Annotated in this window: 53 protein-coding genes (1 of these 53 only partly in view); 23 read left to right on the top strand and 30 right to left on the bottom strand. The window is 66.7% G+C overall.

Features of this window, described 5'->3' with window-relative positions:
* The 4 genes from QZ471_RS14955 to QZ471_RS14940 all read left to right on the top strand — a co-directional run.
* Positions 1-96, top strand: partial view of an AsmA family protein gene (locus QZ471_RS14955; RefSeq protein ID WP_295465111.1) — the final stretch only. 1,953 nt of this gene lie to the left of the window's left edge; the window shows 96 of its 2,049 coding nt (coding positions 1,954-2,049); the start codon falls outside the window, past its left edge; its stop codon occupies positions 94-96.
* A gap of 131 nt (positions 97-227) precedes the next feature.
* Entirely contained in the window at positions 228-464 is a 237-nt protein-coding gene (locus QZ471_RS14950) for a hypothetical protein (protein ID WP_059230063.1), read from the top strand.
* The gene (locus QZ471_RS14945) at positions 461-682 is read left to right on the top strand and encodes a YgdI/YgdR family lipoprotein (RefSeq protein WP_295465109.1); all 222 of its coding nucleotides are present in this window, start codon (positions 461-463) and stop codon (positions 680-682) included. Before QZ471_RS14950 ends, QZ471_RS14945 begins: the two co-directional genes overlap by 4 nt.
* Positions 683-696: 14 nt before the next feature.
* Entirely contained in the window at positions 697-1,098 is a 402-nt protein-coding gene (locus QZ471_RS14940; RefSeq protein WP_295465107.1) for a Rho termination factor N-terminal domain-containing protein, read from the top strand.
* Between the two features lie 407 nt (positions 1,099-1,505).
* Here the strand turns inward: QZ471_RS14940 and QZ471_RS14935 are convergent, their stop codons facing one another.
* The 4 genes from QZ471_RS14935 to QZ471_RS14920 form a co-directional block, all read right to left on the bottom strand.
* Positions 1,506-2,699: a class I SAM-dependent rRNA methyltransferase gene (locus QZ471_RS14935; RefSeq protein ID WP_187978508.1), complete on the bottom strand. Its 1,194-nt coding sequence runs from the start codon at positions 2,697-2,699 to the stop codon at positions 1,506-1,508.
* A gap of 67 nt (positions 2,700-2,766) precedes the next feature.
* Positions 2,767-3,006 (bottom strand): hypothetical protein, encoded by a 240-nt coding sequence (locus tag QZ471_RS14930; protein WP_295465104.1) that lies wholly within the window; start codon positions 3,004-3,006, stop codon positions 2,767-2,769.
* 61 nt (positions 3,007-3,067) lie between these two features.
* Positions 3,068-3,454 (bottom strand): Cu(I)-responsive transcriptional regulator, encoded by a 387-nt coding sequence (gene cueR, locus QZ471_RS14925; protein WP_007162594.1) that lies wholly within the window; start codon positions 3,452-3,454, stop codon positions 3,068-3,070.
* Positions 3,451-5,835 (bottom strand): heavy metal translocating P-type ATPase, encoded by a 2,385-nt coding sequence (locus QZ471_RS14920; protein WP_295465099.1) that lies wholly within the window; start codon positions 5,833-5,835, stop codon positions 3,451-3,453. The genes cueR and QZ471_RS14920 overlap by 4 nt, the downstream gene beginning before the upstream one ends.
* A gap of 113 nt (positions 5,836-5,948) precedes the next feature.
* Here QZ471_RS14920 and QZ471_RS14915 point away from each other — a divergent pair, with 113 nt between their 5' ends.
* A complete protein-coding gene (locus tag QZ471_RS14915; protein ID WP_295465097.1) occupies positions 5,949-6,143 on the top strand; it encodes a cation transporter in 195 nt (64 codons plus the stop codon).
* 6 nt (positions 6,144-6,149) lie between these two features.
* Here the strand turns inward: QZ471_RS14915 and QZ471_RS14910 are convergent, their stop codons facing one another.
* On the bottom strand, positions 6,150-6,773 hold the full coding sequence (locus tag QZ471_RS14910; protein WP_295465095.1) for a TetR family transcriptional regulator: 624 nt from the start codon (positions 6,771-6,773) through the stop codon (positions 6,150-6,152).
* A gap of 112 nt (positions 6,774-6,885) precedes the next feature.
* Between QZ471_RS14910 and QZ471_RS14905 the strand changes: the two genes are divergently transcribed.
* From QZ471_RS14905 to zapE, 3 genes are all read left to right on the top strand, one after another.
* Entirely contained in the window at positions 6,886-8,058 is a 1,173-nt protein-coding gene (locus QZ471_RS14905) for a multidrug effflux MFS transporter (protein WP_295465093.1), read from the top strand.
* Positions 8,059-8,125: 67 nt separating this feature from the next.
* Positions 8,126-8,512 (top strand): MAPEG family protein, encoded by a 387-nt coding sequence (locus QZ471_RS14900; RefSeq protein ID WP_295465091.1) that lies wholly within the window; start codon positions 8,126-8,128, stop codon positions 8,510-8,512.
* Positions 8,513-8,594: 82 nt separating this feature from the next.
* The gene (gene zapE / locus QZ471_RS14895) at positions 8,595-9,644 is read left to right on the top strand and encodes a cell division protein ZapE (protein WP_295465089.1); all 1,050 of its coding nucleotides are present in this window, start codon (positions 8,595-8,597) and stop codon (positions 9,642-9,644) included.
* Here zapE and QZ471_RS14890 read toward each other — a convergent pair.
* Positions 9,641-10,279, bottom strand: coding sequence for a hypothetical protein (locus tag QZ471_RS14890; protein WP_295465087.1), 639 nt, complete (start codon positions 10,277-10,279; stop codon positions 9,641-9,643). The genes zapE and QZ471_RS14890 overlap by 4 nt on opposite strands.
* Before the next feature lie 153 nt (positions 10,280-10,432).
* Here QZ471_RS14890 and QZ471_RS14885 point away from each other — a divergent pair, with 153 nt between their 5' ends.
* A complete protein-coding gene (locus QZ471_RS14885) occupies positions 10,433-12,043 on the top strand; it encodes an inorganic phosphate transporter (RefSeq protein ID WP_295465085.1) in 1,611 nt (536 codons plus the stop codon).
* Here the strand turns inward: QZ471_RS14885 and QZ471_RS14880 are convergent.
* Complete coding sequence (locus tag QZ471_RS14880) at positions 12,011-12,901, bottom strand: LysR family transcriptional regulator (protein ID WP_295465083.1); 891 nt, start codon at positions 12,899-12,901, stop codon at positions 12,011-12,013. The two genes, QZ471_RS14885 and QZ471_RS14880, sit on opposite strands and share 33 nt — an antisense overlap.
* 149 nt (positions 12,902-13,050) lie before the next feature.
* On the opposite strand from QZ471_RS14880, the gene QZ471_RS14875 reads away from it, so the two are divergent.
* Both QZ471_RS14875 and QZ471_RS14870 read left to right on the top strand, forming a co-directional pair.
* Positions 13,051-13,476 (top strand): VOC family protein, encoded by a 426-nt coding sequence (locus tag QZ471_RS14875; RefSeq protein ID WP_058790091.1) that lies wholly within the window; start codon positions 13,051-13,053, stop codon positions 13,474-13,476.
* 81 nt (positions 13,477-13,557) lie between these two features.
* Positions 13,558-14,856: a flavohemoglobin expression-modulating QEGLA motif protein gene (locus QZ471_RS14870; RefSeq protein ID WP_295465080.1), complete on the top strand. Its 1,299-nt coding sequence runs from the start codon at positions 13,558-13,560 to the stop codon at positions 14,854-14,856.
* 77 nt (positions 14,857-14,933) lie between these two features.
* On the opposite strand, the gene QZ471_RS14865 is transcribed toward QZ471_RS14870, so the two are convergent.
* Positions 14,934-16,847 (bottom strand): AAA family ATPase, encoded by a 1,914-nt coding sequence (locus QZ471_RS14865; RefSeq protein ID WP_295465078.1) that lies wholly within the window; start codon positions 16,845-16,847, stop codon positions 14,934-14,936.
* 197 nt (positions 16,848-17,044) lie between these two features.
* Here QZ471_RS14865 and QZ471_RS14860 point away from each other — a divergent pair, with 197 nt between their 5' ends.
* Positions 17,045-17,818: an NAD-dependent deacylase gene (locus QZ471_RS14860; protein WP_295465076.1), complete on the top strand. Its 774-nt coding sequence runs from the start codon at positions 17,045-17,047 to the stop codon at positions 17,816-17,818.
* A gap of 7 nt (positions 17,819-17,825) precedes the next feature.
* Here the strand turns inward: QZ471_RS14860 and QZ471_RS14855 are convergent, their stop codons facing one another.
* Positions 17,826-18,593, bottom strand: a complete 768-nt coding sequence (locus QZ471_RS14855) for a hypothetical protein (protein WP_295465074.1) — start codon at positions 18,591-18,593, stop codon at positions 17,826-17,828.
* Between the two features lie 152 nt (positions 18,594-18,745).
* Here QZ471_RS14855 and QZ471_RS14850 point away from each other — a divergent pair, with 152 nt between their 5' ends.
* A complete protein-coding gene (locus QZ471_RS14850; RefSeq protein WP_295465073.1) occupies positions 18,746-19,000 on the top strand; it encodes a hypothetical protein in 255 nt (84 codons plus the stop codon).
* A 52-nt stretch (positions 19,001-19,052) separates the two neighbouring features.
* Here QZ471_RS14850 and QZ471_RS14845 read toward each other — a convergent pair whose 3' ends face one another.
* Both QZ471_RS14845 and QZ471_RS14840 read right to left on the bottom strand, forming a co-directional pair.
* A complete protein-coding gene (locus QZ471_RS14845; RefSeq protein WP_295465071.1) occupies positions 19,053-19,325 on the bottom strand; it encodes a hypothetical protein in 273 nt (90 codons plus the stop codon).
* 125 nt (positions 19,326-19,450) lie between these two features.
* Entirely contained in the window at positions 19,451-20,269 is an 819-nt protein-coding gene (locus tag QZ471_RS14840; protein WP_295465137.1) for an HDOD domain-containing protein, read from the bottom strand.
* Positions 20,270-20,605: 336 nt separating this feature from the next.
* On the opposite strand from QZ471_RS14840, the gene QZ471_RS14835 reads away from it, so the two are divergent.
* A complete protein-coding gene (locus tag QZ471_RS14835; protein WP_295465069.1) occupies positions 20,606-21,625 on the top strand; it encodes a GGDEF domain-containing protein in 1,020 nt (339 codons plus the stop codon).
* Position 21,626: 1 nt separating this feature from the next.
* Here the strand turns inward: QZ471_RS14835 and QZ471_RS14830 are convergent, their stop codons facing one another.
* Positions 21,627-23,156, bottom strand: a complete 1,530-nt coding sequence (locus QZ471_RS14830; RefSeq protein WP_295465067.1) for a sensor domain-containing diguanylate cyclase — start codon at positions 23,154-23,156, stop codon at positions 21,627-21,629.
* Between the two features lie 199 nt (positions 23,157-23,355).
* Between QZ471_RS14830 and QZ471_RS14825 the strand changes: the two genes are divergently transcribed.
* Positions 23,356-23,613: a hypothetical protein gene (locus tag QZ471_RS14825; protein ID WP_059230036.1), complete on the top strand. Its 258-nt coding sequence runs from the start codon at positions 23,356-23,358 to the stop codon at positions 23,611-23,613.
* Positions 23,614-23,635: 22 nt separating this feature from the next.
* Here the strand turns inward: QZ471_RS14825 and QZ471_RS14820 are convergent, their stop codons facing one another.
* Together QZ471_RS14820 and betT are read right to left on the bottom strand one after the other, a co-directional pair.
* Positions 23,636-24,706, bottom strand: a complete 1,071-nt coding sequence (locus tag QZ471_RS14820) for an AbrB family transcriptional regulator (RefSeq protein WP_295465064.1) — start codon at positions 24,704-24,706, stop codon at positions 23,636-23,638.
* A 128-nt stretch (positions 24,707-24,834) separates the two neighbouring features.
* Positions 24,835-26,799, bottom strand: a complete 1,965-nt coding sequence (betT, locus tag QZ471_RS14815) for a choline BCCT transporter BetT (RefSeq protein WP_295465135.1) — start codon at positions 26,797-26,799, stop codon at positions 24,835-24,837.
* Between the two features lie 251 nt (positions 26,800-27,050).
* Between betT and QZ471_RS14810 the strand changes: the two genes are divergently transcribed.
* Positions 27,051-27,455 carry a response regulator gene (locus QZ471_RS14810; RefSeq protein WP_295465062.1) on the top strand — a complete coding sequence of 135 codons (405 nt, stop codon included), beginning with the start codon at positions 27,051-27,053 and terminating at the stop codon, positions 27,453-27,455.
* A gap of 200 nt (positions 27,456-27,655) precedes the next feature.
* On the opposite strand, the gene QZ471_RS14805 is transcribed toward QZ471_RS14810, so the two are convergent.
* The 3 genes from QZ471_RS14805 to QZ471_RS14795 form a co-directional block, all read right to left on the bottom strand.
* Positions 27,656-29,485 (bottom strand): glycoside hydrolase family 15 protein, encoded by a 1,830-nt coding sequence (locus QZ471_RS14805; RefSeq protein ID WP_295465060.1) that lies wholly within the window; start codon positions 29,483-29,485, stop codon positions 27,656-27,658.
* On the bottom strand, positions 29,478-30,281 hold the full coding sequence (locus QZ471_RS14800; protein WP_295465058.1) for an SDR family oxidoreductase: 804 nt from the start codon (positions 30,279-30,281) through the stop codon (positions 29,478-29,480). Before QZ471_RS14800 ends, QZ471_RS14805 begins: the two co-directional genes overlap by 8 nt.
* An 84-nt stretch (positions 30,282-30,365) precedes the next feature.
* Positions 30,366-31,592 (bottom strand): MFS transporter, encoded by a 1,227-nt coding sequence (locus QZ471_RS14795; protein ID WP_295465056.1) that lies wholly within the window; start codon positions 31,590-31,592, stop codon positions 30,366-30,368.
* 298 nt (positions 31,593-31,890) lie between these two features.
* On the opposite strand from QZ471_RS14795, the gene QZ471_RS14790 reads away from it, so the two are divergent.
* The 4 genes from QZ471_RS14790 to QZ471_RS14775 all read left to right on the top strand — a co-directional run bounded on the left by QZ471_RS14790 (position 31,891) and on the right by QZ471_RS14775 (position 36,488).
* Positions 31,891-33,336 carry a cytochrome ubiquinol oxidase subunit I gene (locus QZ471_RS14790; RefSeq protein WP_295465054.1) on the top strand — a complete coding sequence of 482 codons (1,446 nt, stop codon included), beginning with the start codon at positions 31,891-31,893 and terminating at the stop codon, positions 33,334-33,336.
* Positions 33,333-34,355, top strand: coding sequence for a cytochrome d ubiquinol oxidase subunit II (cydB, locus tag QZ471_RS14785; RefSeq protein WP_295465052.1), 1,023 nt, complete (start codon positions 33,333-33,335; stop codon positions 34,353-34,355). The genes QZ471_RS14790 and cydB overlap by 4 nt, the downstream gene beginning before the upstream one ends.
* On the top strand, positions 34,355-34,516 hold the full coding sequence (locus tag QZ471_RS14780; protein ID WP_074529420.1) for a DUF2474 domain-containing protein: 162 nt from the start codon (positions 34,355-34,357) through the stop codon (positions 34,514-34,516). The genes cydB and QZ471_RS14780 overlap by 1 nt, the downstream gene beginning before the upstream one ends.
* 1,078 nt (positions 34,517-35,594) lie before the next feature.
* Positions 35,595-36,488, top strand: a complete 894-nt coding sequence (locus QZ471_RS14775) for a proline iminopeptidase-family hydrolase (RefSeq protein ID WP_295465049.1) — start codon at positions 35,595-35,597, stop codon at positions 36,486-36,488.
* Here QZ471_RS14775 and QZ471_RS14770 read toward each other — a convergent pair.
* Both QZ471_RS14770 and QZ471_RS14765 read right to left on the bottom strand, forming a co-directional pair.
* Entirely contained in the window at positions 36,485-37,861 is a 1,377-nt protein-coding gene (locus tag QZ471_RS14770) for a GTPase/DUF3482 domain-containing protein (protein ID WP_295465047.1), read from the bottom strand. The two genes, QZ471_RS14775 and QZ471_RS14770, sit on opposite strands and share 4 nt — an antisense overlap.
* The gene (locus QZ471_RS14765; RefSeq protein ID WP_295465045.1) at positions 37,858-39,246 is read right to left on the bottom strand and encodes a DUF2868 domain-containing protein; all 1,389 of its coding nucleotides are present in this window, start codon (positions 39,244-39,246) and stop codon (positions 37,858-37,860) included. The genes QZ471_RS14770 and QZ471_RS14765 overlap by 4 nt, the downstream gene beginning before the upstream one ends.
* A gap of 81 nt (positions 39,247-39,327) precedes the next feature.
* On the opposite strand from QZ471_RS14765, the gene QZ471_RS14760 reads away from it, so the two are divergent.
* Positions 39,328-39,843 (top strand): dihydrofolate reductase, encoded by a 516-nt coding sequence (locus QZ471_RS14760; protein ID WP_295465043.1) that lies wholly within the window; start codon positions 39,328-39,330, stop codon positions 39,841-39,843.
* Between the two features lie 123 nt (positions 39,844-39,966).
* On the top strand, positions 39,967-40,923 hold the full coding sequence (locus tag QZ471_RS14755; protein ID WP_295465041.1) for a hypothetical protein: 957 nt from the start codon (positions 39,967-39,969) through the stop codon (positions 40,921-40,923).
* Between the two features lie 263 nt (positions 40,924-41,186).
* On the opposite strand, the gene QZ471_RS14750 is transcribed toward QZ471_RS14755, so the two are convergent.
* The 11 genes from QZ471_RS14750 to QZ471_RS14700 form a co-directional block, all read right to left on the bottom strand.
* Positions 41,187-41,624 carry a hypothetical protein gene (locus tag QZ471_RS14750; RefSeq protein WP_295465039.1) on the bottom strand — a complete coding sequence of 146 codons (438 nt, stop codon included), beginning with the start codon at positions 41,622-41,624 and terminating at the stop codon, positions 41,187-41,189.
* A 129-nt stretch (positions 41,625-41,753) separates the two neighbouring features.
* Positions 41,754-42,761 carry a nucleoid-associated protein YejK gene (gene yejK / locus QZ471_RS14745; RefSeq protein WP_295465037.1) on the bottom strand — a complete coding sequence of 336 codons (1,008 nt, stop codon included), beginning with the start codon at positions 42,759-42,761 and terminating at the stop codon, positions 41,754-41,756.
* Between the two features lie 79 nt (positions 42,762-42,840).
* Entirely contained in the window at positions 42,841-43,719 is an 879-nt protein-coding gene (locus QZ471_RS14740; RefSeq protein ID WP_295465035.1) for a GntR family transcriptional regulator, read from the bottom strand.
* An 88-nt stretch (positions 43,720-43,807) separates the two neighbouring features.
* The gene (locus QZ471_RS14735) at positions 43,808-45,262 is read right to left on the bottom strand and encodes an amino acid permease (RefSeq protein ID WP_295465033.1); all 1,455 of its coding nucleotides are present in this window, start codon (positions 45,260-45,262) and stop codon (positions 43,808-43,810) included.
* Between the two features lie 380 nt (positions 45,263-45,642).
* Positions 45,643-47,133: an aldehyde dehydrogenase gene (locus QZ471_RS14730; protein WP_295465031.1), complete on the bottom strand. Its 1,491-nt coding sequence runs from the start codon at positions 47,131-47,133 to the stop codon at positions 45,643-45,645.
* 2 nt (positions 47,134-47,135) lie between these two features.
* A complete protein-coding gene (locus QZ471_RS14725) occupies positions 47,136-48,038 on the bottom strand; it encodes a dihydrodipicolinate synthase family protein (protein WP_295465029.1) in 903 nt (300 codons plus the stop codon).
* A gap of 44 nt (positions 48,039-48,082) precedes the next feature.
* A complete protein-coding gene (locus QZ471_RS14720) occupies positions 48,083-49,399 on the bottom strand; it encodes an FAD-binding oxidoreductase (RefSeq protein ID WP_295465027.1) in 1,317 nt (438 codons plus the stop codon).
* 94 nt (positions 49,400-49,493) lie between these two features.
* Positions 49,494-50,537 carry a helix-turn-helix domain-containing protein gene (locus QZ471_RS14715; protein ID WP_295465025.1) on the bottom strand — a complete coding sequence of 348 codons (1,044 nt, stop codon included), beginning with the start codon at positions 50,535-50,537 and terminating at the stop codon, positions 49,494-49,496.
* Between the two features lie 45 nt (positions 50,538-50,582).
* Positions 50,583-51,608 carry a glycine betaine/L-proline ABC transporter substrate-binding protein ProX gene (proX, locus tag QZ471_RS14710; RefSeq protein ID WP_295465023.1) on the bottom strand — a complete coding sequence of 342 codons (1,026 nt, stop codon included), beginning with the start codon at positions 51,606-51,608 and terminating at the stop codon, positions 50,583-50,585.
* 47 nt (positions 51,609-51,655) lie between these two features.
* Positions 51,656-52,612, bottom strand: coding sequence for a glycine betaine/L-proline ABC transporter permease ProW (gene proW, locus QZ471_RS14705; protein WP_295465021.1), 957 nt, complete (start codon positions 52,610-52,612; stop codon positions 51,656-51,658).
* A 50-nt stretch (positions 52,613-52,662) separates the two neighbouring features.
* Positions 52,663-53,697, bottom strand: coding sequence for a glycine betaine/L-proline ABC transporter ATP-binding protein (locus QZ471_RS14700; RefSeq protein WP_295465019.1), 1,035 nt, complete (start codon positions 53,695-53,697; stop codon positions 52,663-52,665).
* Between the two features lie 344 nt (positions 53,698-54,041).
* Here QZ471_RS14700 and QZ471_RS14695 point away from each other — a divergent pair, with 344 nt between their 5' ends.
* Positions 54,042-55,007, top strand: coding sequence for a LysR substrate-binding domain-containing protein (locus QZ471_RS14695; protein WP_295465017.1), 966 nt, complete (start codon positions 54,042-54,044; stop codon positions 55,005-55,007).
* Positions 55,008-55,188 lie beyond the last annotated feature (181 nt).

The following is a 55,188-nucleotide window of genomic DNA, read 5'->3' as shown; positions in this document are numbered from 1 at the left end:
GCACCGGCGGCCGGGTTGCTGGCGCTGGTGGCACCCAGCAACGAACAGGGGGCTCAGTGCAGTGCCCTGCTGCAACAGATGCGGGCAGGGCGCTGAGCTAGAGCAGCTGCGAAGGGACTTGACAGATGACCGTTCGGCGGCATCTAGGGGGGCGGAAAGAACCGCTCCGGCTGCCCAGGCTCTATAGAAGTAACCCGAGTCGGGCAGCCTTTTCGCGGAGACTCCTCATGCGTGATGACACCGATAGCCAATACGAAATCCACTACAAGTTGCTGGGCGAAAGCTATACCGACCGTATCAGCAGTCTGGACGTACCCATCACCGACGTAGTGCGTGAACTGGCCTGTCGGCACCTGGATGCGATCAACGACGAGCGCTTCCAACTGGCGGACATCGAGTCCGGTCAGGCACTGGTGGCACTGCATGACGTGTCCATCCATCGCGTTTCCCCGGAAGCGCCATGAGCCGGATGATCAAGGGTGGATTGATAGTCCTGGCGATCCTGGGGCTGGCGGCCTGCTCCACCTCGACGGTGGTGACCCTGCAGGATGGCACCCAGTACATCACCCAGGATAAGCCCAATACCAAGACGGCCGATGGCTTCTACGAATTCACCGATGTGGCGGGCCGCCATGTACGGGTGAAAGCAGCCGATGTGGCCACCATCAAGGCGGAAGACTGATTCAGGAGGCTGCCATGCCCCGCGGCGACAAATCCAAGTACAGCGACAAACAGGAACGCAAGGCCGAGCACATCGAGGAGAGCTACGAGAAGAAGGGCGTCTCCAAGGATGAAGCCGAGGCGCGGGCCTGGGCGACGGTGAACAAGCAGTCCGGCGGCGGCGAAAAGAGTGGCTCGGGCACGAGCAAGAGCGGCACGGCCAAGCGTGCCGATCGCAAGGACTCTGCCCGTCGCGCGGTGGCCACCAAGCAGGGCCAGTCGCCCAACAACGGGCGGGCGTCGGCACGGCGTTCGCGTGGTGGCAGCACCTCGCTCAGCGACCTGACCCGCGATGAACTGGTGAAGAAGGCAGCCGAACAGAATGTACGCGGCCGCTCGCAGATGAAGAAGGATGAGTTGATCCGCGCCTTGAGTTGATATTCCGACGCGGACGAAAAGGCAGACGATCTCCTGATGCTGTTTCGCCTTTAGCTATCCAGACCCTCATACCACGCTGGAATCCACACAACGCCGTGTTCTCTTCAAGGGAACGCGGCGTTTTTTCTTAGCTGGCGGGCATTCGGCTATGACCTTGATCCCAGCGCTTGGGGCGATAGAGAGAGCTTAGTGATGGATCGGGCAGGGGCCGTATGCTAACGGATGACGCTTGGATCTGGCTCTAGACCCGCTATCGCGGCCATGGGCCGCTCCTACAGGCTCCGATGTGACCGTAGGAGCGGCCCATGGCCGCGATAAGACAGTTGCTCCTACAGGCACGGGCGCGTAGGAGCGGCTGCATCGGCGGACCGCCACGGCCGCGATCGGCTTTTTCTGTGCCTGGCGTCTTAGCTGGGCAGCAGCCGGCAGGTCAGGCTCTTGATATAGCGGGTCTCCGGGATGGCCGGGTGTACCGGGTGATCCGGACCCTGGGCGCCGCGTTCGAGGATCTGCAGGTTGCGGTCCAGATGGCGGGCGCTGCCGAGCAGGATGTTCTGCAGATCGTCTTCGGGCAGGTGCATGGAGCAGGAGGCGCTGACCAGGATGCCGTCCTTGTTCAGCAGCCGCATCGCCTGCTCGTTGAGACGGCGATAGGCGGCCTCGCCGTTCTTCAGGTCCTTGCGCTTCTTGATGAAGGCTGGCGGGTCGGCGACGATGACGTCGAATTTCTCTTCGCCGGCCTTGAGTTCCTTGAGCGCCTCGAAGACGTCGCCCTCGACGCACACCAGCTTTTCCGCCAGTCCGTTGAGGGTGGCATTGCGCTCCACGCCATCGAGGGCGAAGCCGGAGGCATCCACGCACATGACTTCGCTGGCGCCGAAGGCCGCGGCCTGCACGCCCCAGCCACCGATGTAGCTGAACAGGTCGAGCACCCGCTTGCCTTCGACGTAGGGCGCCAGGCGCGCGCGATTCAGGCGGTGGTCATAGAACCAGCCGGTCTTCTGGCCTTCGCGCACCGGCGCCTCGAAGCGCACGCCGTTCTCTTCCAGCGCCACCCAATCGGGGACCTCGCCGTAGGCCACTTCCACATAGCTGGAAAGGCCTTCGGCGGCGCGGGCGCTGCCGTCGTTCTTCCACAGCACGCCCTGGGGTTTGAACACCTGCAGCAGGGCGGCGAGGATGGCGTCGCGCTGGCGCTCCATGGTCGCCGAGGCGATCTGTACCACCAGGATGTCGTTGAAGCGATCCACCACCAGACCCGGCAGGAAATCCGAGTCGCCGTAGACCAGGCGATAGCAATGGCTGCCGAACAGGCGTTCGCGCAGGCTCAGAGCGACCTTGAAGCGATGCACCAGCAGCGATTTGTCCAGCGGATAGCCGGTATCGCGAGAGAACAGGCGGGCGCAGATCAGGTTGTTGGGCGATAGGGCCACCAGGCCCAGCGGCTTGCCGCTGGTGGTTTCCAGGATGGCCTGGTCGCCCGGTTCGAAGGCGGTGAGCGGGGTGGCGACCACGTCCACCTCGTTGCTATACACCCAGAGGTGCCCGGCGCGCAGACGGCGGTCGGCATTGGCTTTGAGGCGCAGGCGAGGCAGGGTCATGAATCACTCCAACGAAGGGGGCAAAAGCGCGGAATTATAGCGCAAAGCCACCTGCCCGGGCCGGCCGTCAGTCCCGCTGACTGACCTCGATGTCGCTCAGACCGGCTTCCTGGGCGCGGCGGGCGATGCTGGGCTGGGCCTGGCGTTCCCAGGGGGCGTCGACCACCACCTGGGGTTCCTCGACGTGCTTGATCAGCAACTGCAGCACGGCTTCCTCTTCGGTGACCGGCTCGAAGCTCTCCAGCTCGTGGGTGAGGGGCTCGCCGTTGAGTCGATAGCAGATCTGGTAACGGTGCAGGGTATGCATGGACGGGACCTCGGCAGCGGGGAGATAGAAAGATGGACCCCGCAGGCCCTCGGCGGTTGCGTCAGCCGCCAAGGGTATCCAGGATCGGGCACTCGGGACTGGCGTCGCCGTGGCAGCAGGAGACCAGCTCGCCCAGGGTGCTGCGCAGGCGGGTCAATTCGGCGATCTTCAGATCCAGCTCGGCGATGTGCCGCTTGGCCAGCGCCTTGACGTCGGCACTGGCGCGCTGGCGATCCTGCCAGAGGCTGAGCAACTGGCGGATCTCCTCCAGGCTGAAGCCCAGCTCTCGCGAGCGGCGAACGAAGGCCAGCACCCGCAGGTCCTCGGCACCGTACTGGCGATAGCCGCTGTCGGTGCGCCCGGCGGGCGCCAGCAGGCCGATCCGCTCGTAGTAGCGCAGCATCTTGGCGGTGAGCCCACTGGCCTTGGCGGCCTGGCCGATGTTCATGACGAGTGATCTCCGGACGGGCGCCAGCGGCCGAGCAGCAGGGCATTGGCCAGGACACTGACGCTGGAAAAGGCCATGGCGGCGCCGGCATAGACCGGATCGAGCAGGCCCAGGGCGGCCAGCGGCAGGCCGATGACATTGTAGACGAAGGCCCAGAACAGATTCTGGCGGATCTTGCGCTGGGTGCGCCGGGCGATGTCCAGCGCCGCCACCACCTGGCGCGGGTCTTCCTGCAGGAGGGTTATACCGGCGGCATGGCGCGCGGCGGCGGTGCCCGAGCCCATGGCGATGCCCAGCTCGGCGGCGGCCAGCGCCGGGGCGTCGTTGAGGCCGTCGCCGACCATGGCGACGCCGCCTTGCGTCGCTTGCAGGCGGGCGACCACCGCGGCCTTGTCGGCGGGCAGCACCTCGGCCTCCCAATGCGCGATGCCCAGCGCCGCAGCCACCTGGCGAGCACTGCCACGGTTGTCGCCGGTCAGTAGCCAACTGTCGATGCCGTCCCGGCGCAGTCGGGCGATGGCGGCGGCGGCGCCGGGGCGGATCTCGTCGCCAAAGGCCAGCAGACCCAGGACTCGGGGCTGGGTGCCGGTTTCCAACAGCCAGGAAATGGTCAGCCCCTGGTCTTCCCAGGCCTGGGCGGTCTTGGCCAGGTGGCCGGCATCCAGGCCCTGTTCGGCCAGCAGCCGGGCATTGCCCAGCAGCAGCGGCCGTCCTTGCCAGCTGCCTTGGAGACCACGGCCGGGGAGGGCGCGGACGCCCTGGGCCGGTGGCGTATCCAGGCCGCGTTCGCGACAGGCCAACAGCACCGCGGCGGCCAGCGGATGCTCGCTGCCCCTTTGCAGGCTGCCGGCCAGGCTCAGCACCTCGCGCTCTTCGATGCCGGGCGCCGTGGCCAACTGGCGCAGGCGCAGTTGGCCGGCGGTCAGGGTGCCGGTCTTGTCGAAGACCACGGTGGTGATGCCCTGGGCGCGCTCCAGCGTCTCGGCGTCCTTGATCAGGATGCCATGGCGCGCCGCCACGCCAGTGCCGGCCATCAGCGCAGCGGGCGTGGCCAGGCCCAGGGCGCAGGGACAGGCGATGACCAGTACGGCGACGGCGGCGAGCAGGGCGGGCTCCAGAGCATGACCGGTCAACAGCCAGCCGGCCAGGGTGAGCAGAGCCACGCCGACCACCACCGGGACGAAAATCTGGCTGATGCGATCCACCAGTTGCTGGATGGGCGCCTTGGTGGCCTGGGCGTCTTCCACCAGGCGGATGATGCCGGCCAGCACCGTCTCGCCACCCAGGGCGGCGACTTCGATCTGCAGGTTGCCCTCGCCATTGATGGCGCCGCCCACCACCTCGTCGCCAGGACCCTTGGCGACCGGACGGCTCTCGCCGGTGAGCAGGGCTTCGTCCACCTGGCTGTCACCCCGCAGGATGCGGCCATCGGCCGGGATGCGCTCCCCCGGACGGATCTGCAGGCGATCGCCCAGGCGCAGCCGATTGAGGGCGACCTCTTCTTCGTGGCCAGAGGCGTCCAGGCGCCGGGCCCGCTCGGGGCGCAAGGCTTCCAGGGCGCGCAGGGCGGCCCCGGTGCGGCGCTTGGCGCGGGCCTCCAGGTATTTGCCCAGGCACACCAGAGCGATGACCATGGCGGCCGTCTCGAAATAGAGGTGCGGGCTGTCCTTGACCAGCCAGAGGTAGAGGCTCAGGCCGTAGGCGGCGCTGGTGCCCAGGGCGACCAGCACATCCATGTTGCCGCTGCGGGCGCGCAGGGCATGCCAGGCACCGCGATAGAAGCGCGCGCCGACCAGGAATTGCACCGGTGTGGCGAGCAGGAACTGTACCCAGGCGGGCGGCATCAGGTGCCAGCCGAAGGGCGCCAGCAGCATGGGCAGGACCAGCGGTACCGCCAGCAGCAGTGCCAGGGCCAGCTCCAGCCGTTCCCAGGGCAGCCCTTGGCGGGTCTCGGCGGAGTGCTCTTCTTCAGTGCGGCGATCCTGGGCGCCGTAGCCGGCGGCTTCCACCGCGGCGATCAGGGTCCGGGTGTCGACTGCGGCCAGGGTCTGTACCCGGGCGCGCTCGCTGGCGAGATTGACCTCGGTCGTCAACACGCCGGGCACCGTACGCAGGGCCTTTTCGATGCGTCCGGCGCAGTTGGCGCAGCTCAGGCCGGTCAGGGCCAGATCGTGCTCGGCCTCAGCCACCTGGTAGCCGGCCGCGCTGATGGCGTCGACCAGCGCCGGGGCCGCCTCGGGCGGGGCGCTGACCCGAGCCTTTTCGCTGGCCAGGTTGACGCCCGCCGCGGTCACCGCCGGGACCTTCTGCAAGGCACGCTCGACCCGGCCGGCGCACGCCGCGCAGGTCATGCCGCTGATGGAGAGTTCGAATTCGTGCATGGGGCACCTCCTGTCACCAGTGTTGACCTTGACCCGAGGTCAAGGTCAACACTGGAACCCACTCCTGGCGTTGACGTCAGGAATAGAGAAAGTTCTTCAGACAGGAGCAGGCCATGCATGTCATCAAGGTAAGCGGAATGAGTTGCGCCCACTGCGTGAGCGCCATCGAGGCGGCGGTCCTCAAGGTCGATTCTCGCGCCCGGGTCGAGGTGGATCTGCAGGCGGGCGAGGTCCGCATCGACAGCGCCGAGGTGGACGCGCCCTTCCGGGCGGCCATCGAGCAGGCGGGTTACACCGTCAGCGACTGATCACAGTCAGCCAGTGTGCGACCAGTCGCGCACGATGGCGCGGAAGAAGGTGGTGAATACCTGGTCGGCGGCCAGCAGCGGCGCGAAGGTCTGATCATCGCGCAGGACGTCGGAGAGGGTGCCGAGAAACAGACTGTGCAGCAGCCGACTGGCCAATTGCGGCGTCACGCCCGGTTGCAGGCGCGCGGCCTGGGCGGTGAAGAGGGCGTCGGTGATGCGGATGAACTGGCGCAGGAACTGTAGATCGCGTTCTTCGGCTTCGCGCAGTTCCTCGGTGAATTCGCAGCGATGTAGGAGGATGGTCATCACCCGCTGCTCCCGGCCGGGCTGGGTGAATTTCTCCAGGCCTTCGATGCACAGCTTGTAGAGCCGTTGCAGGCTGTCTTCCTCGCCATCGACGCGCAGGCGCTCGCTCAGTTCGTCGGCGGGGATCCTTATCTGGCTAAGCATTTCGTGGAACAGGTGGGCCTTGTTCTGGAAATGCCAGTAAACTGCACCCCGGGTGACCCCGCATTCGCGGGCGATCATCTCCAAGCTGGTACGCGCCACGCCATTGGTCAGGAACAGGGCTTCCGCCGCATCGAGAATGGCTTGGCGGGTTTGTTCGGCTTCTTCTTTCGTACGACGCATGGGCGATCTGGCTGGCAGTGGGTCTGCCACGCAGTCTAGCGCGCCTCGCCGCTTTTACAAACATGATTGTATGTAACTGCGCGACACTTCCGCTTCCATCGGATTGGCTTTCATGACTTTTCGCTTGCTGTTGATTCTCGGGGCCCTCTCGGCCTTCGCTCCCTTCGCCATCGACATGTACCTGCCCAGCTTCCCATCGCTGGCGCGGTCTTTCGCCACCGATATCGAACATGTGCAGCTGAGCCTGGCGGTGTATTTCGCCGGTCTCGCCAGTGGCCAGCTGTTCTACGGTCCGCTCGCCGATAGATTCGGCCGTCGCGTGCCGCTGCTGATCGGCATCGCCCTGTTCTGCTTGGCATCCCTGGGCTGCGCCCTGGCGCCGAGCCTGCCCTGGCTGATCGCCGCGCGCTTCGTCCAGGCCCTGGGTGGTTGCGCCGGCATGGTGATCGCCCGCGCCGTGGTGCGCGATCTCTGCGAGCCCATCGCCGCGGCCCGGGCCTTCTCGCAGATCATGTTGGTGACCGGCATCGCGCCGATCCTGGCGCCCTTCGCCGGCAGCCTGCTGCTGAGCACCTTCGGCTGGCAGGCGATCTTCGTCAGCCTGGCGCTGTTCGCTGCTGCCTGTGGCACCGCTGTGGCGCTCTGGCTACCGGAATCCCTGCCGGCTCACCACCCGCGCGCGCCCCTGAGCGGTGCCCTGCGCAACTACCTGCGGTTGCTGGGCGACCGGACCTTCATGGGCCATACCCTCACCGGCGGTATCGCCATGGCCGGGATGTTCGCCTACATCTCGGGGTCGCCCTTCGTACTGATCGAGCTCTATGGGGTGAAACCCGAGCACTATGGCTGGGTGTTCGGTCTCAACGCTGCCGGTTTCATCCTGCTCGGCCAGCTCAATGCCCGCCTGGTGGTGCGCCAGGGACCGGCCTTCTGGCTGCGGCGGGCAGTGGTGGCCTATGCCGCAGCGGGGTTGATCCTGCTGCTGGTCGGCGCCTTCCAGCCCAAGGCGCTGCCGGTGCTGATGCTCCCGCTGTTCTGCGCCATCGCCCTGCTCGGCGGCATCGTGCCCAATGCCTCGGCCTGTGCCCTGGCTGGCCAGGGCGCCAACGCCGGCAGTGCCTCGGCGCTGATGGGCAGCCTGCAGTTCATCCTGGCGGCCCTGGCCTCCAGCAGCGTGGGCGCGCTGCACAACGGCACCGTGGTGCCCATGTGCGCGGTGCTAGCACTCTGCGCGGTCTCGACTGCCCTGATCGCCCGTTGGACTCATAGCCGCACGCAGGTTTGAGCAGAGTGGATTTTTCTGGGTAAGGCAGGTCAGATAGGCGAACCCTCACACCTCCAGGGACGCCGATATGACCTTTGCCTACTGGTGCATCTTCCTCGTCTACCTCGTGCCCTACGGCGCGGCCTATTACGCCAAGTTCAAGGGCAGCGGCTTCACCCCTGAGGACAACCGGGATCCACGCAGCTTCCTCGGCAAGCTGGAAGGCGCTCGGGCGCGGGCCAACGCCGCCCAACAGAACGCCTTCGAGATCAATCCGCTGTTCGCCGCGGCGGTGATCGTCGCCCACGTTACCGGCGGTGCCGCGCAGGGCACTATCAACTTCTGGGCCTTGCTCTTCCTGCTCAGCCGCATCGCCTACACCTGGCTGTACATTCGCGACCACGCCACTCGCCGCTCGCTGGTCTGGGCCGGCGGTATGTTTTGCTGCCTTTGCCTGTTCATCGCTGCGGCCTGAGTACGCCGTCGCTGCTGGGTCTTGACCGGCAGCGACGGCTGTAGCTTCATTAGCGCCCTATCTTTCTCGGCTGGACGCCTGCATGACGTCTTCTTCGCCCGCCCAGCAGGTGCTGGAGCACTTCGCTCAGCTCGCCCAAGCCCGTGGCTACACCCTCGATGCCGCGCAACAGGCCGCCATCGATCATTTCGCCCAACTCGCCGACGAACTCCTGCGCCCCCGGCTGTTCCGCCGCCGGGCGCCGCGCAGCCTCTATCTCTGGGGACCGGTAGGGCGCGGCAAGAGCTTCCTGCTGGATGGCTTCTTCGCCGCCTTGCCGTTCGCCGAAAAGCGTCGGGTGCACTTCCATGCCTTCTTTCGTGAGTTGCATGAGCGGATGTTCCGCCAACCGCCCGGCATCGATGCCCTGGCGACCAGCCTCGACGAACTGCTGGAAGACTGCCGACTGCTGTGCTTCGACGAGTTCCATGTGCACGACATCGGCGATGCCATGCTCATCACCCGGTTGTTCAAGGCCCTGTTCAGCCGCGGCGTGGTGCTGATCACCACCTCCAATTACCCGCCCGAGGGGCTGCTGCCCAATCCGCTGTACCACGAGCGTTTCCTGCCGGCGATCCGGTTGATCGAGGCGCACATGGACATCCTCTCGGTGGCTGGACCCCAGGACTATCGCAGCGCCAGCCCCGCCGAGCCCGACTCCTTCGGCGCCGGTGCCTATCTCTGGCCAGGGAGTGCCGCGCAACGCGCCCAGCTGGGTTTGCCGGCCCTGGGCGTGGCGCGGGTCCAGGTGCCCGTGGGGCATCGTCAGCTGACCGCCGCGAGCGCCGCGGACGGTCTGCTGCATTTCACCTTCGCCGAGCTGTGCGAAGGCCCCACCGCGGTGCTCGACTACCTGGCCCTGAGCGAGACCTGGCAACGCTGGCTGCTCGATGCCGTTCCGCCGTTGCGCGAGGCGAGTTCCGCCGCCCGGCAACGCTTCATCAACCTGGTGGACGTGCTCTACGACCGGCGACTGACGCTGTTCCTGGTCAGCGCCGCGCCCCTCGACGAGATTCTGGCCGACAGCGACATCGCCGACATGTCGCGCACGCGGAGTCGGTTGTCGCAGCTGCGGCAGATCGGCCCGGATTAGCGCTGCTGCTTCAGCGTCGCACCGTCCAGATGCCAGCGGCGCTGCTCGGCCGAAGCGCCGTCGACGTCATTGACCCGGCGCAACCGATAGCTGCCGGTGAAGGTCTGGCGGGTGCCATCGGCCAGGCGTGCCTGCACCGTCACCGGGACGCTGACATAGCTTGAGCCCGCCGCACCTTCGACCGCGCCCAGCGGGCCGAGCGTCACCCGTACGCTATGGGTCTTGGCGTAGCCCTGGCGGAATTTTTCGTAGCTGTTGCCGGGCTGGCCGTCCAAGCCCCACAGCTGCCAGGCGGTGCCATAGTCGCGTGCATCCAGCGCACGGTAGTAACGCTGGACCACGGCCGCCGCCGCCTCTGCGCTGCTGGGCAGCGGGCCGCAACCGGGCTGCTTGGCCGCTTCGCCATCACCGAACAGGGCGCAGCTGCGGGCGATCTCGTCCTGGATCAGGGCGCAACTGTTGGCGGCGTTGCAGGGCGGATGGGTGGCGGGGGAGAGCGCCCGGCAGGTGGCGGCCAGGGCCTGGGCCTGTTTCTGTCCCATTTCTTGGGCACAACTGCGCTCGGAGGCGGCCAAGCCGTGGGTGGCGAAAGGCAGGAGCAGCAGGGGACTGCAGAGCAGCCAGCGTGGGATCATGGACGACCTCTTGGGATAAAACGGCAGCCTAGCAGGCCGTGGCGGGGATGAAAAAAGTGGCGCGACGGTCATCCGTCGTCTGGTCACCTCGTTGACGTAAAAGCGTCATGCAGCCGGCGCAGGGTAGGCAGATCCCGTGTCGGAGTTCGCCCCATGCCTTCGTCCAGTCCAGCCGCTTCCCTGTCACCGCTGTCCCATCCCCTGCACGGTTCGCGCAAGCCCGGTCCGCTGCGGATCGTGCTGTTCATCGTGCTGCTGCTGACCGGTCTGGCGGTGACCCTCGGCGGTATCCACAACGACGTCAGCGACACCCAGTCCCCGCCCACCACCTGGCTGCCTTTCGCCGGCCTGGCCCTGGCGCTGGTGATCGCCCTGGGCTTCGAATTCGTCAACGGCTTCCACGACACCGCCAACGCCGTGGCCACGGTCATCTACACCCACTCGCTGCCGCCCAATGCGGCGGTGCTCTGGTCCGGCTTCTGCAACTTCCTCGGGGTGCTGTTCTCCAGCGGTGCGGTGGCCTTCAGCGTCATCGCCCTGTTGCCGGTGGACCTGGTGGTGGAGATGGGGGCGGGCAAGGGTTTCGCCATGATCTTCGCCCTCCTGATCGCCGCCATCATCTGGAATCTCGGTACCTGGTGGCTGGGTTTGCCGGCGTCTTCGTCCCATACCCTGATCGGCTCCATCATCGGCGTTGGCCTGATGCACGCCTGGCTGGGCGGCCTGGATGGCAGCAGCGGCGTGGACTGGGGCCAGGTGGCCAAGGTTGGCTATGCGCTGCTGTTCTCGCCGCTGATCGGCTTCGTCTGCGCCGCCCTGCTGCTGGTGTTGCTCAAGCGGATCGTGCGCGACCGTAGCCTCTACCAGGAGCCCAAGGGTACCGAACCGCCGCCACCGTGGATTCGCGGGCTGCTGATCCTCACCTGCACCGGGGTGTCCTTCGCCCATGGTTCCAACGATGGCCAGAAGGGCATGGGGCTGATCATGCTGATCCTGGTCGGCGCCCTGCCGACCGCCTATGCCCTCAATCGAGCCGTGCCGGCGACAGCCACCCCGGCCTTCGCCGCCGTGGCCGAAGTCACCGCCAATGGCCTGCGCCAGGCGGCGCCCCAGGCCGCTCCTGCCGATTCCCATGGCGTGCTGCTGGAGTTCGTGCGCAAGCGGCAGAGCAATCCCGAGGTGCTGCCGGCGCTGGCGGCCATCACCGACGACATCGCTCGCGAGGTGCGCCAGTACGGCGCCCTCAACAACGTGCCGGCGCAGAGCATGCCCAATGTGCGCAATGCCATGTACCTGGCTTCGGAGTCCATCCGCCTGCTGGAGAGGGAGCACCTGGCGGGCCTGGCGCCCAAGGCGCAGGAGGACCTCAGGGAATTCAAGCGGCAGATCGACCAGGCCACCCGCTTCATCCCGCTGTGGGTGAAGGTGGCGGTGGCCATCGCCCTGGGCCTGGGGACCCTGGTTGGCTGGCGACGCATCGTCGTCACCGTCGGCGAGCGGATCGGCAAGACCCACCTGACCTACGCCCAGGGCGCCTCGGCCGAACTGGTGGCCATGGGCACCATAGGGGCGGCGGACGCCTTCGGCCTGCCGGTCTCCACTACCCATGTGCTGTCCTCAGGGGTGGCCGGCACCATGGCCGCCAACGGCTCCGGACTGCAGTGGGCAACGGTGCGCAATCTGCTGCTGGCCTGGGTGCTTACCCTGCCGGTGGCCATGGCGCTGTCGGCGTCACTCTACTGGCTGCTGGTGCAGGTGTTCTGACACGGCCTCGGTCAGGCAGCGGCGGAACAGCGCCACGGCCGGCAGGTCGCGCCCGGCGTGGCGGCTGATGACCTGCAATTCACGATGGAAGGTGAGGGTGCCAAGAGACAGCCGGCGCACCCGTGGATGCTCCAGCCAGAGGCCTGCGCAGGGCACCAGGGCCACGCCCAGACCGTGCTCGACCATCTTGACGATGGCATCGAGTTCGTCGAGTTCCAGTACCTGGCGTACCGCCAGGCGCTGCTCGCGCAGGAAGGCACTGACCCGGCGGCCGCCGAAGGAGTGGCGGTCGTAGCGGATGAAAGGCTGGGTTTCCAGCAGCAGGCGTGGATCGTCGCCGGGTAAGTCGGGCGGAGCGATGAGCACGAAGGGTTCCTGCAACAGGGGGGTGGCGTGCAGCTCCTTGGGCAGTTCGAAGGGCGGGCGGATGAGGATGGCCAGGTCCAGCTCGCCAGCATCCACCTGGCTGAGCAGGGCCAGCGACACCCCGGGCACCAGGCGCGGTTCCAGGCGCGGCGCCCGCTGGCGCAGCCGCACCAGGGTACCGGGCAGCAGGCCGGTCTGGACGCTGGCGATGGCGCCGATGCGCAACTCGCCCTGGATCTCCTCGCCAGCGCCGACCCCGGCCATGCGGGCGTAGGTGGCGAGGATTTCCTCGGCCAGGGGTAGGGCGCGGCGGCCGGCAGCATTGAGCAGGGCGCTGCGGCCGTTGCGGTCGAACAACGTCACACCCAGGTTCAGTTCCAGGTTGCGGATCTGGGCGCTCACCGCCGAGGGCGTGAGGCCCACGTGCAGACCGGCCGCGGCGAAGCTGCCATGGCGGGCGACGGCGAGAAAGGTCTTGAGTTCGCGGAGCATGGCGACTGCCTGGAGTGAAGGGAAAGCACTGTAGCCGGCCAGGGCATCGAGCGACAAAATTTTCGTTGCTCGGGGCGAAGAAAATACGCTTTCTGCGCAATAAAACCTGGGGTGAGAATGGCACCACCCCCCTCAACAGGATTTCACCCATGGCCCTGTCGCCCTTTCACCTCGCCATCCCCGTCTACGACCTGGCCGCGGCCCGACATTTCTACGGCGACGTCTTCGGCCTCGCCGAGGGCCGCTCCAGCGACCACTGGGTCGACTTCGACTTCTATGGCCACCAGCTGGTGATCCACGAGCATCCCAAGACCGCGTCCCAGGAAGAGGCCCACACCAATGCCGTGGACGGTCACAACGTGCCGGTGCCGCACTTCGGCATCGTGCTCGGCTGGGACGAATGGGAAGCCCTGGCCGACCGGCTGCGCGCCCGCGAGACGAAGTTCGTCATCGAGCCCTACATCCGCTTCCAGGGCCAGGTCGGCGAACAGGCCACCATGTTCCTCTTCGACCCCTGCGGCAACGCCCTGGAGTTCAAGGCCTTCAAGGATATGAGCCAGCTGTTCGCCAAGTAGGGCGGTCTTTCATCACGGAAACTAGGCAAACGTCGACGTAGCGGCCATTCTTGAAGCCTCGCTCGTCGACCGGTTCCCACCATGAATGCTCGCCAGCCCTTTCTCGATCCCTATCACCAGACCATCCGCCAGCTGTCCGATCGCATCGTCGCGGCCCAGGCGCCGATCCGTATCCTCGATGCGGTGAAGTGGGACGACGGGGTGCGCCAGGGCTTCCTGGATGGCAAGGGTAAGCGACTGCCGGCGGTGGATCGGGCCTTCTACGAGAGCCGGCCGCTGAGCTTCGATGGCGATGCGCTCAAGGGTGAATTCCAGAGTATCGAGCGGGAGATCACCCGCCAGCTCGGCCAGTTCAATCCGGTCGGCCAGATCATGAGGCGCATGTGCCGCGAGTACCGCATGGTGATCCGCATGCTGCAGGCGCGTGGTACTCCGGACTTTGGCCTGATCTCCCAGGAACTCTACGGCGCGGCCTCGGATGCCTTCCATGCCGGCGATCCGACCCTGGCCGACCTGGGCATGATGATGTCCAGCTACCTGGACAACATCGCCCATCGCGGTGCCCTGGAAGACGAGCCCAAGACCCTGACCGCCAAGGACGCGGTACCCATCCTGCAGGCGCGGCTGAACCAGGTGTTCGGCGAGAACGAGGGCACCATCCGGGTGTTCGAGTCCGATGGCATCGTCGCCGACGCCGCGGCTGGCGCCGACTACATCAAGGTGCGCGCCGACGCCCTGTTCAACGAGCGTGACGTGCGCGCCCTGGAGGTCCACGAGGGGCTGGTGCACGTCGGCACCACCCTCAATGGTCAGAACCAGCCGATCTGCACCTTCCTGGCCAAGGGGCCGCCGTCGTCCACCGTGACCCAGGAGGGCCTGGCGATCCTCATGGAGGTAATCGCCTTCGCTTCCTATCCGACCCGGCTGCGCAAGCTGACCAACCGCACCCGCGCCATCCACCTGGCCGAGGACGGCGCCGATTTCCTCGAGGTCTTCCGCTTCTTCCAGGAGCAGGGCTACGACCTGGAGTCGGGCTACCAGAACGCCAGCCGGGTGTTCCGCGGCTCGACGCCCACCGGGCTGCCCTTCACCAAGGACCTGTCCTATCTCAAGGGCTTCATCCTGATCTACAACTACATCCAGCTGGCGGTGCGCAAGGGCAAGCTGGAGCAGATCCCGCTGCTGTTCTGCGGCAAGACCACCCTGGAGGACATGCGCATCCTGCGCCAGCTGGTGGACGAAGGCGTGGTGGTGCCGCCCAAGTACCTGCCAGCGCAATTCCAGGACCTCAACGCCCTGGCCGCCTGGATGTGCTTCTCCAACTTCCTCAACCACCTGAGCCTGGATCGGATCGAGGCGGACTACGCCAATATCCTCTGAGCGTCTGCCCAGGCGCTGACATGAAAAAGCCCCGGCAGACCGGGGCTTTTTTTCGTCTCAGCGCAGCGTCGCCGGCATCATTCGCTCTTGAAGGCAGCCGCGATGCGAGGTTCGCCCTCGCTCGCACGCTCCGGCACGAAGGCCAGGGCGCGATTGAGGGCGCCGCAGGCTTCCAGGCCGCTGGCGCGGGCGATGGCTTCGGCCACGGCGCTACCGGGGATGGTCTCGTCGCGCAGCAACTGGTCGGTGATGTCGTCCAGGGCCGGCTTGAGCTCGGTGATCAGCGCCAGGCAACGATGATCCAGGCTGTGCAGCAACTGGTCGGCAGAGGCGATGCTGGGTGCAGCGTCGAACTCGATGCCGGCATCGCGCAGGGCCTGCAGACTGAGCAGCGAACCGCTCGGACCCATACCCAGGGAGGCGACCATGGACAGCGCCAGCTTGGAGGCTTCCTGCAGGTCCTGGGCGGCGCCCGAGGAGACCTCGTTGAAGTACAGCTGCTCGGCGCAGCGACCGGCCAGCAGCATCTGGATGCGGCCTTCCAGTTCCGACTTCAGGTGCAGGCGCTTGTCTTCGGTGGGGGTGATCAGGGTGACGCCCAGGGCCTGGCCGCGGGGCAACAGGGTGACCTTTTCCACCCGACCGACGTTGAGCACCGCGGCGACCAGAGCATGACCGGCTTCGTGCACGGCGATGCGGGTACGCTCGGCGGCGCCCAGTGGGGTGACGCCGACCGGTTGCTCGCCGATGCGGCAGGTCTCGATGGCCTCGACGAAGTGGGTCATGGTCACGGCACTGGCGTTCTCGCGAGCGGCGAGCAGGGCGGCGTGGTTGCTGATGTAGGCGATGGCCGCCGGGGTCAGGCCCACGGTATTGCGCGCCAGGGCGGCGAGATCCAGCTCGCCCTGGCAGGGCAGCTTGCCGGCATAGAGTTCGAACAGCGCGCGGCGGTCTTCCAGACTCGGCAGCGGCACGGCGATGGTGCGGTCGAAGCGGCCTTCGCGGCGCAGAGCCGGGTCCAGGGAGTCGGCGAAGTTGGTAGCGCCCAGCACCAGCACGCCGCTGGTGCCGTCGAAGCCGTCCAGCTCGGTGAGGAACTGGTTGATGATGCGGTTGGCCTCGGCGTCGCTGGAACGCGACTGCTCGGCGCGGCGGCCGATGCCGTCGATCTCGTCGATGAAGATGATGCAGGGCGCCTTCTTGCGCGCGGTGCGGAACAGCGCCTTGACCTTCTGGATGCCGACGCCGAAGAACATCGAGGAGAAGTCGCTACCGGTCACCTGGATGAAGTGGGCGTTGCACTCGGTGGCCAGGGCCTTGGCCAGCTGGGTCTTGCCGGTGCCGGGCTCGCCGGTCAGCAGCACGCCCTTGGGCGGACGGGCACCCAGGGCGGCGAAGGCCTTGGGGTTGCGCAGGCAGGTGGTGACGTCTTCCAGCGCCCGCTTGGCCTCGGCGGCGCCGACCACGTCCGTGAAGGAAATGCCGGTGCCCTTGCGGTGCAGCTTGAAGGGGCTGGCGAAACGCAGCGCCAGGGGCACGGCGAGCAGCAGCAGGAGCAGGTAGCCCGGCAGGTTGATCAGCAGCGCATCCAGCCAGGCGTGGCGCTGGCCGGCCTCGTTCCAGCTAGCCACCGGGAACGGCGGCTCGCCCTGGGCGGCGTAGTCGGCCAGTAGCAGATTGGCGATGCGCCCGCCGTTGTCGGCCACGGCATAGTGCTCGCCGCGGTTGGTGTCGAGGTAGAGGGTGTGGTCGCCGATCACGGCGCCGCTGATGGCCTTGGCGCGCAGATCGGCCAGCAGCACGGAGAGATCGCGTGGCTGCTGGGTCCAGTGTTCGGGGGCCTGCTGCACGCTGGCGAGCATGGCGGTGGCGGTCGGGGCCGGATCGGTGGGCTTGAGCCACAACCAGCCGGCCAGGCTGGCGACGGCGACGAGGGACAGCGCGCCAGCGACGAGCCGGCGCGGATACTTGGCAAAGAGGGACTTCTTCATTCACATACCGTTAGGGTCGGAGCGACATCGGGCGCGGACTCCCGGATTATCGGCCTGTGGCTGCGTGGGTGAACCTCGGTTGGGCGGAAAACGATGAGTGGACTCACCATCCGTCGAGTATCGTCACACTTTCGGACTTTTCCGCGGTCCGCGAGGCCCGGTTGTTTTGCGCCAGATTTCAAGGAGTAGCCACCACCATGCCCGAATCCCTGGATTGCCGAAGCGGACTGCCGACCTTGCCGGGGTCTTTGCTCGAAGATCTGCGGGCAGCCGACGAAATACTCGTGCTGACCGGGGCGGGCGTATCGGCGGAGAGTGGCATCGCCACCTTCCGCGAGGCGCTGACCGGTCTCTGGGCGCGCTTCGATCCGGCGCAATTGGCGACAGCGGAGGCCTTCCGGGAAGACCCGACCCGCGTCTGGAGCTGGTACGAATGGCGCCGTGCGCAGGTGCTCGTGGCCCAGCCCAATCCGGCCCATCGCGCCCTGGCGACCTGGGCCGAGCGGCATGGACGGTTGCGGCTGGTCACACAGAACGTCGATGACCTGCACGAACGCGCCGGTAGTCGCGACGTCATCCATCTGCACGGCAGCCTGCACGCATCGCGCTGCTTCGACTGCGCGCGACCCCTGGCGTCGCCGCCGTTGCCGGAGACCGGAGATTCGCTGGTGGCGCCACCGCGCTGCGCTGCCTGCGACGGTCTGGCTCGCCCGGGGGTGGTCTGGTTCGGCGAGTCCCTGCCGGCGGAAGCCCTGGCCACCGCCTGGGCGCTGGCCGAGCGCTGCGATCTCTGCCTGGTGATCGGCACCTCCGGCCTGGTACAGCCAGCGGCCAGCCTGCCGGTGGTGGCGCGCCAGCAGGGCGCCACTGTGGTGCGCATCGATCCGCAGCCAGCGGCGGATTTCAACGGTGACTGGCAACTGCTGGGAGCGGCCGGGGTGATCCTGCCGGCGCTCCTTGGGCGGCTCTAGGGGCGGCTCAGTGCAGCGCCTGGCCGCCCGTCCCTAGGGCATCCAGGGTGCGCTTGAGTGCGGTATAGGCCTGGCGCTGCTCGTCGTCCTCGCTGAGCAGGCCATCGAACAGCGTAGCCACCAGGGCCGGGTCCTGGGCCACGAAGCGGTCGATGAGCACGTCGTTGTCCTGGCGACCGGCGGTGATCAGCAGCACGGCGAGCTGGGCGACGTAGCGCGCGGCCAGCGGATAGGCCTTGAGGAAGACCTTGAAGGGCGCATCGGCCAGGCCCGGGGCGAAGCCCTTGGCGAGACCCTGCTGGGCAGCGGCGATAGCCTGGCGGATGGCATCCTGCCAGTTGCCGGCGGTCACCGCACCGGCCGGCAGGGCGCGGCGCATCTGGCCGAGCAGGCTGTTGAGGAAGATGCGGCGGTTGGCCTGGTAGTCGTGGTCGGTATCGAGCAATTCGTTGCGGATGCGGTTGAGCACCCGGTCGTCCTCGGCGTCGGCGGTCACTGCGTCCTTGAACGCCAGGGTCAGGTCGCGATCCAGCAGGCCGGGCTTGCGGCCCTCCAGTTCGGCCTGCAGCAAGGGACCACTGGAGTCGGCGAAGAAGAAGCGTTCGGCATGGGGCGCCAGACGTTCGCGCAGCCGCGGCCAGAGGTCCGCCGCGAACAGCTGTTCGGCCGTCCCGCCGGAGACGATGACGCGATGCTGTGGCGCCTCGGCCAGGTACTCGAACAGGGCGGGGGTGTCGAGCGCGGTGCGGTCGACGATGAGATAACGGTGCTTCACGGCAACTCCTGAACACGACGGCCGCACCTGGCAAGGTGCGGCGGGATGGCCGTTAGTCTATAGGAAGGCGGGAACGCTTGGCCCGGCCTTTGGCCTAATCAGCCAGGGTGCAGCCCGCGACACCCTCCTTTTCGCGGCAGGAGGACACCAAGATGCGCAAGACTTCCCTGATCCTTGCCTGCAGCGCCGCGCTGGCGCTCATGGCCGGCCCGAGCCTGGCCGCCAGCAACAACAACGACGCCGGGGTCACCGGTAACGGCATAGGCGCGCCGGGCAGCTCCAATACCAGCAACCGCGACAGCGCCGACGACACCTCCACGGCCAATCCTTCCACCCAGAAAAAAGTCGATAAAACGCCGGCCATCAAGGCCCAGGGCGAGAAGCAGAAGCGAGTGCTCAACGACTGACGGGCACGAAAAAGGCGCCTCGCGGGGCGCCTTCCTCGATCAGGAAGCCGGGTCAGCAGGCGCGGGTATAACGCACCTGCCAGTCGAGCCGCTCGTGGGTGGCCCGTTCGATGCGCGCGCGGCTGTCGCAGATGAAGGCTTCCAGCAGGGAGTTGTCCAGCAGGTCGACCCGGGCGATGCGTCGTTGCAGGAGGGCCGTGCCGTTGGGTGCATAGACCTCGACATTGAAGGTGGCGGGGTCTTGGGCGGTCATGGCACACAACATGGGCTGGAAGGCGCCCTTGATGATGGTGTTCGCATCCGTGAACTTCAGCGGCTCGGCCATCGCAATCACTCCTGTTAGCTATATGGCTTCGACCGATTCTTGCGACACCCGTTCGGAATCCGCTACGACCGACTGGCAGATTTGTGATGCATGCGATGGCAGCGGCCGTCGCCGCGGACGACCGGTCAGTTGATGAGGGTGCCGAAGGCCTTGTCCGCCTCGATGATCTCGGGCAATTCCTCCAGCAGCCGGGCGAGATCCAGGTCGTCGAGCAAGGGATTGACCAGCGCGACCTTGGCCTGCTCGTTGATGCCGCCATGGCGGCGCAGCACGAAGGACACCAGCCGCGCCTGGGCCACCAGCCGGGCCATGCCGGTCTCGTTGGGGGCGTCCTGCGGATGCTGCTGATAGGCGATGGCCTCCTGGATCAGCAGCGGTAGCTGCCAGCGCCGCGCCAGCTCGGCGCCTACCTCGGGGTAGCCGAAGCCGACAGCCTGGTCGGGCGTCACGCTTGCCGGAGCACGCTGCTCGGCATCGATACGCGTGCCGATGTCGGGCGCCGCGGTCCGGATCAGCAATTCACCGATGTTGTGCAGCATGCCGCAGGTGAAGGCGGTTTCCCGGTCGGCCCCGGTCTGGCCCGCGATGACCCGGCAGACGCTGGCGACATCGAAGCTGTGCTGCCAGAAGTCGCGAGGATCGAAACTGGAGTTGTAGCGGAAGGCGGCCGTCACCGCCGAAGCCAGCACCAGGGTGCGCAGGGCGTCGAAGCCTAGGCGGATGGCCGCGCCTTCGATGCTGGTCGCCGGACGCACGCCACGGAAGCGGGCCGAGTTGGCCAGGCGCAGTACCTTGGCCGAGAGCACCGGATCGAGGGACAAGTTGTGCGCGATCTCCTCGATGCTGCTAGTGGGATCGTCGAACTGCTGGATGAGCTCCTGGGCCACCTTGGGGATGCTGGGCAGTATGTGCAGGTGATCGAACAGCGCATCGATTTCCATGATGAAGCCTGGTTTGTTCTATACCGATAGGGAGGACTGACGTAAATCGTGAGGAATATGAACGACCGTACCGTTACTGCCAAGCCTAGCCGAGAATTCCTGTCCCTACCCTAGCGAGCGGCGGAGAAGTCCTTGCAGGCCGAGCAGACCGGTGGCGGATTTTTCCCGCTGTCCGTCGTGCCTGTAGCGCCAGATACGAGGTCTCATTGACTGGATGGGTGAGATCTGATGAACGGATGTCTAGTCTCCCTGCGTGCCGGAGATCGGCGACGAAAGGCAAGGAATGGCGTCAGGCATATGATGTCATTTAGCCACTAAATTTGGCGCCAGAGTGTTTCGATGACGTACCAGACCCACATTCGCCAGATGCTGCAAGTGCCCAACGTCCTGGCGCAGTGCACCGGTATCCTCGGCTGGCTGCTCAGTGTGGCGATCAACCCCTTCCTCCGCGAGGGGGTGGCGATCTGGGGTTGGCTGGCCCTGGGCGGCATGGCGCTTTCCTGCCTGGCGATGAGCACCGCGCGGCGCTTCCTGTCCTGGCGACTATTCGCCCTGATCTTCGTGGTGTTCGAGGCCCTGGCCTTCCGCTTCCAGATTGCCGGCATGGGCGAGGCCGGCCATGCCTGGATGATCCCCATCGCCATCATCATCACCCTCGGCTCGACCATCCTGTTCGCCCATGTGCTCGACTACGGCGTCGCTGCCGGGGCGGTCTGGCTGGTGCTCTTCCAGGGTCAGCTCGACAGCGTCGGCCCCCAGACGCTGCCGCTGCTGGTAGCGATGATAGTGGCCGGCATGGTGCTCGGCCTGCTGCTCAGTGCCACCTTCGTGCGGATCGTCGACAGCACCCTGCAGCTCAAGGAAAGCTATCGCCTGCAGGCGGAAACCGACGCCCTGACCGGCATCGCCAACAGACGCGCCCTGATGCTGGATCTGGAGCGGGTCTGCGCGGAGCCGTCGCCGGACTGGTATTTCGTCATGCTCGACATCGACGACTTCAAGCGCATCAACGACCGCTTCGGGCACGACGTGGGCGATCTGGTGCTCAGGGAAACGGCAGCCACGCTGGCGCGGCATTTCCCCGATGGCTACTTCGGCCGGCTGGGTGGCGAGGAATTCGGCGTGTTGCTAACGTCCGAGGACGATCGGGAACTGACGCTGCGCCTGCAGGGATTGCTCGACGACATCCGCGGCAATACCCAGGCCGGCTCGTGCTTTTCCTTCAGCGCCGGGGTGACACGACTCGCTTCCGGCAGCCTGCCGTCGGAACTGCTCAAGCAGGCCGATGGCGAGCTCTACCAGGCCAAGCGCGCCGGCAAGGACCGGGTGCACTATCGCGGTGCCATGATCTGCGGCTAGCTCAGTCGGGCGCGGGAGAGGGGTGGGTGCGGTTGCGGCCCGAATGCTTGGCGACGTACAGGGCTTCGTCGGCGCTGGCCAGCAGGCTGGCCGCCTGGGGGTGCCGGCTCTGGCTCGGCTGGTGCACGGCGAAGCCGAGGCTGATGGTGATGCGCCCGAAGGGACTGGTCGCATGGCGCAGCTCCAGGGCGAGCAGCCGCTCTTGCACGATGCAGGCCACGCGATAGGCGCCGAGTTCGTCGCAATTGGGCAGCAACAGCGCCATCTCCTCGCCACCATAGCGCGCGGCGAGATCCCCCGGACGCCGGGCCGCGCTGGCCACCACGCCGGCGACCGCCTGCAGGCAGCGATCCCCGGCGGGGTGGCCATAGTGGTCGTTGTAGGCCTTGAAATGGTCGACGTCGATCATCAGCAGGCTGAGCGGCTGACCGCTGCGTTGCGCCCGGGCCAGTTCCAGCGGCAGCAGGGTGTCGAACTGGCGGCGATTGCCCAGGCCGGTCAGGCTGTCCTTGAGCGTCAGCAGCTGCAACTCGTCGTGCGCCTGGCGTAGCGCCGCTTCACTGCGGACGTTGGCGCGGATCTGCCGCAACAGGCTGAAGCCGAAGACCAGCATGCCGACCACCAGGATGCCCACGACCACGACCGAGCGCAGCATGTCCTGGCGCCAGCTGGCGAGGATGGCGCTGCGGGAGATACCGGCCAGGGCCACCAGCGGATAGCCCTGCAGGTGTTCGAAGGCATAGAGCCGCTGCTGGCCGTCGACCACCGCGCGGACCAGGGCCGTACCGGTGGCGGCCTGCTGGATGTGCCGCTGGAACAGCTCGCCGGCGGCGAGGTTGGTGCCGACGAAGTCCGTCTGGAAGGGCCGGCGTACCAGCAGGGTACCGTCGTCGAGGGCCAGGGTGATGGCGCCGCGCTCGTCGAGCCGGAAACGGGCGTAGTAGTCGACGAAGTACTGCAGGCGAATGGTGGCGAGCAGGACGCCGGCGAAGTGACCTTCGGCGTCGTCGATGCGCCGCGATACCGGGATGATCAGCTCGCCGGAACTACGGCTGCGGATGACGGCGCCGACGTGCAGGACGTCTTCGGGATGCTGCCGGTGGAATTGGAAATACTCGCGGTCGGCATTATTGGCCTGGGGCGGGATGGCGCCCTGGTCGGTCACCAGCCAGTTGCCGTCACGGTCGTAGACGAACAACCCGTGCAGCTGCGGCAGCAGGGCGGCCTGACGGGCCAGCAGCCGGTGCATGCGGGGCCGGTCCAACTGCGCCAGCGGGGTGTCGTCCAGGCGGTCGCGGATGCTGATCAGCAGGGAGTTGGCCTCCTTGAGGGCATCGCTGGCGTGCTGGGACACCGCCAGGGTGATGTTGCCGACATCGCTGCGGGCGCTGGCGAACGCGTTCTGGTAATTGCGCCAGACCTGCCAGGACTCCAGGGCGAGGATGACCGCGACGGCGCACACCAGCAGGGCCAGCGCCAGGCGTTGGGTGACCAGGTTGCGAGAGGCGGCAGCGGTAGGGCCTTGGGCCATGGGGCAGAAAGATCCTTGCGGTGGAAGACAGGGCGAGTCGCCCTTGGCGACATCCTAGGACCGCGACGGCTCGACCGGGTCGACAATTTCGTCGGAATCTCGCTGCGCTGGCGAATCCCGGCGGGGCGTCCGCGGTCTCTAGCGGTACAGCCGTCCCTGTGGACGACGTCTTGATACTAGCCGACCAGGAGGTCACCCGATGTCGCAGATTGCCGAACAAATCGTCGACGACGCCATGCAGCGCATCGAACAGGACGAACAGCAGCATGCCAGCGATCCCGTGCGCAGTTTCTCGCTCACCCTGACCGACCCCGCCGAGATCCGCGCGGGCGCGGAAATCTACTTTCTGTTCCAGCAGCGCCTCAAGGGCTTTTATCCCAATGCGCGGGTCGTGGTGCGTGGCCATGCCGCCAATGGCTACAACATCACCGCCCAGGTGGAGCGACGCTCGGCCTGAGTCGCACCAGGCCCGCACCTGTTCAGGTGCGGGCGAGCTTGACCAACTGACGGGCCAGCAAGGGCCCGCTCAGGACCACCCCGATCAGGCGCAAGGCCTGCATCGCCAGTACCAGCCCAACGTCGGCATGGGCATCCACCGCGATGATGGCCATGGAATCCAGTCCGCCCGGACTGGTGGCCAGGTAGGCGGTGAGAAAGTCGACGTGCATCAGCTTCGCCATCAGCAGCGCCGAGAGCGCACACAGCGCGATCAGCAGCAGCGAGGCGAAGATCATCTTCGGCAGGGCGCGCCAGACGTAGCGCACCGTGGCACGGTCGAATCTGAGGCCGACGTAGCAGCCCATGGCGCCATAGGCCAGGGCCAGCAGGGCGTGCGGCAGGGTGATGTCCAGCCAGCCATTGAGTTGCAGCACGGTGCCCAGGGCGATGGGCAGCAGCAGGGCGCCGGCGGCAAACAGGCGGGCGCCCAGCCAGCTGCCGATCAGGGCCACCCCTAGGGTCAGCAGCAGGTTGAAGGCGAAATGGCCATCGAGGCTGACCACCGTGGCCTGGTGCCCGGTGCCACTGCCCTCGGCCCCCAGCAGCCGCCCGACCACGGCGCTGATCACCACCACGCAGACCACCCGCACGTACTGCATGGTGGCGACGATGCGCGGATCGGCGCCATATTCCTCGGCCATGGCGACCATGGCGGCCGCTGCACCCGGCGTGGTGCCCCAGGCGGCGGTGCTGCCGGGCAGGCCACCGAAGCGCACCAGCAGGGCACCAGTAAGCAGGCTGAGCAGTACGGTCAAGGCCGTGGCCAGCAACATCACCGGCCAGTGTTCGGCGACGGTCAGCAGCACCGCGGCGGTCATGGCGTGGGCGATCAGGCACCCGACGATGCCCTGGCCGGACTGGAACAGGCGTTTCGGCACCCGGATGCTGGCGCCGCCCACGCCGAAGGCGATGGCCGTGAGCATGGGACCGAGGAACAGCGCGGCCGGGACCTGCGCCCAGCTGAGCAGGCCGCCGACTAGGGCGGAACAGAGCAGCAGCGCGAGCCATTGCAGCAGGGGCGGACAGGGCGGGGCGGTGGACGGGGTGGGCAAGAGGGTCTCCGAGCGACGGGGGACCGGCGAGGGGTACCGACCCCGGGACCGGCGCGGGGCCGGCCCTGGGGCGATTATACGACTTTAGTGGCTTTCAATGGCCTTTCGGGTGAAGAAAAAACCGCGGGTCAGCGCACCAGATGCAGGAACTGCAGGTGGCGTTCGTACTGGTCGAGCATATCGTTGAGGATCTGCTCACGGCTGTAGCCCACCAGGTCGTAGTCCTGGCTGCCTTCGGTGAGGTGCACCTCGGCCCGGTAGTAACGACGATTCTTCAGGTGTAGGCCGCCGATGCCGGCGCGGGCGAAGGAGGGCGTGAAGTAACCCTGCATGATCACCTGGTAGATGAAGGGATGCTCCTCGCCATGGCCGATAATGAGCTGCAGGTTGGCGTTGGTGGCGTCGAACTGGGTATCCACCACCAGGCCCTTCTCCCGCGAAACCTCCACCATTTCCTCCATGGCCGGGCGCACCGTGCTGTCCATGAAGCGATAGACCTCGTCCCGTGAGGGGAAGTACACCGCCTGGGACAGCCGCTGGCGCCAGCCGCCATGGCGCACCTTGCCGTTGGTGGCCACCGGTGCCAGGGAGTGCAATCGCGCGCGCTGGCGCTGGGATTCCAGGTGCAGCGCCTTGTGCAGGCCCCACATCATCAGTAGGACCACCACCGAGAAGGGCAGCGAGGTCAGCACTACCGCCGACTTCAGGGCATCCATGCTGCCGGCGAACAACAGGCCGCCGGTGACCACCGCCACCGCTGCGCCCCAGAACACCCGCAACCACTTGGGGCCGTCTTCGTCGGCTTCGCCGCCGGTGGACGACAGGGTGGACAGCACCACGGTGCCCGAATCGGCCGAGGTGACGAAGAAGACGAAGCTCACCAGCACGGCGACGCTGATCACCACGCGGCTGGCCGGATAGGTCTCCAGCACCCGGTAGAAGGCCATGGCCGGGTCGGTGAGGGCAGTCTGCGCCAGGCCGGTCAGGCCCTGGCCGAGCACCAGTTCCAGGGCGCTGTTGCCGAAGATCGACAGCCACGCCAGGGTGAAGCCCAGTGGGATGAACAGCACGCCGAAGACGAATTCGCGAATGGTGCGACCGCGGGAAATGCGCGCGATGAACAGGCCGACGAAGGGCGCCCAGGCGATCCACCAGGCCCAGTAGAACACCGTCCAGCCGCCCAGCCAGTCGGAGGGCTCGTCGTAGGCGTAGAGATCGAAGCTCTTGCCCGGCAGCGCGGCGAGATAGTCGCCGATGTTCTGGATCAGGGTGTTGAGCAGGTGCTGGGTGGGCCCGGCGAACAGCACGAACAGCAGCAGGGCGACGGCCAGCACCATGTTGATGTCGGACATGATCCGCACGCCCTTGTCGACGCCGGAGACGGCCACGGCGATGGCCGCGCCCATCATCAGTACGATGAGGACGAGTTGCACCCAGTGGCTGTGGCTGATGCCGAACAGGTAGTCGAGGCCGGCGTTGAGGTGCAGCACGCCGAAGCCCAGGTCGGCGCCGAGGCCGAAGATGGTGGCGATGATGCCGAAGGCGTCCACGGCATGGCCGATGGGCCCGTTGATGCGCTTGCCGATCAGCGGATAGAGCGCCGAGCGCAGGGCCAGCGGCAGGTTGTGGCGATAGGCAAAGTAGGCCAGGGCCATGGCTACCAGGGCGAACACGCCCCAGCCGTGCAGGCCCCAGTGGAGGAAGAGGATCTGCATGGCCTGACGCGCCGCGGCGGGGGTGCCACCTTCGCCGGCCGGCGGCTGGGTGAAGTGGGTCAGGGGTTCGGAGACGCAGAAGAAGAACAGGGTGATGCTGATGCCGGCGGCGAACAGCATTCCGGCCCAGGAGAGATAGCTGAACTCGGGTTGGTCGTGGTCGGCACCGAGCTTGATCTTGCCGTAGCCGGAGAGGGCGGTGACCACCACGAACACCAGATAGAGCGTCATGGCCAGCAGGTAGTACCAGCCGACGGTGTTGGCCGCCCAGGTCTGGGCCTGGAGCAACCAGGCGCCTGCCTGTTCGGGACGGCCGATGACGGCCAGGGAAAACAGCAGGATCACCGCGGCCGCGCAGTAGAACGCGGGGGGATTCAGCCGTACGGTGCCGGATGAGGGCGTCGCACTCATGGGGACTCCTTGCGAGCTGCCGAAAGGGAAAGGATTCTTTTTTTATTGATCGTTCGATTAAAAAAGAATACCACAGGAGGCCCCTGGGGTGAACGCTTCGAGTCAGGGAGGCGCTGAAAGTTGCCGTTTAGAGGGGCTGTTGCTGCCGGTTGTCGACTTTGGGATACAAGCAGGCCGAACGGTCAGAACCGAGTCTGCCCGGCAAAGTCTGTTGGGGTATGACCCAGGCATCCGCTCCACTAGGCTCCTATCGTCCGCTACTGCTGCTAGTAGAGGATGAGCCGTTGCTGCGGGAATTGGCCACGGAAGCCCTGGAGAGCCTCGTCGACCTGCAGGTAGTGGCCTTACCCACCGCCGATGCGGCGCTGAGCTACCTGGAGCAGACCGATGCCCGGGTGGACGTTCTCTTCACCGACGTCCGCATGCCCGGGCAGATGGACGGTGAGGCGCTCGCCCAGGTGGTCTCACAGCGCTGGCCACACATCCCGGTCATCCTCACCTCCGGCGATCGCCTGGCGGTCCCCCGCGGCGCCGGCCGTGCCCGCTTCATGCCAAAGCCCTGGCACATCGACGACATGGCCAACTGCGTCAACGAGGTGCTGGGGCAGAGTCGGGTGGCGTGAGGGGCAACTGATCAGGGTAAGCTGATCAGTTCAAAGCCAGAGTCGCTGTTTGATCTCACTGCCAAGATTCATCGCGGCCATGGGCCGCTCCTACAGTGGCGTCGTCACCTGTAGGAGCGGCCCATGGCCGCGATAAAGTGCAAGAAAGTCAGTTTCTCCTAAGAGGCTGATACCTCCCAGGAGTGGCCATCCGGGTCAAACTACGGCTGCCACTGCGGGTCCTTGCCGCTCAGCTTGCGATCCAGGAAGAAGGCCGTGCTGATCAGCGCCAGGTGCGACAGCGCCTGGGGTACGTTGCCCAGGGGATAGCCGCGCTTGTCCAGTTCCTCGGCGTAGAGACCCAGCGGGTTGGCGTAACCCAGCAGTTTCTCGAACTCCAGATGGGCTTCGTCGACGCGACCGGCGCGCGCCAGGCATTCGACGTACCAGAAGGAACAGGCGACGAAGGCCCCTTCCTCGCCGTCGAGGTTGTCCGCTGGAGTATCGGCCGGATCGTAGCGACGGATCATACCGTCGTAGGTCAGGTGCTGCTTGATGGCGTCGAGGGTCGCCAGCCACTGGGGGTCGGTGGCACTGACGAAGCGCACCAGCGGCATCAGCAACATGGCCGCATCGAGGCTCTTGCCGTGACGAGTGGCGGTGAAATGCCCCAGTTCGGCGCTCCAGAAGTTGTCCCAGATATCCTCCTGGATCGCCGAGCGCGCCGCGTACCAGCGCTCGTACGGCATGGGCAGCGAACGCTTCACCGCCAGGCGCAGGGCGCGATCTATGGCGACCCAGCACATCAGCCGCGAGTGCAGGAAGTGCTCGGGCTCGCCGCGCATTTCCCAGATTCCGGCATCGGGGGTGTCCCACACCTCGCAGACGTGATCGATCATCCGCACCACGTGGCGCCAGCCTTCGTGGGAGATGGCCTCGCCGTACTTGTTGGACAGGTAGACGGCGTCCATCAGTTCGCCATAGATGTCCAACTGCGTCTGCTTGTAGGCCTCGTTGCCGATGCGCACCGGATTGGAGTCGGCATAGCCGGCCAGGTGCTCGAGGGACTCCTCGGGCAGGTCCAGGCCGCCGTCCAGGCGATACATGATCTGCAGCCGTTCTGGCTCGTTGTGGCTGTTCTTCATGCAGCGACTGACCCAGTGGATGAAGTCCTTGGCCTCCTGGGTGTAGCCCAGGCGCATGAAGGCATAGACGGTAAAGGAGGAATCGCGGATCCAGGAGGCGCGATAGTCCCAGTTGCGCTCACCACCCAGCGCCTCGGGCAGGCTGAAGGTGGCGGCCGCGGCGATGGAGCCGTGCTTGCAGGAGGTGAGCAGCTTCAACGCCAGGGCGGAGCGGGTGACCATTTCGCGCCAACGGCCCTGGTAATGGCTCTTGGCCGCCCATTGGGTCCAGTAGGTGAGGGTATCCTCGAAGCAGAGATCGGTCTGGCCGGTGACGACCTTGGCGTCCTCCGCGCAGCCGAACACGAAATCCAGCTGCTCGCCCTGTTCCAGTTCGAATTCGGCGAAGGCACTGTTGCCGTCGACCTGCAGCTCGATACTGGACGCCAGGCGCAGGGTGGGCTGGCCGTCGGCTTCGAACAGGGCGCCGCCCTCCACCAGGCGTGCGCGGGTCTGGGCGCGGGCGTAGTCATGGGCCGGGGCGCAGACCAGGCGGATGCGGCCGCGCCCGGCGACCATCTGCAACCGGCGGACGATGCGCGGCTTGGTGTCCTCGGCGCTGCACACCGGCATCAGGTCGGTGACCTCGGCGACGCCTTCTGCCGATAACCAACGGGTCTGCAGGATGTTGGTATCCGGTAGGTAGAGCTGTTGTTCGCGGGCGTCTTCCCATATGGGTGCCAGGCTGAAGTAACCGGCCTTTTCCGAGTCGAGCAGGGCGGCGAATACCGAGGGGCTGTCCAGATTCGGCCAGCAGAAGTGGTCGATGGTGCCGTCGGTGGCGACCAGGGCGCAGGTGCGCAGGTCGCCGATGACACCGTGGGCGCCGATACTGCGGCGGGCGTGCACGGAAGTGGAATCAGCCATTATCTTCGAATCCCGGATAGAGGCACATGCCGCCGTCGACGAAGAGGGTGGTGCCGACGATGTAGTCGGCCAGGTCGCTGGCGAGGAAGACCGCCACGTTGCCCACGTCCTCGACCTTGCCGACGCGCTTGTAGGGGATCAGCTTGAGCAGCTCGCGGGCCTTGGCCTCGTCGCCGGTTACCTCTTCGTTGATGGCGGTGGCGATGGCGCCCGGGGCGATGCTGTTGACGCGGATGCCCTCGGCGGCGACTTCCTGGGCCAGGCTGCGCATCAGCAGGTTGACCCCACCCTTGGAGGCGGCGTAGTTGACGTGGCCGGCCCAGGGAATGACCTCGTGCACCGAACTCATGTGGATGATCTTGCCCAGGGCACGGGAGATGCTCTCGTCGTGACCCTGCCGGCGGAACTGGCGGATCGCCGCCTGGGCGCAGAGGAACTGGCCGGTGAGGTTGGTGTTGATCACCGTGTTCCAGTCCGCGAGGGACATGTCGGCCACCGCCGCGTCCTTTTGCAGGCCGGAGTTGGCCACCAGGATGTCCAGACGACCGAAGGCTTCCAGGGTGCGTTCGAACATGGCCTTGACCGCGGCCTCGTCACCGACGTCACCGCCTACGGCAATGGCGCGGCCGCCGGCGGCCTGGATGCGTTGAGCCAGTTCTTCGGCCGGCTCGGCGTGGGAGTGGTAGTTGATGGCGACGGCGGCACCGGCCTTGCCCAGGGCTTCGGCGACGGCGGCGCCGATCCCGGAGCTGCCGCCGGTGACCAGGGCGACCTGGCCCTTGAGGGAAAGCTGCATGTCCAGACTCCTGCACGGGAAAGTGTCTGACTGCTGACCGTCCCGCTCGGGTCTAGGTTCAGCCCGGCAAGCGTTGCCGGATGTTCAGGACTGGGGCGGTTCGTGCAGCCGATCGCGCTTGGCCAGGCCGGGGAACAGTTTCATCCAGACTCCGGTGACCACCAGGGTGCCGACGCCACCCATCACCACCGCCGGTACCGTGCCGAAGAAGTGCGCGGTGACTCCGGACTCGAATTCGCCGAGCTGGTTGGAGGCGCCGATGAACAGGCCGTTGACCGCACTGACCCGACCGCGCATGGCATCCGGGGTCGCCAGCTGGACGAAGGAGGTGCGGATCACCACGCTGACCATGTCGGCGGCGCCCAGCACCACCAGGGTGAACAGCGAGAACCACAGCGAGGTGGAGAGGCCGAAGGCGATGGTGGCCACGCCGAACAGGCCCACCGCGCCGAACATGATGCGTCCCACGTGGCGATCGAGGCTGACGTAGGCCAGCAGGAAGGACATGCCCAGGGCGCCCACCGCCGGCGCCGAGCGCAGCAGGCCCAGGCCCCAGGGACCGGTGAGCAGGATGTCGGCGGCGAACACCGGGAGCAGGGCGGTGGCACCGCCCAGCAGCACGGCGAAGAGATCCAGGGAGATGGCGCCGAGCACGTCCGGACGACTCCTGATGAAGCGGATGCCGGCCAGCAGGTTGTCCAGGGTCGGCTTTTCCTTCTGGCTGGGCGTCTGCCGCGCCGGCAGGCTGGAGACCAGCACCACCGCCACGCCGTAGAACAGCAGGGCCGGACCATAGACCCAGGCGGCGCCGAGGGCATAGAGCAGGCCACCCAACGCGGGGGCGATGATGGTGGCCCCCTGCATGGCCGAGGCCGCCGCGGCGATGGCCCGCGGAAAGATCGCCGGCGGCACGATGTTGGGCAGCAGCGCCTGAGTGGTGGGCTGCTCGAAGGCGCGGGCGGTGCCCAGGCAGAAGGCCAGGATGAAGATCAGCTCGCGGGTCACCGCCTGGTTCAGGCTGCCCACCAGCAGCACCAGGGCGATCAGCCCCTGGCCGGTCTGGCACAGGGCAGCGACCCGGCGGCGGTCGTAGCGATCGGCGACGTGGCCGGTGTGCAGCATGAACAGCACCCGCGGCAGGAATTCCACCAACCCGACCAGCCCCAGGTCGAGCACGTTGCCGGTGAGGGAGTAGAGGTGCCAGCCGATGGCCACGGTGAGCATCTGGAAGCTGCCGGCGGTGCAGATGCGGGCGAACCAGAAGGCGACGAAGGGACGATGGTGACGCAGCAGCAGGGTATCGCCGGACATGACGGGGGCTCGGGGCGGAGGCGGCATCTTAAGCCACCTGGGGCTTATCGTCATACAACTGCGGGGGTGCGACAGCCTGCCCAATGCGACATCGAACCACGTAAGCAAATGTATCCAGGAGGACTACTCTAAAGCCTGACATTGATCCGCGTCAGCCTTTCGGTCGACTGGATGGGCTAGTGCTCGGGTTTTTTCCGCGTTGCGCTAGAACCGTCCCGGCGCCGAGGGGTTCGAACCTCGGTCAGCGTCCTACTCGACCGGCTACCCTCGATGGCCGGCGTGCCTGAGAGGAATCATCATGCTCGGCCTCGAAGCTCTGGATCTCGCGCGGATCCAGTTCGCCTTCACCGTCTCCTTCCACATCATCTTCCCGGCCTTGTCCATCGGTACCGCGAGCTTTCTCGCCGTGCTCGAGGGCCTCTGGCTGAAGACCGACGACCACGTCTACAAGGACCTGTACCACTTCTGGCTGAAGATCTTCGCCATCTTTTTCGGCATGGGCGTTGTGTCCGGCCTGGTGATGGCCTATGAATTCGGCACCAACTGGAGCGGCTTCGCCGACTTCGCCGGCGCCGTGACCGGGCCGCTGCTGACCTACGAGGTGCTCACCGCCTTCTTCATCGAGGCCGGCTTCCTCGGCGTCATGCTGTTCGGCTGGAATCGGGTGGGCCGTGGCCTGCACTTCTTCTCGACGGTGATGGTGGCCATCGGCACCCTGATGTCGACCTTCTGGATCCTGTCGTCCAATAGCTGGATGCACACCCCGAGCGGCTTCGAGATCGTCGACGGCCGCATCGTGCCGGTGGACTGGCTGGCGGTGATCTTCAACCCGTCCTTCCCCTTCCGCTGGGCGCACATGACCATCGCCGCCTACCTGTCGGTGGCCTTCCTGGTCGGTGCCTCGGCGGCCTGGCACCTGCTGCGCGGCAACGACAATCCAGCGGTGCGCAAGATGTTCTCCATGGCGCTGTGGATGGCCCTGCTGGTGGCCCCGATCCAGGCCATGGTCGGTGACGCCCATGGCCTCAACACCCTGGAACATCAGCCGGCCAAGATCGCCGCGATGGAAGGCCACTGGGAGAATCCGCCCGGCGAGGCCACCCCGCTGATCCTGTTCGGCTGGCCGGACATGGAGCGCGAGGAAACCCGCTTCAAGCTGGAGATCCCGGTGCTCGGCAGCCTGATCCTCAAGCACAGCTTCACCGAGCCGATCCCGGCGCTCAAGGACTTCCCCAAGGAAGACCGGCCGCCGGCCTACGTGGTGTTCTGGTCGTTCCGCATCATGGTCGCCCTCGGCCTGCTGATGATCGCCGCCGGCCTGTGGAGCGCCTGGCTGCGCTGGCGCGGCAAGCTGTTCGAGACCCGCACCTTCCTGAGATTCATGGTCTGCACCGGTCCCATCGGCCTGATCGCCCTGCTGGCTGGCTGGTTCACCACCGAGGTGGGCCGCCAGCCGTGGATCGTCTACGGTCTGCTGCGCACCAAGGACGGGGTGTCCAACCACAGCGTCACCCAACTGAGCATCACCCTGGTGGCCTTCGTGGTGGTCTACTTCGCCGTGTTCGGCATCGGCACCCTCTATGCCTTGCGCATGATCGGCAAGGGTCCGCACACCGGCGAGGGCGATCTGCCCACCTCCGGCGGTCCGGGCACCGATCGCCATCCCAAGCGGCCACTGTCCGGCGCCGACGATGGCTTGGAAGAAAACAATCCCACCGACCAGTTGAGCGGAGACCGCGCATGAACGGCATCCCTGGCATCGACCTCCCGCTGATCTGGGCGATCATCATCATCTTCGGTCTCATGATGTACGTGGTCATGGACGGCTTCGACCTGGGCATCGGCATCCTCTTTCCCTTCGTCAAGGGCAAGGAAGACCGCGATGTGATGATGAACACCGTGGCGCCCATCTGGGACGGCAACGAGACCTGGCTGGTGCTGGGCGGGGCCGGTCTCTACGGCGCCTTCCCGCTGGCCTATTCGGTGATCCTGCCGGCGCTCTACCTGCCGCTGATCTTCATGCTGATCGGGCTGATCTTCCGCGGCGTGGCCTTCGAGTTCCGCTTCAAGGTCCAGGAAGGCAAGGAAGCCCTGTGGGACAAGTCCTTCATCTTCGGCTCGTTGCTGGCCAGCTTCTGCCAGGGCGTGGCCCTGGGCGCCTTCATCGAAGGCTTCCCGGTGGAGAATCGCCAGTACGTCGGTGGTCCGCTGGACTGGCTGACGCCCTTCTCGGTGTTCTGCGGCCTGGGCGTGATCGCCGCCTACGCCCTGCTGGGCAGCACCTGGCTGATCATGAAGACCGAAGGCCCGCTACAGGCCACCATGCGCCGCCTGACCAAGCCGCTGCTGTTCCTGCTACTGGCCTTCACTGCGGTGGTGAGCATCTGGACGCCGCTGAGCCAGGCGGCCATCTCCGCCCGCTGGTTCAGCATGCCCAACCTGTTCTGGTTCCTGCCGGTGCCGATCCTGGTGGGCGTGGTGACCCTGGCCCTGCTGCGCGCCATCCTGCGCGAGGACTCGCACCATGCGCCCTTCCTGCTGACCCTGGCGCTGATCTTCCTCGGCTACAGCGGCCTGGGCATCAGCCTCTGGCCGAACATCATCCCGCCGGCGGTCTCCATCTGGGAGGCCTCGTCGCCGCCGCAGAGCCAGCTTTTCCTGCTCATCGGCACCCTGTTCATCATCCCCATCACCCTGATGTACACCTTCTGGGGCTACTACGTGTTCCGCGGCAAGGTACGCGCGGGGGAGGGCTACCACTGATGGCCGGCCGCTCGCGCGAACCCAACCCCGCCGACAGCAAGCCGCTCTGGCAGCGGCTGGCCTGGATGGCAGGTATCTGGGCCTGCAGCCTGGTGGCCCTGGGGGTGGTGGCCTGGGTGTTGAGGTTGGTGTTGACGGCGGCGGGGCTCAAGTCGCACTGACTTCGCGTTGGTGGTTTGGTGGATGAGGCTGCGCCTTCAGCCACCCTACGCAAGCGCCTGTTCCAGTGCTGGAAGGTAGTCCCGCCTGCCGAACTGCCCCCTCTCCCGCTTGCGGGGGAGGGTTGGGGTGGGGGATGTGCTCAGCTCAGGTCGCTAAGCTGATTTTAGGTGTCTGCTGATACTTCCCGTTCCGCCCCTGCCGGGCGGGTTACTTTTTGCAGTCGCGGCTGCGCGCCCCGCAAAAAAGTAACCAAAAAAGCTTGCCCTGGTCATCCGGCCCTACGCTGCGCTCCGGGTCCCCTCACTCCGCCGCCCTTCCGGCGGGCCAGCGTCGAAGGGCCGTCCTGGCCCTCGACGCCTTTCGCGGCCTCCTTGCCGCTCACCCACCTACAGAACGGCTGCGCTCGGCCTCCTGAGCAGGGCGCTGGGTGCCGGCTGGAAGTGTCTTTTTAAAAGGCTGGTCAGCTCTTCTCTTCTCTTCTCTTCTCTTCTCTTCTCTTCTCATGTTTCTTGGCGGCACTAATTCAGTAGATCAGCAGGTTTGGAACGCAGGTCTGCTCTATGACGCCCAACTCTCAGCCGGCACCCCAGTGCCCCGTTTGGCCGGCCGAACGGCAGGGTCGAGGAGGCGGGTGAGCGGCATGGATGCCGCGAAAGGGGCCGAGGGCCAGGACGGCCCTTCGGCCCCGGCCCGCTGGAGCGGCGCTGACGTGAGGGCATCCTGCGCAACGCGCAGGAGCGGCCAGTCGGGGCGAGCGTTTTTGGTTACTTTTGTCCGGGGCGCGTAGCCGCGACTGGCAAAAGTGACCCGCCCGGCGGGGGCGGAATAAGAAGCTTCCGGATACACCTCAAATCAGCTTGGCGACTAGATAAGCCCCCACCCCAACCCTCCCCCGCAAGCGGGAGAGGGGGCGGTCCAGCATGGAGGAGGCATCTGGCGTACAGGGACCATCAGCGTAGGAAATCCGCTGGTTCCGCGAATCAGCCCAACTCCCCAAACCTACAACTTTTCCCAGTTATCCCCTTCGACCCCGCCCGTTAGCCTGACCCCGTTCCCATCGTGACGAGGAAGGTTTCCATGCAGGTTCAAGAAGGCTACGCCGGTTTCCAGGGTCACCAGACCTGGTATCGGGTCACCGGCGATCTGACCACGGGCCGGCTGCCGCTGGTGGTGGCCCATGGCGGGCCCGGTTGTACCCATGACTACGTCGACAGCTTCAAGGACCTGGCCGAGCACGGCTGGCCGGTGGTCCATTACGATCAGCTCGGCAATGGTCGCTCCACGCACCTGCGGGGAATCGATCCCGGCTTCTGGACGGTGGAGCTGTTCCTCGCGGAACTGAACAACCTGCTGCGCCACCTGGGCATCGCCGAATACGTGCTGCTCGGCCAATCCTGGGGTGGGATGCTGGGGGCCGAGCATGGTGTCCGTCAGCCAGAAGGGCTGCGCGGTCTGATCATCGCCAACTCGCCTGCCTCCATGGCGCTCTGGCGCCAGGCTGCGGCTGGGCTGCGGGCCGAGTTGCCGCCCGAGGTGCAGGCCACCCTGGATCGGCACGAGGCCGCGGGTACCACCGACTCGGCCGACTACCGAGCCGCCAGCGACGTCTTCTATGCTCGCCACGTCTGCCGGGTGCAGCCGCTGCCCGCCGAGGTGGCGCGGACCTTCGCCGCCATCGACGCCGATCCCACCGTCTACCACGCCATGAACGGTCCCACCGAGTTCCATGTGATCGGCAGTCTCAAGGACTGGAGCGTGATCGACCGGCTGGAGCGGATTCAGGTGCCGACCTTGTTGATCTCCGGGCGTCATGACGAGGCCACGCCGGCTTGCGTGGAGCCCTTCGACCGGCTCATCCCGGACGTGCGTTGGCGCCTGTTCGAAGCCTCCAGCCATATGCCCCACGTGGAAGAGCGCGAGGCCTGCATGGCGGTCGTGGCTGACTTTCTTGCCGAGGTGGAAGGCCGCTAGGTGTCCGCGTCCAGGGCGGTGGCGATTTCGTCGATACGGCTCTGGCGATCATCGGCCTGCAGACGCGGCCGTGGATTGAGCGCCGACCATTCCGGGTGAGCGCGGGCTACCTGCAGGGCAGCCGGCAGCTTGCCTTCACGCCAGCGCTGCTCGTCGGGGGCGGCCACCTCGATGGCGCCCTGGGCGGCATGGCCGCGGGCTTCCAGCGCCGCCAGCAACTGGCGCTGGCGCACCGCCAACAGGCGCAGCACGGCATCGTCGATGGACAGCTCCCGTCCGCCGCGCAGCTTGCCGAACAGCCGCTTGCCGTAGTGGCCGCCGGTCTGGGCCAGGCCACCGGCCAGGGCGCCCAACACCGTCGCGGCGCCCAGGGTCAGGCCGCCCGCGAGCAGGTCCAGGCCCACTCCCGCCGCGGCTCCGGCCGCCACCCCGCCGCCCAGGCGAATGCCCAGCAGGCGCAGGGTTTCCGGATTGAACAGGTCATCGCCCCAGCGCCCGTCCAGTAGCGGCAGGTCGCTGGCGTGGGCGTCGCCCGGTCGAAAGCCGAACAGCCGCAGCAGGTCTTCCACGCAACGTTGTTCGCGGGTGCGCAGGCCGTCGCGTAACTCGGTCGTCGCCGCAGCCACCTCGGCATCTCCAGGGGCCACGCTGCGCCGCGCGGCAGCGGCATCCACCAGCAACTCGGCGATCAGGCGCACGCCTTCCTGATGACGGCGCAGGGCCTGCTCGGCATGGTCGGTGATCAGTCGCTGCAAAGCCGGGCGACCGCTTTCCAGCAGGGTCGCCAGGCTTTCGTAGAGACGTGCCTCGCCGTCCGCTGGCGGGGCGACGCTGTCGAAGCGCACCAGGGCATGCAGGCCGAGACGGGCCAGGGTGGCGCGCCAGTCTTCCGCGCGGTGGCCGTCGGCGGCGACAAAGTTGAGTACCGGCACCAGGGGCCGACCGCAGCCGGCCAGCACTGCCAGCTCGTCGCGATACTTGGCCAGCACCGGCTCGCGGGCGTCGATCACATAGAGACCGGCATCGGAGGCACGCAACTGGCGGATCACCTTGGCCTCCTGCTCGAAACGCTGGCGGGCTTCCACGCTGTCGAGGAAACGATCGAGCAGGGTGGCGGCGTCCAGGCGTTCGCCGGGCCTTTCCAATTGCTCCAGGTAGTCGCGCAGGGCGATGGCGTCTTCCAGGCCCGGCGTGTCGTAGAGTTCCAGCAGGGCCTCGCCGTCCACCGACAGCCGCGCCCCCTCGACGTGCCTGGTGGTGCTCGGGCGATGGGAGACCTCGCCGAAATCGACGTCGCGGGTCAGGGTGCGTAGCAGCGAGGTCTTGCCGACATTGGTGTGGCCGACCAGCGCCAGGCGCAGGGGGCCGTTCATGGATTCGCCTCCAGCCAGGCCAATTCTTCGAGATCACCCGCGCAGTGTGCCAGACGCAGGGCGTCGAGGGCCTGGCGCCAGTCGTCCAGCCGGATCGGATCGACCTTGCCACCCAGGGGCGCCGGCAGCAGCCAGATCCGGGTGGCGGTGGCGCAACGCGATAGCTCCGCGAGCAGTGCCAGGGTGCCGCGATCCGGTGAACGGCGCGGGTCGCAGGCGATCAGCAGGCGGCGCGCCGGATAGCGGGTCAGTTGTTCGAGCAGGTGACGGCGCCCCTGGCCATCGTCGAGCACCCCGGCATCGCGCACGCCGGTGGGCAGGGGCGGCGGCCAGGTGTGGTCGGTGAGCTCGATGCCCACCAGCAGGGCCTCGTCGCCGCTGCGCGCCAGGCCACCGGCATCCTGCTGCGGCAGCTGGGCGGGGGCGGCATCGTTGACGCCCAGCCGTTCGCTGGTGGGGAGCAGCCGCTCACGCAGTTGCAGATAGCCGGGGCGCTTCACGTCCAGCTGCAGCCGCTGGCGACCCTGGCGCCAGCGCCACAGGCAGAGCAGGGCGAGCAGCAAGCGCGGCAGCAGGCCATAGACCAGCACCACGCCCAGCAGCCAGCCGGCCCAGGCCTGGCGCGCCGCCGCGAGGGGGCTGGCGGCATCGCCACTGGCGGCGATGCTGGCGGCGTCGGGCAGCGGAAAGCCCAGCAGCTGGGGCAGGGCACCGAGCGCCTGGGTCAGTAGCACGAAGGTATCGCTGCCGAGCAGGGTGGTCTCCCAGACGAACAGATAGCTGCGCCCGGACAGCAGGGCGAGCAGCGTGGCCAGGGCACTGCCGAGGATCAGCAGCCAGAGGCCGTGGACCAGGCCGCCCAGGGCCCAGGGCAGCAGGCGGGCGCGACCGAGCAGGCCGACCAGTGCCGGCCCCAGGTGCAGCGCCCGCGCATCCCGCGCCAGGCGGCCCGACAGCCACAGCCAGAGCCGGGCCAGCGGCGAGGCCAGCTGGCGCCCGCCACCCAGCAGGCCGAAGGCCCAGACCAGCAGGCTGAGCAGATTGAGTCCGAGCAGGCTGCCCAGCGCCCAGAACACGTTGACCGGGCGGCTGCCGTCGCCCAGGGCGCCGGCCGCGAGTCCGGCACCGCAGAACAGCGCCACGATGCCCAGCAGCCAGGCGGCCAGCAGTGCGCCCTGGCGCCAGCGGCGCTGGGCCGCCAGCAGACCGTCGCGCTGGCCGAGCAGGCGGGCGCGGGTCACCAGGCGCGCTTCGAAGCCGCCGCCGGCCACGCGAGCCTGGCGATTGGCTTCGGCATCCTCCAGCGGACCGCTGTCCTCTTCGGTCAGGCGCAGGGCTTCGGTCAGCCAGAGATCGTCGAAGGCAGGAGAAGGGGTAGCGGTCACGCGTCGGCGCCCGTGCGGCGAAAACGGCGAGGATAGTCCCTGGCGCGCTCGCTGTTAACGGCTCTGTTATGCTCTGTCACCATGAAAACCTCTCTTCCCCTGAGCCTGATCGTCGCCGTGGCCGACAACGGCGTCATCGGCATCGAAAATCGCCTCCCCTGGCATCTGCCGGCGGAGCTCCAGTACTTCAAGGCGGTGACCCTCGGCAAGCCGCTGATCATGGGTCGCAAGACCTGGGATTCCCTCGGTCGCCCGCTGCCGGGCCGCCTGAATCTGGTGGTCTCCCGTCAGACTGATCTGGTCGCCGAAGGTGCCGAGGTCTGTGCGTCGCTGGCCGCGGCGGTGGCGCGCGCCGACGCCTGGGCCCAGGAGCGCGGCGCCAGCGAGATCATGCTCATCGGCGGCGCCCAGCTGTTCGCCGAGGCGCTGCCGGTGGCGCAGCGTCTCTATCTCACCCGCGTTGCCCTGGCGCCGGACGGTGACGTCTTTTTCCCGGACTGGAACGAAGACGACTGGCAACTGGCCTCGCGCCAGGCGCATCCGGCCGCGGACGGTCGTCCAGCCTACGCCTGCGAGGTGTGGGAGCGACGCGGCTGAAGCCTCGCTGCGCGCTTTCGCTCTTGGTCGGCGATTCTTGGCCGTAGCCCTAAGCAAAGCCTAAGGCTGCCCTGGCATAAAGGAGGCTGAGACGAGTCATCGGTGCGACCGGAGGGCGTGAAGATGAACGTGACAGCGACCCAAGCCTATTCGGCTTCGACTCCTTCGCCACAGCCGAATTCGCACGGCGCGACCGCGCCGACGAACGCTTCCACCGACGCCGCCAGTGCTGCCGAGGCGGCCGGTGGTGCCGACGTGGCGGTGGATCTGTCGGCGTCGGCGCAACTGGTCTCCAACCTGCTGCCCCTGCAGCCTTCCAGCAGCACGTCCGACAGCGGCGAGCTGGATGCTTTCATGCAAGACCTCAAGCAGCAGATCCAGTCCCAGGGCAAGGACGCCGGAGTGCTCGGCGAATTGCCGGACGATGCCACGCCCGGGCGTACCCAACTGGCCAAGCAGGCCGCCAATTATCTGTTGGTAAATTTCTATGGCGACGCCAGTCGCTACAGCGACGCCTCGAGCAAGAATCCCTTCGCCGGCCTGGATGGCGACAGCCTGTCGCGCATCGCCCGCGACGACTCCGGTGCCTTCACCCCGGCGGAACGCCAGGTAGCCTATTTCGCCATGGCTGGGCGTAGCACCGACGACCAGAACGCCGCCTTCTCGGTGGTGGCCGCGCCCAACGCCAAGGACGGGGCCGAGCCCTGGACCTGGGCGCCGTCCGATACCCTGGATTCCGAGCTCGCCGCGACGGTGAATCCCGGCTCGCCCACTTGGCGGCCGGGCCAGGAAACCACCCAGTTGCTCGATCAGATGAGTCCGGTCGGCGTCGCCCCCGCCTCCCAGGCCGATGACCAGGGGCTGACCCAACCGGTGTTCAGCATCGCCACCGGTGCCAATGGCAGCCCCAGCTGGAAGATGCAGTCCTTGACGCGCTACGGTCTGCAGGATCTCGGCGCCGATGTACGCAACTCCCTGGATGGCGCTGTGCTGACGCAGATGAATGCCAGTACCCTGACCAATCCGCAGCTAGCGCCGGCGCTGTCGCTGTATCGCCAGATCGATGCCTACCGCGGTTGAGATCCAAGGCCTTGGGTTGCATGGCCTGGCCACGAATCGCGGTCATGGACCGCTCCTACAAGAGCATCACTCCCTGTAGGAGCGGCCCATGGCCGCGATAATCCCCGTATCCGATGCGCTGGGTAACGGCGTAGCCTTATCCGCCGCTTCCCGAGCCTCGTGTGGAAAACGCTGCGGGGTTTTCCCCCCTAAGTGCTCAGCCGACGTAGGATCGTAGGCTGGGTTGAGCGTCGGCGAAGCCCAACAACCCAACCGGACTCCGCTCAGATCGCCCGCAGTTTCTTCGCCGGCAGATAGTCGCGATGGACACGCTCTTCTACCAGGTACAGCCAGCAGGGGCCTTCCACCTGGGGAAAGAGGCGCACCTCCTGGATGCTGCTGGGCTTGAGCGCGCCGTTGGCCAGTTGCACGGCCACCTCCTGCCCCAGGCGGAAACGCGGGATGACACCACTGTCCACTACCGCCTGCTCGGCTTTGGTCGCCGGACGGCCCAGGTATTCGCCCAGGTCCACCGGGCCGGCCGGGCCTTCGGCGACGGTATCGACAGTGAAGCTGTAGGCGGTGGCCAGGCCTTCGTCGCCGCCGTGGGTCTCGCCCTGCTTGATCCGGCTCACCGCCTGGTCGAGGGCGGCGTCCAGCGTCAGCTCGTTGTTCGATTGCAGGGTGATGACGATGCGGCGTTCGAAGGGGTACTGGCTCATGGTTTCGACTTTTTCGGCAGATGAAGAGAAGAAGGGACATCTTGTGCCCCCTTTGCCTGGCGGCTGTCCAGCCGGGGGCGCCCGATCGGTGACTTCGTTTGCAACCCCGGGTGTCGGCCGGTCCGCCGGTCAGTCCTTGCGTCGCTTGAGCTGATCCTTCAGCTGGGTCGGCACCTCGCGGATGATCAGCAGGTCCTGGCTCTCGTCGTATTCGATGCGCGAACCCAGCAGGTGCGCCTCGAAGCTGATCGACAGCCCCTCAGCGCGGCCGGTGAAGCGGCGAAATTGGTTGAGGGTGCGCTTGTCCGCCGGGATCTCCGGGGCCAGGCCGTAATCCTTGTTGCGGATGTAGTCGTAGAAGGCGCGTGGTGCCTCGTCATCCATCAGTTCGGAGAGGGCATCCAGGGCCATGGGCTCGCCGCGCTTGGCCTGGCTGCTGGCGTAGTCGACCAGGGTGTCGGTCTTTTCCTTGGCGGCTTCCTCGGGCAGGTCCTCGCTCTCCACGTAGTCGCTGAAGGCCTTGAGCAGGGTGCGGGTCTCGCCCTTGGCGTCGACCCCTTCCTGGCAGCCGATGAAGTCGCGGAAATAGTCCGAGACCTTCTTGCCGCCCTTGCCGCGGATGAAGGAGATGTACTGGCGCGACTGCTTGTTGTTGCGCCATTCCGAGAGGTTGATGCGCGCCGCCAGGTGCAGCTGGCCCAGGTCCAGGTGCTTGGCCGGGGCGACGTCCAGGCTCTCGGTGACGGTCACCCCTTCGCTGTGATGCAGCAGGGCGATGGTCAGGTAGTCGGTCATGCCCTGCTGGTACTGGGCGAACAGCACATGGCCACCGGTGGAGAGGTTGCTGCTTTCCATCAGGCTCTTGAGGTGTTCCACCGCCTGGCGGCTGAAGGCGACGAAATCCTGTTCGCCTTCCAGGTAGGCGCTGAGCCAGCCACTGAAGGGATAGGCACCGGACTCCTCGTGGAACAGACCCCAGGCCTTGTTGGGCTTGGCGTTGTAGCTGTCGTTGAGATCGGCCAGCAGGTTCTCGATGGCCTGGGAGTCGGTAAGGGTGGCGTCCCGCGCGTGCAGGGTCGCCGGCTGGCCGTCGGGCTTCTTGTCGATCAGATGGACGATGGCGTGACGGATCGGCATGGCGGCCTCGGGTAGCAAGGAGAAGTCCGCCAGTCTAACGCCCCCGCGTCCTGGCGGGCAGGCCCTTGGCGCCGCAGGTTCAGGGCTCGGCGATGTCGCGTTTTTCCTGGACGGCGTTGTTCAGGTGCTGGGTCAGGAAGGCGGCCGCTTCCTCGCGCCGGTCGTCCAGCAGCAGGTCGATGAGCTGCAGATGCTCCTGGCAGCGGCGCAGGGCCTGCTCGCGATCCACCGACTTGCGGTATTCGATCAGCCGACGCAGGCGATTGAGACGGCGCAGGGCGTCGAGGATGAAGGCATTGCCGGAGCAGCGGGCGATGGTCTCGTGCAGGCGGGTGTTGGCATCGAAGATCTCCGCGGGCGAGGCCTCGAACACCTGGCCGGCGACCAGCAGCGCCTGCTCGTCGCGGCAACGACGCAGGGCGTCGGCATCCAGGGCGAAGCCCGGTTCGCGGATGCCGGCCGGCTCGATCAGCAGACGGAAGCTGTAGCTCTGCTCATAGGCATCGGGGGAGGTGAGACCCTCGACGAAACTCCAGCCATAGCCCGGTAGGCGTTCGGCCCAGCCTTCCTGGACGATGCGCCTGAGGATGTCGGCCAACTGGCCCCGGGTGATCGGGTAGCGGCGCAGCAGTTCGTTCTCGCTGATCCGCAGCGGCAACTCGCCGTCGATACGATCCTGGGCGATGGCCAGGTACAGCCGCTCGCTGGCGGACACCTCTTCCCGCGCCGGCGGCGTGGCGGCCAGGGCTGCGGCCGCCACGGCGAAGCCGCCCTCGGGATGGCGGTCGAGCAGGGCCCGGTCGGCCATCTGCTGCAGGGCGCTGCGTACCGGCGAGCGGGAGACCCGCAGCCGCTCGGCCAGGGCCCGTTCTGGCAGCCGCGTGCCCACCGCCAACTGGTGCGAGGCGATGTAGGTGAGGATGTCGGGGATCAGGCGGGAGGCGAGGGTGTTGCCCATGGCAGCGCGGGGAATCGGCGGGAAGAGCCCGGATGCTAGCACGGCAGCCGCCGGACGCTCCGGCCCGGTGGCTGCCGCGTGCGCTAGATCAGTCGGCGCCCGGTGTCACGTCCATGTCCTCGAGCCGCACCAGCCGGCTGCGGTGCTTGACTCTATAACCCAGCCAGACGGCGAGGAACAGCGGCAGGCTGATGTAGGTGGCGGCCAGGCCCAGCCAGTCGACGCCGTTCGGGCCGAACAGGGCGGCGTAGTTCTGCCCCAGGGTGATCACCAGGCAGAGGGCGAAGGCCAGCAGCGGCCCGAAAGGAAAAAGCTTGGCGCGATAGGGCAGATCTTCCAGGCGCCGGCCCTGGGCCAGGTAGCCTTTACGGAAGCGGTAATGGGACACGGCGATGCCCAGCCAGGCAATGAAGCCGCACATGCCCGAGGTGTTGAGCAGCCAGCCATAGAGCGCCTTGTCGCCCACCAGGGAGGTGAAGAAACACAGGGCGCCCACCGCGGTGGTGGCGAGCAGGGCGTTGCGTGGCACGCCATTGCGCGCGACCCGGGCGAACAGCCGCGGCGCCTTGCCCTGTTCGGCCAGGCTGTGCAGCATCCGGGTCGAGGCGTACATGCCCGAGGTGCCGGCGGAGAGCACCGCCGAGAGGATCACGGCGTTCATCAGGCTCGCGGCGAAGGCCAGGCCGGCGCGCTCGAACAAGAGCGTGAAGGGCGAGACGGAGACGTCGGTGGCGTCGTTCTGCAACAGGCGCGGATCGGTGTAGGGGATCAGCATGCCGATGACGAAGATCGCCAGCACATAGAACATCAGGATGCGCCAGAACACCTGGCGGATGGCGATGGGCACGTTCTTGCGCGGATTTTCCGATTCGCCGGCGGCGATGCCGATCAGCTCGGTGCCCTGAAAGGAGAAGCCGGCGATCATGGCCACCCCGACCATGGCCTGCAGACCGCCGACGAAGGGCGCCTCGCCCTGGGTGAAGACCGACAGCCCCGGCGGCTGGATGCCGCTGAAGATGCCGAGGATGGCGGCCAGGCCCAGGCCGATGAAGACCACCACGGTGGCTACCTTGACCAGTGCGAACCAGAATTCGCTCTCGCCGAAGCCGCGTACCGACACCGCGTTGAGCAGAAACATCAGGCCGAGGAACAGCGCGCTCCACAGCAGCCCCGGCACCTCGGGAAACCAGAAGCCCATCACCAGCTGCGCGGCCACCAGTTCGGCGGCGATGGTCACCGCCCAGTTGTACCAGTAGTTCCAGCCGAGGGCGAAGCCGAAGCCGTCTTCGACGAAGCGACTGCCATAGATGGAGAAGGACCCCGAGACCGGCTGGTAGGCAGCCATCTCGCCGAGGCTGGTCATGAGGAAATAGACCATCAGGCCGATCAGCGCATAGGCGGCCAGGGCGCCGCCCGGGCCGGCGGTGGCCACGGTGGCGCCGGAGGCGACGAACAGGCCGGTGCCGATGGAGCCGCCGATGGCGATCATGTTGAGGTGACGGGGCTTGAGCCGGCGCTGCAGACTCGGGGAAGCGGTGGACATGGGGATTCCAGCTGGCAGTTGAATGGGGTCCGGCGCTGGCTCTGGCGGCCAGTCGCGGTCGTCGAACGAAGGGTGGTGTGCGGCGTGCCCGCGGCCATCGGCGCGGGCGCCAAAAAAGCCGCGAAGCTTAGCAGGCCAAGGGCGGCAGGTGGGATGGCGGTCGTCGGTGCGCGGCCGGGCGAGGAGCCGCAGCCACGTTCTAACTACGTGGCTGCGGCACAGGAGGAGCGTCAGCGGGCCCGCCACCGCGATCAGCGCAGCGGCGAACCTCAGACTGCCTCCAAGTGTTCGGCCGCAGTACTGACGGTGATCGCGGTCAGGCAGGGGAGAGCGATCCGCCGCCCTGAGGCGGCGAGCCGGGTAGCGCTTTTAGCGCTCGATCAGGACGCGTCGATCCAGATGGTCTTGATCTCGGTGTACTGGTCGTGGGCCCAGAGCGACTTGTCGCGCCCGCCGAAGCCCGATTCCTTATAGCCACCGAAGGGGGTAGAGGCATCGCCCTCGCCGAAGCAGTTGACGGTGACGATCCCGGCGCGGATGCCGCGGGCCAGCTTGATAGCGTTGCGCAGGTTGCCGGTGTAGGCCGAGGCAGCCAGGCCATAGGCGGTATCGTTGGCCAGCTCCAGGGCTTCGTCGAGGGTGTCGAAGGTGGTCACGCTCAGCACCGGGCCGAAGATTTCCTCGCGGAACAGGCGGCTGTCACGGGCCACGCCGTCGACGATGGTCGGCTCCACATAGACGCCGTCGCGCGTCGCGCCACCGGTCACCACCTTGAGCTGCTGCTCGCTGGCGTGTTCCAGGTAGGAACGGACCTTGTCGAAATGCGCCTTGCTGACCATGGAGCCCAGGCGGTGCTCCGGGTCCAGCGGATCGCCCAGTTGCCAGTCCTGCAGGTGGACCTGGATGCGCTCCAGCAGGGCGTCCTTGACCTCGCGATGGACGATCAGCCGCGAAGACGCCGAGCAATTCTCGCCCATGTTCCAGAAGGCGCCATTGACCACGTGCTGGGCGACCACATCGAGATCCTCGACGTCGTTCATCACCACCGCGGGGTTCTTGCCGCCCAGTTCCAGCACGATGCGCTTGAGGTTGGATTCCGCGGCGTACTTGAGGAACAGCCGACCGGTGTCGGTGGAGCCGGTGAAGCTGACCGCGGCGACGTCAGGATGGCGACCCAGGGGCTCGCCGGCCTCCTTGCCACCGCCGGGCACCACGTTGAAGACGCCCGCCGGCACTCCGGCCTGGTGGGCCAGCTCGGCCACGCGCAGGGCGCTCAGGGTGGTCTCCTTGGCCGGCTTGACCACGATGGAGCAGCCGGCGGCCAGCGAGGGACCGATTTTCCAGGCCAGCATCAGCAGCGGGAAGTTCCAGGGCAGCACCAGGCCGACCACGCCGATGGGCTCGCGTACCACCATGGCCAGGGCGCCGGCCCCGGTGGGGGCGGTGGCGTCGTAGATCTTGTCGATCAGTTCGGCGTGCCAGCGCAGGGTGTTGATGGTCTCCGGCACGTCGATGGTCTGGCATTCGCGGACTGGCTTGCCGCTGTCGAGGCTTTCGACCACCGCCAGTTCATGGGCATGCTCCTCGAGCAGGGCGGCGAATTTCTGCAGCACGGCCTTGCGCGCGGAAGGATGCAGGCCGCTCCAGCGGCCATCCTCGAAGGCGGCCTTGGCGGCGGCCACGGCGATGTCCACGTCGGCGGCGTCACAGGCGGCCACCTGCGCCAGTTCGGCACCGGTAGCGGGATTGGTGGTGGCGAAGGTCTGGCCGCTACGGGCGGCGACGAAGGCGCCGTCGATGAAGGCCTGGGTACGCAGCTCAACGGCGGCGGCGAGGTCGGCGTAGGCAGCTTTGCTCAGCAGATCGGTCATGGTCAGGCTCCTTGGACGATACGGGCGACGTTGCTTTTCAGCGCAGTGATGACCTGCGCCAGTTCGGCTTGCTCGGCCTCGGTCATGCCCTTGAGCGGGGCGCGCACGCCACCGTTGGGCAGGCCGGCCAGTTCGCAGCCGTACTTGATCGACTGCACGAACTTGCCGCCTTCGAGGTAATCCATCAGCGGCAGCATGGCCGCCATGATCCGGCGCCCCTTGGCGAAGTCCTGCTCCAGTACACAGGCTTCGTAGAGCGCCACGTGCTCGCGCGGCACGAAGTTGGAGCCGGCGCAGACCCAGCTGCGCGCACCCCAGGCGAAGAATTCCAGGGCCTGGTCGTCCCAGCCGCAGGAGAGCTGCAGATCCGGGCGCTTGACCGCATGGCGGTGCAGGCTGGCCATGTCGCCGCTGCTTTCCTTGATCGACTGGACGTTACGGCAACCGGCGATGGCGGCGAAGAATTCCTCGCCCATGGCGACGTTCATCCGCCCCGGATAGTTGTAGAGCATGATCGGCAGGTCGGCGGCGCGGTCCACCGTCAGCACGTGCTCGGCGATTTCCTGCTGGGTCGGCAGGGCGTAGGGCGGGGTGCCGACCAGGATGGCGTCGGCGCCTTGCTCACGGGCGGCCTGGGCGAACAGCACCGAGTCCTCGGTGCGGATGGCACCGGTGCCGATCACCAGCGGCAGGCGCTTGCCCACCACGTCGCAGGCCTGGGCGATCAGCGCCAGGCGCTCTTCGCCGCTGTGGGCGTAGTACTCGCCGGTGGAGCCGCCGACCACGATGCCGTGCACCTTGGAATCGATCAGATGTTCCAGGACCTGGGCGAAGCCCTGATGGTCGATGGCGCCGTCCGCGTTGAGCGGAGTGATGGCGGGGGTGTAGATGCCGTCGAAGTTCATGGGTGGAGCCTCCAGAGGTTGCACAGGTGTCAGGGGAGCGGTCGTCAGCTTTCGCAGCCGGCGCGGTACTGCCCCCACAAGAGGTTGAAATTGACGCCGGCCGAGAGGAACGGCTGCGGCGGGTTGGCGTTGGGGCCGGGGGCGGCCAGCAGGAAATCGATCAGTTCGTCGCGCTCGCCGGCCAGCCAGTCAGCCAGCAGTTTGCCGGTGGCGGTCCCGCGGGTGACGCCCAGGCCGTTGCAACCCAGGGCGCCATAGACGTTGGGCGCCAGTTGGCCGAAGAAGCCGTTGTGGTTGCGGGTCATGGCCAGGGCGCCGCCCCAGGTGTATTCGAAGTTGACCTGCGGCAGCATCGGGAAGCGGCGGGCGAAGGAGGCCTGGTGGCGCTGCAGCACCCGCTGCAGATGCTTGGGATTGCTGCGACCATCGGGGTTGAAGCTGAAGCTGTTGCGGATCAGCAGGCGCTGGTCCGGCGTGCGTCGCACCGTGGTACCGAAGGGATCGGCGGGGATGGCGCCCCAGTAGGGCTTGCCGCCCAGGCGCGCCTGTTCCTCGGTGGTCAGCGGCCGGGTCAGGCTGCCGTAGGTGAAGATCGGCAGCATGCGCCCCTGCAGGAAGCCGAAATGCTGGCCGAAGGAGTTATTGGCCAGTACCAGCTTGCCCGCGGTGATGCGCCCCGCGGCATGGCGCAGCTCGGGACGCGGACCGTATTCCACGTCCTGGATCGGGGTACGTTCGTAGAGGGTGACGTTGGCCGGCAGGCTGTCGGCCAGGCCCTTGACCAGGGCACTGGGCTGGATCAGCACCGCGCCGGGGGTGTAGAGCGCGCGGTGGTAGAAGGCGGTGCCCAGGTGATCGGGCAGCGCCTCGCGCTCGATCATCTCGTAGGGCTGGTCGAGCTTGTCCAACCCGCGCCGGTAGGCATCGAGCACCGCCAGGCCACGCGCTTCCACGGCGGCCTGGTACTTGCCGCAGGCCTTCAGTTGGCAATCGATGGCGAAGCGCTCGACCTGCTCGCGCAGATAGGCCTGACCGCTGAGATTCAGCTTGAGCACGGTACGGGCGATGCGGATGTCGCCGATGTAGTCCTCGGCACCGATGTCATGGGGCAGGTCGATGGCGAAGCCGGCATTGCGGCCGGCCGGTCCCAGGCCGACCTCCTGGGCTTCCACCAGGATCACTTCGTCGTCCGGAAAATTCAGCGCCAGCTGCCGCGCGGCGGCGAGACCGGTGAAGCCAGCGCCGACCACCACCCAGGGAGCTTGGCTGTGACCGCGATGACTGGGACGCGGCGTGCGCGGGGCGCTGGTGTGGTACCAGCCACAGCTGTTGTCGTCGGCAGGCAGGGCTTGGACTTTCATGGTGCGAAACCGTCTCGGTTGGGATATCTGGCCTGGACGCAGGGCGCACAGGGCTTGCCTGCCTCGTGGGAGGCAGGGTGTCGCTCAGGGGCATTCAGCCTGGCATCGCGCCGACGTAGGCGGCGGGGTGCGGTGATCGCTGGATGTCGTAGTCATCGCGGAACGCCTGCGGCGGCAGGCCGAAGAGTTCCTTGAAGCGCCGGTGGAAGTGGGAATAGCTGACGAAGCCAGTGGCCAGGGCCACTTCGGTGAGGCTACGGTCGCTGGTGGCGATCAGCTGGCGTGCTCGGGTCAGGCGCAGTTCCTGGTAGTAGCGTACGGGCGGTGCCTTGAGGTAGCGCACGAAGCGCCGCTCCAGTTGCCGACGGGAGATGCCGACCCGCGCGGCAATGGCATCCATCGCCAGTGGTTCCTCGATATGCGCTTCCATCAGGCCCAGAGCCATTTCGAGTAGCCGGGGCGGCCGGCGCATGGGCGCTGCGACCGGCGCACGCTCGGGTTGGTGCAAGCGCTTGATCTGCATCTCGGCATCGCCTCGGCCCAGGGTGCAGGTCTGCAGCGCTGCCAGCATCAGGTCGAGCACCGCACCGGCGTCAGCGCAGGTGCCGACGCGCTGGGCCAGCACATGGCCGCTGGTAGCCAGGGCCAAGTGGGGGTGGTACTCATGGATGGGCGCCAGGCTTTCCGGATGGCAGACGCACGGCCGGTCGTTGAGCAGGCCGGCGTCGGCGAGATGGAAGGCGGCGTTCCACAGGCCGCAGATCAGCGCCCGCTCGCTGGCGGCGCGGCGCAGGGTGCGCCTGAGGGTCTTATCGGCCACCAGGCGGACACGATGCCCCCCCACTACCACCAGGATCTGCGGGTGCAGATTACCCAGTGCCAGCGGTTGGGTATCGATAACCACGCCGACATCGCTGGCCACCGGGCCCCCGCCTAGCGACCAGGCGCTGAGCTGGTAGTCAGCGCCCTGCACCAGGCTGGCGCCGGTGCTCAGTACATCGAGCGCCGTGGAAAATGACGTCAGGGAGAAGCGCTCCAGCAAGATGAAGGCGATCCGCACCGGGCGACCTGTGACCGCCATACCCTGGCCGCAGCCAGGGTCGCAGGCTTGCGGTACGCTCTGGAAGGACTCGCTCATCGCATCCACCTCGCTGTCGCTGCGCTCACGTTCGCCCTCAGGCGGTCACTTCTGGCCTGCGGCGCGGGCATCCGCCAGCCAGCCGTCCCACTCGCTCTGGTGCGCCTTGATCCACTCGGCGGCCTGGCGCTTGATGTCGTCCAGCGACTTCTCGCCGTTCTGCATCTTGAGGTTCTGGGCGCTTTCGTCGGCGGTGGCGATCTTCAGCTCCGAGAGAAACTTGACCGCGGCGGGGTTCTTCTTGGCGAAGTCCTTGTTGAGCACCGCCACGACGTTGTCGATGGGGGCGCCGAGGTTCTTGCCCTCGAAGGTGGTGTTCACATCGTTCTTGCCGTCGGGCAGCGAGGTGAAGGGCACCGGCAGCCAGACCACGTCACGACCTTCCACCAGCACATTGGAGATCCACTGCGGCACCCAGGTGTAGTAGAAGATCGGCTTGCCATCCTTGTAGCGCTGGATGGTGTCGGCCATCAGCGCGAAGTAGGAGCCGCGGTTGTCGGTGACGGTATCGTTCAGGCCGTAGGCCTTGAGCTGGTGCTCGACGATCAGCTCACAGCCCCAGCCGGGGTTGCAGCCGGTGAGGTCGGCCTTGCCGTCGCCGTTGCTGTCGAACAGCTTGGCGATTTCCGGTTTCTTGAAGTCCGACAGGTCCTTGATGTGGTACTGGTCGGCGGTCTTCTTGTCGATCATGAAGCCCTGGATCACGCCGGGCATCACGTAGCCGGCCTTGAGCATGGTGTCGTCGCCACCTGCCTTGTCATAGAAGGCCTGGTGCAGGTGCTCCCACATGTGCACGCTGAAGTCGGCGTCACCGTAGGACAGCGCGAGGAACAGCGCCGGGTAGTCGGTCTCCTTGGGCGCTTGGACGTTGTAGCCCAGTGCCTTGAGGCCGGCGATGGCGATCTCGCCGCGGAAGCGTTCTTCGGCGATGGTGGGGAAGATGGGCGTGACCTTCACCCCGGCGCCCGGTTGGTCGGCGCTGGCGGCATGGACGGCGCCACTCAGGGTCAGCCCCAGGACGGAGGCGGCGAAGCCGGAGAGGAGTGCTTTCTTGCATGCGGATAGATTCATGGAGCACCTGTCGCTTGAGTGTTGGTTTTTCTAGGTGAAAGGCACGTTCAAGGAGTAACCGGCTGCGGTACGACTTTCTTCTTGCCGACCAGTCGCACCACCAGACCTACCGGGCCGCTGTGATACCAGCGCTGACCGGTGGCCAGGTGGGCGCTGCGCTCGCCCATGGCCTGGGTGAAGCGATCGAGGAAGATCGCCAGCAGCACCAGGCCGATACCGCCGACGCTGGCCAGGCCCATGTCCAGGCGGCCGATGCCGCTGAGGACCATGAGGCCGAGGCCGCCGACGGAAATCATCGAAGCCACCACCACCATCGACAGCGCCAGCATCAGGGTCTGGTTGACCCCGGCCATGATGGTCGGCGCGGCCAGCGGCAGCTGGACCTTGACCAGCATCTGCCAGGGGGTGCAGCCGAAGGCGCGGGCGGCTTCGATCTTGTCTTCCGGCACCTGGCGGATGCCCAGGTTGGTCAGCCGTACCAGTGGCGCCAGGGAGAAGATGATGGTGACGATGACCCCCGGCACGTTGCCGATGCCGAACAGCATCACCACCGGTACCAGGTAGACGAAGGCCGGCAGCGTCTGCATGGCGTCCAGCAGCGGGCGGATGCACAGCTCCAGGCGATTGCTGCGGGCGCTGATGATGCCCAGCGGGATGCCGATCAAGGCGCAGAACACCAGGGAGGTGAGCACCAGTGAGAGGGTGACCATGGCATCGTTCCAGACGCCGATCAGGCCCAGGGCGGTGAGCGTGGCCAGGGTCAGCAGGCCGATGCGACGGCCACCGATCTGCCAGCCGAGCAGGGCGGCCAGCACGATGAACACGGTAGGGGGTACCGACGTCAAGGCCGTCTGGATGCCGTCCAGCACCTGGTCTACCGGCCAGCGGATGGAGCGGAACACCTCACGGAAGTTGTGCACTAGAAAGCGCAACGCCCCTTCCACCCAGGAGCCGACCGGCACGGTGAGCGTCTTGAAGGGATCGAGCAGGCTGAAATCGGACATGAGCGGGACCTCCGGCGCGAACGGTGCGCCCGTACGGATGAAAACAGCGATCAGTGGCCGCCGAGATAGCTCAGCAGGTGGCCTTGGGAGATGTGGCCCTGGTAGGCGCCCTGGGCGTCCACCACCGGCACCGGTGCGCTGGCGCGGGCCAGGGTGCCGAAGATCTCCTTGAGCGGCGTGTCGGCCATGATCGGGACGTCGCGGCCGGGGGTGTAGCGGATCTCGCCTTCGCGCTGGGCGATGTCGCCGGCCTTGAGGATGCGGCTGGCGTCGAAGCCGTTGAAGAAGGTGCGGACGTAGTCGTTGGCGGGGTTGCACAGCAACTCGCGCGGGGTGCCGATCTGTACCACCCGGCCGCCTTCCATGATGGCGATGCGGTGACCGATGCGCACCGCTTCCTCGATGTCGTGGGAGATGAAGATGATGGTGCGGTCCTGCTGCTGCTGCAGCTTGATCAGCTCGCCCTGCATCTCGTGGCGGATCAGCGGATCGAGGGCCGAGAAGGCTTCGTCCATCAGCAGGATGGCCGGATCGTTGGCCAGTGCCCGGGCCAGGCCCACGCGCTGCTGCATGCCACCGGAGAGTTGGTGCGGATAGCAGTATTCTTGACCGGCCAGGCCGACCTGGCGCAGGGCGGTGATGGCCCGGCCATTGCGCTCCTTCTCGGCGACGCCGCTGATCTGCAGGCCGAAGCCGACGTTGTCGAGCACCGTCATGTGCGGCATCAGGGCGAAGGATTGGAACACCATGCCCATGTCCTTGCGTCTTACCTGCAGCAGATCGCGGTCGGAGAGGCCGGTGATTTCCTTGCCGTTGAGGAAGATGGAGCCGGCGGTGGGTTCGATCAGGCGGTTGAACAGTCGTACCATGGTCGACTTGCCCGAGCCGGAGAGGCCCATGATCACGAAGATCTCGCCGCGCATCACCGAGAAGTTGGCGTCGAACACGCCGATGACCTGGCCGGTCCGCTCGAAGACCTCGGCCTTGGAGGCGCCGGCCCGGACCAGGGCCATGGCCTGGTCCGCCTGGGAACCGAACACCTTGTAGATATTGCGGACCGTGATGATTTCGTCGGAGCGAGTCATACCAGGCCTCCTGCGTGCCCAGCACGGCGGTTGGGCACCACCATGCCGATCGGGTTGATGAAAGATTCTGGGCAGGAGCAAAGGGTTGCTGTTTTCACGAGGGCGGTCCCTTCTTATTGTTGTTCGTGGCCCTCTTGGTAGGGGCTTTCCAGCAAATCTATAAGCTGGCCCCCCGCGAATCCAACAACATTTCCTGGCGCGATTTGATAACGTCCCGTTATGAGTTCGCTGAGGGCGCCAGGAGTGTCGTCTGGGGATATGTAAGGAGGCGCCAAGGGTTCTAAGGTCGGCGCCGCGCGGCCAATAATGGCGTCATCTCCCCGTCACCTGCGTCGAGAAGCGCGATGTCCAAACCCGTAGATCCCGATACGCTGTTGCTGAAGATGCCTTCGCTGCGCGCCGTCAAAGCCTTCGTGGCGGCGGCCAAGTACGCAAGCTTCACCCGTGCCGCCGAGGCACTGTGCGTCTCCCAGGCAGCCATCAGCCGGCAGATCCGTGAGCTGGAAGAGTATCTGGGCGCCCAGCTGTTCAGTCGGACGGGGCGGGCGGTGGCGCTGACGCCGGCGGGCGAGCTGTTCTTCGATGCGGCCCAGTTATCCTTCGTCAACATTGCCCAGGCCGCCGAACGCATCCGCAGTAACCAGGCCGCCAGGCGGGTGCTCACCCTGTGCTGCTCCCCGGCATTCTCAGCGCTGTGGTTGTCCCATCACCTGCCGGACTTCTTCGCCCGCCATGGCGACATCGAACTCAACCTGATCACCACCCAGAACTTCCTGGCCATGGAGCCAGGGGTGCAGCCGGACGTCTTCATCACCAAGATGCCGCGGGTTCGCGAGGGCTATCACAGCACCGCGCTGTTCCACGACGTCATCTATCCCGTGTGTTCGCCGCTGTACCTGGAGCGCAATCCGCAGATTTGCAGCCTCGAAGGGGTGCGTGACGCGGCCTTGCTCAACCTCAGCCCCTATGGCCGCTCCCAGGTGGCCGAGCACGTCGACTGGGGTGTCTGGCTGGCCTTCCAGGGCGTGGACCTGGACGAGCGTCCGGCCGGCAGTCCGCAGCTGTTCAACGCCAACGACTACAACCTGATCATCGGCATGGTGCTCACCCACCAGGGCATCAGCCTGGGCTGGAACCACCTGGTGGCGGCGTTACTGGAGCAGGGGCTATTGGTGCGGCCGATCCAGGAGCAGGTGGTGCTGCGCAACAGCCGGCACTATCTGTCGATCCGCGAGGAAGCCGAGGATCACGAGGCGATACGGCGTTTCCAGCAGTGGCTGCTGGAGCGCCTCGGGCGGGTACCTGCCTGACCTGAGGTTATCCTTTGCCTGGCGAAAAAGTCGTTAGAAGGGGCGCCCACCCCTGTGAAATGACCCCCAAATGTTGGACAGGGTTGGTTTCAAGCAACGAGCACTGGTCTGAACGGGAACTAGAGAGGTGGCCTCTGCGAGATCGCCTCACGCAAGGTATCAAACGATGCTTCGCTAGGAC

Origin of the sequence: uncultured Pseudomonas sp. (assembly GCF_913774235.1) — a bacterium.
In the GTDB taxonomy this organism is placed as follows: Bacteria; Pseudomonadota; Gammaproteobacteria; order Pseudomonadales; family Pseudomonadaceae; genus Chryseomonas.
Note: the sequence above shows the minus strand (reverse complement) of the source record. Positions and strands in the feature narration are given on the sequence as shown.

What these genes read in the sequence shown, in the direction of transcription:
- QZ471_RS14790 (WP_295465054.1), top strand. Translation starts at nt 31,891, where the DNA reads ATGCTCGGCCTCGAAGCTCTGGATCTCGCGCGGATCCAGTTCGCCTTC.
- QZ471_RS14830 (WP_295465067.1), bottom strand. Translation starts at nt 23,156, where the DNA reads ATGGCCCAAGGCCCTACCGCTGCCGCCTCTCGCAACCTGGTCACCCAA.
- QZ471_RS14725 (WP_295465029.1), bottom strand. Translation starts at nt 48,038, where the DNA reads ATGAACTTCGACGGCATCTACACCCCCGCCATCACTCCGCTCAACGCG.
- yejK (WP_295465037.1), bottom strand. Translation starts at nt 42,761, where the DNA reads ATGCCGATCCGTCACGCCATCGTCCATCTGATCGACAAGAAGCCCGAC.
- QZ471_RS14695 (WP_295465017.1), top strand. Translation starts at nt 54,042, where the DNA reads ATGTCCAAACCCGTAGATCCCGATACGCTGTTGCTGAAGATGCCTTCG.
- QZ471_RS14875 (WP_058790091.1), top strand. Translation starts at nt 13,051, where the DNA reads ATGGCCCTGTCGCCCTTTCACCTCGCCATCCCCGTCTACGACCTGGCC.
- QZ471_RS14700 (WP_295465019.1), bottom strand. Translation starts at nt 53,697, where the DNA reads ATGACTCGCTCCGACGAAATCATCACGGTCCGCAATATCTACAAGGTG.
- QZ471_RS14825 (WP_059230036.1), top strand. Translation starts at nt 23,356, where the DNA reads ATGTCGCAGATTGCCGAACAAATCGTCGACGACGCCATGCAGCGCATC.
- QZ471_RS14760 (WP_295465043.1), top strand. Translation starts at nt 39,328, where the DNA reads ATGAAAACCTCTCTTCCCCTGAGCCTGATCGTCGCCGTGGCCGACAAC.
- QZ471_RS14885 (WP_295465085.1), top strand. Translation starts at nt 10,433, where the DNA reads ATGCCTTCGTCCAGTCCAGCCGCTTCCCTGTCACCGCTGTCCCATCCC.
- QZ471_RS14905 (WP_295465093.1), top strand. Translation starts at nt 6,886, where the DNA reads ATGACTTTTCGCTTGCTGTTGATTCTCGGGGCCCTCTCGGCCTTCGCT.
- QZ471_RS14775 (WP_295465049.1), top strand. Translation starts at nt 35,595, where the DNA reads ATGCAGGTTCAAGAAGGCTACGCCGGTTTCCAGGGTCACCAGACCTGG.
- QZ471_RS14910 (WP_295465095.1), bottom strand. Translation starts at nt 6,773, where the DNA reads ATGCGTCGTACGAAAGAAGAAGCCGAACAAACCCGCCAAGCCATTCTC.
- QZ471_RS14945 (WP_295465109.1), top strand. Translation starts at nt 461, where the DNA reads ATGAGCCGGATGATCAAGGGTGGATTGATAGTCCTGGCGATCCTGGGG.
- QZ471_RS14750 (WP_295465039.1), bottom strand. Translation starts at nt 41,624, where the DNA reads ATGAGCCAGTACCCCTTCGAACGCCGCATCGTCATCACCCTGCAATCG.
- QZ471_RS14770 (WP_295465047.1), bottom strand. Translation starts at nt 37,861, where the DNA reads ATGAACGGCCCCCTGCGCCTGGCGCTGGTCGGCCACACCAATGTCGGC.
- QZ471_RS14735 (WP_295465033.1), bottom strand. Translation starts at nt 45,262, where the DNA reads ATGTCCACCGCTTCCCCGAGTCTGCAGCGCCGGCTCAAGCCCCGTCAC.
- QZ471_RS14890 (WP_295465087.1), bottom strand. Translation starts at nt 10,279, where the DNA reads ATGATCCCACGCTGGCTGCTCTGCAGTCCCCTGCTGCTCCTGCCTTTC.
- proX (WP_295465023.1), bottom strand. Translation starts at nt 51,608, where the DNA reads ATGAATCTATCCGCATGCAAGAAAGCACTCCTCTCCGGCTTCGCCGCC.
- QZ471_RS14865 (WP_295465078.1), bottom strand. Translation starts at nt 16,847, where the DNA reads ATGAAGAAGTCCCTCTTTGCCAAGTATCCGCGCCGGCTCGTCGCTGGC.
- QZ471_RS14900 (WP_295465091.1), top strand. Translation starts at nt 8,126, where the DNA reads ATGACCTTTGCCTACTGGTGCATCTTCCTCGTCTACCTCGTGCCCTAC.
- QZ471_RS14805 (WP_295465060.1), bottom strand. Translation starts at nt 29,485, where the DNA reads ATGGCTGATTCCACTTCCGTGCACGCCCGCCGCAGTATCGGCGCCCAC.
- cueR (WP_007162594.1), bottom strand. Translation starts at nt 3,454, where the DNA reads ATGAACATCGGCCAGGCCGCCAAGGCCAGTGGGCTCACCGCCAAGATG.
- QZ471_RS14740 (WP_295465035.1), bottom strand. Translation starts at nt 43,719, where the DNA reads ATGGGCAACACCCTCGCCTCCCGCCTGATCCCCGACATCCTCACCTAC.
- QZ471_RS14845 (WP_295465071.1), bottom strand. Translation starts at nt 19,325, where the DNA reads ATGGCCGAGCCGCTGAAGTTCACGGATGCGAACACCATCATCAAGGGC.
- QZ471_RS14930 (WP_295465104.1), bottom strand. Translation starts at nt 3,006, where the DNA reads ATGCATACCCTGCACCGTTACCAGATCTGCTATCGACTCAACGGCGAG.
- QZ471_RS14860 (WP_295465076.1), top strand. Translation starts at nt 17,045, where the DNA reads ATGCCCGAATCCCTGGATTGCCGAAGCGGACTGCCGACCTTGCCGGGG.
- QZ471_RS14755 (WP_295465041.1), top strand. Translation starts at nt 39,967, where the DNA reads ATGAACGTGACAGCGACCCAAGCCTATTCGGCTTCGACTCCTTCGCCA.
- QZ471_RS14915 (WP_295465097.1), top strand. Translation starts at nt 5,949, where the DNA reads ATGCATGTCATCAAGGTAAGCGGAATGAGTTGCGCCCACTGCGTGAGC.
- zapE (WP_295465089.1), top strand. Translation starts at nt 8,595, where the DNA reads ATGACGTCTTCTTCGCCCGCCCAGCAGGTGCTGGAGCACTTCGCTCAG.
- QZ471_RS14800 (WP_295465058.1), bottom strand. Translation starts at nt 30,281, where the DNA reads ATGCAGCTTTCCCTCAAGGGCCAGGTCGCCCTGGTCACCGGCGGCAGC.
- QZ471_RS14810 (WP_295465062.1), top strand. Translation starts at nt 27,051, where the DNA reads ATGACCCAGGCATCCGCTCCACTAGGCTCCTATCGTCCGCTACTGCTG.
- QZ471_RS14950 (WP_059230063.1), top strand. Translation starts at nt 228, where the DNA reads ATGCGTGATGACACCGATAGCCAATACGAAATCCACTACAAGTTGCTG.
- QZ471_RS14850 (WP_295465073.1), top strand. Translation starts at nt 18,746, where the DNA reads ATGCGCAAGACTTCCCTGATCCTTGCCTGCAGCGCCGCGCTGGCGCTC.
- QZ471_RS14730 (WP_295465031.1), bottom strand. Translation starts at nt 47,133, where the DNA reads ATGACCGATCTGCTGAGCAAAGCTGCCTACGCCGACCTCGCCGCCGCC.
- QZ471_RS14880 (WP_295465083.1), bottom strand. Translation starts at nt 12,901, where the DNA reads ATGCTCCGCGAACTCAAGACCTTTCTCGCCGTCGCCCGCCATGGCAGC.
- QZ471_RS14715 (WP_295465025.1), bottom strand. Translation starts at nt 50,537, where the DNA reads ATGAGCGAGTCCTTCCAGAGCGTACCGCAAGCCTGCGACCCTGGCTGC.
- QZ471_RS14835 (WP_295465069.1), top strand. Translation starts at nt 20,606, where the DNA reads ATGACGTACCAGACCCACATTCGCCAGATGCTGCAAGTGCCCAACGTC.
- QZ471_RS14940 (WP_295465107.1), top strand. Translation starts at nt 697, where the DNA reads ATGCCCCGCGGCGACAAATCCAAGTACAGCGACAAACAGGAACGCAAG.
- QZ471_RS14935 (WP_187978508.1), bottom strand. Translation starts at nt 2,699, where the DNA reads ATGACCCTGCCTCGCCTGCGCCTCAAAGCCAATGCCGACCGCCGTCTG.
- QZ471_RS14795 (WP_295465056.1), bottom strand. Translation starts at nt 31,592, where the DNA reads ATGTCCGGCGATACCCTGCTGCTGCGTCACCATCGTCCCTTCGTCGCC.
- QZ471_RS14780 (WP_074529420.1), top strand. Translation starts at nt 34,355, where the DNA reads ATGGCCGGCCGCTCGCGCGAACCCAACCCCGCCGACAGCAAGCCGCTC.
- cydB (WP_295465052.1), top strand. Translation starts at nt 33,333, where the DNA reads ATGAACGGCATCCCTGGCATCGACCTCCCGCTGATCTGGGCGATCATC.
- QZ471_RS14720 (WP_295465027.1), bottom strand. Translation starts at nt 49,399, where the DNA reads ATGAAAGTCCAAGCCCTGCCTGCCGACGACAACAGCTGTGGCTGGTAC.
- QZ471_RS14920 (WP_295465099.1), bottom strand. Translation starts at nt 5,835, where the DNA reads ATGCACGAATTCGAACTCTCCATCAGCGGCATGACCTGCGCGGCGTGC.
- QZ471_RS14870 (WP_295465080.1), top strand. Translation starts at nt 13,558, where the DNA reads ATGAATGCTCGCCAGCCCTTTCTCGATCCCTATCACCAGACCATCCGC.
- proW (WP_295465021.1), bottom strand. Translation starts at nt 52,612, where the DNA reads ATGTCCGATTTCAGCCTGCTCGATCCCTTCAAGACGCTCACCGTGCCG.